Genomic DNA, 54,347 nt, shown 5'->3' with positions numbered 1-54,347 from the left:
CCACGCCCAGGCTGGGCGTCGCGTCGGGGTAGGCCTCCTGGTACTGCTCGAGGAGCTCCGGGTGCGCGTCGAACGACGACACCGGCGAGGCGACGTACAGGTGCGTCTTCAGCCACTCGGCCGCCGGCCCGTCCAGGAGTCCCGGGGCGAAGACGGGGTTGCTGCCCAGGATCGGGACGTCGAGCCCCTGTGCTGCCGCCACGGTGGCGACCGAGGCCGTCTGCCCCGGGGCCACGGTCAGGGCGATCAGGTCGACACCGGCCGCCTTGAACTGGGTGATCTGCGCACTCATGTCCTGGTCGGTCGCCTTGATCTGGGCCGGGATGACCTCGAGGCCCTTCGCCGCGGCGACGGCCTCGGTGCCGGCCAGGCCGTTGGCCCCGTATTCACCCTCGAAGTAGATGTGGCCGACGGTGTCGCCCTCCTGGAGGAGGCCTTCCCGGAACAGGTAGTCGTAGCCGTTGGCGATCTCCACGTCGTACGTCGCACCGACGACACCCGTTCCCGGGATCTCGGTGAGCGTCTTCGACCACGCCGAGGGGAAGTTGACGATCTGGTCCGACTCGTACTCCGGGGCCAGGGCCGTGTTGATGGGTGAGCCGATCGTCTGCTGCATGGCCAGGATGCTGTCCTGCATCCCGCTGTAGAGCTGGACGCCCTGCTGCGGGACGTACCCGGTGTCCTGGATGTCGAGGGAGACGTCGTACGTGTCGCAGACCTGGTTGTTCTCCCAGAACAGCTGGTTGGCGTTGGTGATGTCGTTGCCCAGCGCGGCGAAGACGCCGGTCAGATCGGTGAGCACCCCCAGGTTGATCGTCTCGCCCTCGATGCCGACGTCGGTCGCGACGTCGCCGGCGGCAGCATCGCCACCGCCACCCCCGCCGGAGCTCTCCGGCGCCTTGGTGCTGCAACCGGAGGCGGCCATGACGAAGGTGGCGGCCAGCATCGTGGCGCCGGTCGAACGCTTGCTGAGTCTCACGTGGTGCTCCCTTGGGCTGGTTTGTCGGACGGAACGGGGGCGTTGGACTGGCTGGATGAGTCGGGCGGGTGCTCGGTGACCCGTCCTCCCGGACGGCGCCGCACCCGGCCGGTGATGCGGTTGGCGATGCCGGCGAGGCCGGCCGGCTCGAAGAGGATGACCAGGACGATGGCCAGGCCGAAGAGGAAGCGGGCCGCCTCACCCGCCGCCAGCCCGCCCTCACCGCGGTCGCCGACGAAGGGGATGAGGTCGGCGTACCGCTGGAAGACCAGCGGAAGGGCGCTGACGAACAGCGCGCCGAGCACCGCACCGTTCACCGACCCCAGGCCGCCGAGCACGATCATGGCGAGGTAGAGGATCGACAGCTCGAGCCCGAAGGACTCCGGCGCGATGCTCCCGATGGACAGCGCGTACATCACGCCGGCGAGCCCGGCGTACATGGAGCTCACCAGGAAGATCCGGGCCTTGTAGCGCTGGACGTTGACGCCCATGACCGAGGCGGCGACCTCGCTGTCCCGCAGGGTCTGCAGCGCCCGGCCGGGCCGGCTGCGCAGCAGGTTGCGGGCGTACCAGTAGGCCAGCAGCGCCAGGACGAGGCCGAGGTACCACAGCCGTTCGGCCTCCCGGAACGGCACGCCCAGGACGTAGAGCTCCGGGTCGCGGTTGCCGAAGGTGAAGCCGAACAGCTCGAAATTCGGCGCCGCGCGGCCGTTGAACCCGCCGGTGACCGGGGTCCAGGCGTTGAGCACGTGGATGCCGATGAAGACCAGCGCCAGCGACGCGACACCGAGGTAGATGCCGCGCAGTCGCGCTGCCAGGGGACTGAAGATCAGACCGGCCAGACCCGCCAGGAGGACGCCCACCACCATCCCGACGATGGGCGGCAGCCCCAGACCGTCCAGTTCGGCGACCCCGAGGCCACCCGGCTCGCCGGAGACGTACACGTAGCTGACCGCGCCCACGGCGAGGAAGAAGGCGTGGGCGAGCGACAGCTGCCCGGCGTTGCCGACCAGCAGGTTCAGCCCGATCGCCCCAACGGCTGCGCCGAATACCGCGAAGCCGGTGCGCAGCCAGAACTCCTCGACGTACAGCGGCAGCGCGAGCAGCACCACCAGCAGCGCGACCAGCAGCAGTGGACGCAGGATGGAACGCCCGCGGCCGGCCGGCGCCGGGGCGCTGACCCCTGAGCGCTGCGCCCCGGAGTCGGCGATGACGGTCGACTCAGACACGGGTCAGCTCCTTCGTCCCGAACAAACCGGAGGGGCGGAACATCAGGACGGCGATCATCACGATGAAGGGGACGACGGCGCTGAATCCGCGGCCGAGGAACAGCAGCTGATCCTGGTAGCCGGCCGCCATGGCCTCGGCGATGCCGATCAGCAGGCCCCCCGCCAGCGCACCCCCGGTCGAGTCGAGACCGCCGAGGATCGCGGCCGGGAACGCCCGGAGCGCGACGGCGTACGCCGTGGGCGTGACGCCCGGGGTGGGGGAACCGACGAGGAACAGGGCCGCGACCGCGGCGAGCACACCGGCGACCACCCATGCCAGAGCGGAGACCCGGCCCTGCCGGATGCCCATCAGCGCCGCCGTCTCGCCGTCCTCCGCCGACGCCCGCATCGCGATGCCCCAGCTGGAGTACTTGAAGGCCACGAAGAACAGCGCGATGAGGACCGCCGCCACGAGGAACGCGATCAGCCGGTTCTGGCTGAGCCCGACGCTGCCGACCCGGAACGACTCCCCGCCCCACGGGTGCGGCACGTTGAGGATGTCCGAGCCGAGCCGGCGGATGAGTTCGGTGAGCAGGATGATGTCGACGCCGATGGTGACGATGGCCAGGCTGATCACCGCCGCACCGCGGAGCCGGTTGATGATCAGGCGCTCGATAACGAACGCCGCGGCCGCCGTGATCAGGATGCCCACCAGGACGGCCGGCAGGAACCCGATCGAGTCCGAGAGCCGGGCGATGGAGTAGGCGCCCAGCAGCAGCAGCGAGCCGTGGGTGAAGCTCACCACCTCGCTCGCCTTGAAGATGATCACGAAGCCGAGGGCGATGAGCGCGTAGAGGGCGCCGAGGGACAGCCCGTTGAGCAGCAGGGAGAGGAACTGGGTCACGAGGTCGCCCCAGGTGTGTCGGAGGGGTGGTGGTGGGCCGCGGCTTCGGAGGGGCTGTCCTCGTCACCGGAGCCCAGGTAGGCGCGGATCACCTCGGGGTCGGTCTGCACCTGCGCCGGGGTGCCGTCGGCGATCCGGCGGCCGAAGTCGAGGACGGTGACCCGGTCGGCCAGTGACATGACCATCCCCATGTCGTGCTCGACCAGGACGACCGAGATCCCGAGCGCCGACCGGATCTCGAGGATGGCGGCGGCCATGCGGTCGGTCTCCTCGGCGTTCATGCCGGCCACCGGCTCGTCCAGGAGCAGCAGCCGCGGCTCGGTGCACAGCGCCCGCGCCACCTCCACCCGCTTCTGGTCGCCGTAGGACAGCACACCGACGGGCGTGTGCAGCTTGTCGCCGAGATCGAGGAAGTCGGCGATCTCGGCCACCCGCTCGCCGTGGCGCCTGCCCTCCCGCGTTGCCCGCGGGAGGCGCAGGCCGGCGGCGACGAAGCCCGCCTTGGTCAGGTGGTGGCGGCCGAGCATCAGGTTCTCGGCCACCGACTGGGTGCCCGACAGCGCGATGTTCTGGAACGCACGCGCGACCCCGATGCCGGCGATCTGGTACGGCCGCATGCGGTCCAGCCGCGCGTCGCCGAACCTGACCTCGCCCTCGGCGGCCTTGTAGACCCCCGACAGGACGTTGAACATCGTCGACTTCCCGGCACCGTTGGGCCCGATGATCGCGTGGATCGTGCCGGGGACGACGGTGAACGAGACCTCCGACAGCGCCGTGATCGCACCGAACCGGACGCTGACACCGACCACCTCGACGGGCGGGATGTCCGACCGGGTCCCGGACTCGGCGGCCCGCGTGGCGCTCATGCCGTCCACCGGGAGAGCTTCTTGCCCGACGCCACGCGCACCCGCTGCTCGCCGGCGTCGCCGCCGTCGTGGCCCAGGTACAGCCGCTGGACCTCGTCGGTCCGGGCGAGCTCCCGGGCGTCCCCGGAGAGGGACACCTCCCCGACGTCGAGCACGTAGGCCAGGTCGGCCACCCCGAGCGCCATGGTCGCGTTCTGCTCGACGAGCAGGACCGAGGTCCCCTGCCGGTTGATCTCGGCGATGACCTCGCCGATCTGGCCGATGATGCGCGGCGCCAGCCCGAGTGACGGCTCGTCGAGGAGAAGCAGTTTGGGGCTGGCCATCAGCGCCCGGCCGATGGCGAGCATCTGCTGCTCGCCGCCGGACAGCAGCGCGCCGCGCTGCGAGCTCCGCTCCTTGAGGACGGGGAACATGTCGTAGACCCGGTCCTGGGCCTTGGCCTTGGCCGTCTTGTCCTTGTTGCCCATCCCGCCGGCCCGCAGGTTCTCCTCCACCGTGAGGCGGCCGAAGATCCGCCGGCCCTCCGGCACCTGCACGAGGCCGAGCCGGACGGCCTGGGCCGCGTCCCGGCCGACGAGATCGGTTCCGTCGAAACGCACGGTCCCGGCGTCCACCTTGCCGCGGTGCAGCCGCAGGGTGCCGGAGATGGTGCGCAGCAGGGTCGTCTTGCCGGCGCCGTTGCTGCCGAGCACGGCGACGACCTTGCCGTCGGGGACTTCCATGGACACCCCCCGCACGGCCTGGACGGCGCCGCCGTAGGTCACGTGGAGCGCATCGATGCTCAGCACGGACTGCACTTCCTTTCTGCGCCGGCGGACGGCGCGGGGGCGAGCCTGGTGCGGGTGGCGGAGCGGGCCCTCACGGGACCGCGGGCGCTCGGTCGGACGGCGGCCACGAGCGCCGTGCACGGGCCCCCGCGCCGGTCCCGGGCATGCCCCGACCCGGACCGGCTGGGAGGCCCGGGACGTCCGGGCGACCGGTGAGTGATCTGGCGCACATGTGCCGAGACTCTAGGGGCAGATCATCCGACCTCGGCCCCTCGGAAGATCACGGATCGATCACCATGCGATCAGGCGACGGTCCAGGCGCCGATCATGGGGAGCGAGCACACCCGACCAGGTCGACATACGTGCGGCCGACACGTTGTGGTGGCCCGACCGGCGCTCCCGGGTGATCAGCACCCGGCCGGGCCGGCTACCGGCGCGGCACGCAGCGCTGGAGCAGCGGCTCCCGCCGGGCCACCGACCCGTCAGCGGACCCCTGGGCCCGGCCCGGGAGGCCGCAGCACGGCCGAGGGCAGCGACCCGCCGCGCACGTGCTGCCGCCACATCCCCACGCAGGAAGGGCGGTCTCCAGCTCGTCGACGACCACGACGATCGCATCGAGCGCGGCAACAGCTCGACGCCGCGCCTGCTCCGGCGTCTGCCCGACGGTCACCACGTGCCCGAGGCGCTCCCGGCCGGAACCGGCCGGCCCGGTCACCTCGCCGAGGTCGGCGAAGACCTCGGCCGCGACCAGGCCGGGGATCCCACCGACCTCACGGACGCCCGAGACCGCCCGCACCCGGCCGACCTCCTGTGCGCTGAAGTGCATCTGCGTACTGGCCACCACGGCCCCCGCCGGCTCCCTGGCGGGCTCCCCCAGGAGCCGCCCCACGGTGGCGTCCGCGGTGTCGACGCCGCTCACCAGGTCCACGCAGTGGTGGGCACCGCCGCCCGCCGGCGTCGGGTTCAGCACCAGCAGTCGCGGACCGGCCGGACCCAGCACGAACTCGAGGTGGAACGGGCCGAAGTCGTACCCGACGGCCGCGAGCCAGTCGCGGACCCAGCCGGCGGCTTCCTCGGTCGGCGGCCGGGCCGTGGCCGTGCGGACCAGGTCGGCGACGTGCGGCGGCGGCGTGGTGATGGTGTCCGACCAAGCCAGGACGACGGGCCGGCCGGCGTCGACGAAGCCGTCGGCGCCGTAGCGCGGACCGGGGACGTACTCCTCGGCGACCAGCCGGTGCCGGGGTCGCAGCCCCCGGCCGTAGTCCGGCCGCGCGACATGCCGGGCCGCCAGCTCCTGGAGTTCCCGGTCGTCGGAGACCAGGCCGACGTCCCAGCCGGCGCCGCCGTCCACCGGCTGGACCACGCAGGGGTAGCCGAGGGGCGATCCGGGCCGGTCGGCACCGGCGGAGATCTCCGCCCAGGCGACATGGGCCAGGCCGGTCGCGGCGAGCGCACCGTGCAGCGCCCGCCGATCGTCGGCCAGTGCGGGCGACCCAGGCGTCGGACCGCGCAGGCCGAGCGCCCGGGCGGCGCCGGCGGCCGAGCCGGTGAACCCGTCGACGGAACTGGTCAGCACGAGGATCTCGCCGTCCAGGCCACGGGTCGCGGCCACGACCGCGGACACGTCCTGGGTGTCGCACTCGATCCACCGGTCGACCAGCCCGTCCAGCTCCTCGCCGTAGCAGGCGCGGTGCCGCGCCAGGACCGCCGTGCGCAGGCCCCGCGACCGCGCGGATTCCAGCTGTGCCACCCCGAAGGCGTCCAGCCGCTCCCCCGCCCCGAACTCGGGACGGGCGGCGCCCGGGCGCACGAGCACCTCTACCGCGACGAACCACGGCTCAGTGGAGCCGGCAGAGGTCGCGGCCGTGCCGCCGGGTGTCACGGGCGTCGGCATGGTGGACTGTCCCTCCCGGTCCGGTCAGAGCAGTCCGACCATACCGGCCGGTTGGTTTCCGGTGGAACGGGTAACAGCACGTACCCGAATCGCCGTGCTGAGGTGGCCGCTCCCTCCGGTGACCAGCAGCTCCGCGCGGGAAGGTGGCGGGCCGCCCACCGGTTGCTGCCCGTGTGACCAGCACGCCCGGACCCCGCGACGTCGACGTCGTCGTGATCGGTGCCGGGCAGGCCGGGCTGTCCACGGCGTGGGCACTGGCCCGACAGGGCTTCGCACCGGGCACCGGTTTCCTGGTCCTCGACGGGGAGGACGCGCCGGGCGGCGCCTGGCGGCACCGCTGGCCCTCGCTCACCCTCGGCACGACCCACCGGGTCCACCACCTCCCCGGGCTGCCGTTCACCCCCGATGACGACGGCGCTCCGGCGGTGGAGTCCGTCCCCGCGTACTTCGCCGAGTACGAGCAGCGCTTCGCCGTGCCGGTCGTGCGGCCCGTGCGGGTCACCGCCGTACGGCGCGGCGCCGACGACCGCTTCCGGGTGGAGACCGACCGCGGCACCTGGATCCCGCGCGCCGTCGTCAATGCGACGGGCACCTGGACCCGCCCGTTCGTCCCGCGCTACCCCGGCCAGGAACTGTTCCGCGGCCGCCAGCTGCACACGGTCGACTACCGCTCGGCCGAGGACTTCCGGGGGCAGCACGTCGTCGTCGTGGGCGGTGGCGCCTCGGCCACCCAGCTGCTGGCCGAGATCTCCCGGGTCACCTCGACGACGTGGGTGACCCGCCGCCCACCGGTGTGGCGGGACGGTCCCTTCGACGACGACGCCGGCCGCCGGGCGGTGGCGATGGTGGAGGAAGCAGTCCGGGAAGGGCGGCGCCCCGGCAGCGTCGTCGGCGTCACCGGGCTGGCGCTCAGCACCCCCTACGTGCGCGAGGGGCTGGAGCGCGGCATCCTCGAGCGGCAGCCGATGTTCGACCGGATCATCCCCGACGGCGTGGCCTGGGACGCCGCCGACGGAACGGAGGGAGGCTCCGTGGCGGCCGGCGCGATCCTGTGGGCCACCGGCTTCCGCGCGGCGGTCGGCCACCTCGCGCCGCTCCGGCTCCGCGACGCGGGGCGGAGCTTCCGCATGGAGGGCACCCAGGTCGCCGGCGAGCCCCGGCTGCACCTGGTCGGCTACGGCCCCTCGGCCAGCACCATCGGCGCGAACCGCGCCGGGCAGGCCGCCGCCCGGGCGCTGCGCCGCGAGCTGCGGCCCGGCGCTCCCCTGCCGCGCACCGCCTGACCTGCTGGGGGATCTTTCAGGGTGCGATCAGGTCGCTCCCCGATGGTCGGGGCGTCGTCCGCCGGACAGGCTTCGGCCATGACTTCCCGACCGCTCCCCGGAGCCGCGATGATCGAGGCGCAGGGGCTCACCAAGAGGTACGGCGACCGGACCGCCGTCGACCGCATCTCGCCAGCGTGGAGTACTCCGCGCGGGAGCAGACCCCTGCCGGAGCGCCCCGATGATCGACACCGTCGCCCTCGACCCCCACCGGAACGTGCCGGGAGTGCGCCGGCCGGGATTCGCACAGACCTTGCGGGCGGAGTGGATCAAGTCCTGGTCGGTGCGCTCCACGGTCTGGTCGATCGTCGCGCTGGTGGTGCTCGGCGCCGGGCTCACCGTGCTGGTCTGCGCGGTCAGCGCGGACGACCTCGCCGGCGAGGCGGCCGGCTCGTTCATCACCTGGGGGATGACCATCGCGCGAACCTGCTCGAGCCCTGGACCGGTTTCGCGGTGTTCTGCGCCGAGGTGGCGGCAGTGCTGCTGGCCGGCTACCTGGTGCTGCGACGCCGCGACGCGTGACGCCCCCCCGCCCTGCACGTGCGCACCTGCCCCGCTGGACCGCGGTTCAACGGGGCAGGTGTGACGGCAGGTACCACCCGTTCCCGCCGATCGGGGCCTGCGACAGCTGACGCGGCAGGTACTGGTCGAAGAACATCCGGGCGGTGAGCTCGTGCCGGCTGCCGACCCCCAGGTTGGCGAAGACCTTCTTCAGGTGGTCCTGCACGGTGGTCAGCGAGATCGACAGCGCCGCGGCCACTTCGGGGTTGCTGTTCCCCGCCACGACCAGCCGCGCCACCTCCCGCTCCCGGGCGGTGAGCCCGTAGGCCTCGGCGATCACCTCGGCCAGCTCGTAGGGCGCGACCGGCTCGATCACCAGCGACAGCCGCTCGGGCCCCTCCCGGCCGGCCGGCTCCAGGACGTCGAGCTGCACGCTCATCCACCGGCCGGTCCGCAGTCGCACCCGCCCTGACTGGCGCCGTCCCCCCGCCGCGATCAGCCGCGATCAGCCGCGACACGAGCATGACCACGCCGACCGGCACCCCACCGATGCGGGAGTCGGGCATCTCGTCCATCAGCAGCCGCGCGGCCCGGCTGGCCAGCTCGACGTCGATCCGCACGCCGTCGACCCGCAGCACGGCCATCCCGGGACCTTCCTCGACGTCCCGGTGGGTGATCTCGGTGACCAGGAGGGTGCGGCGCACGGCCGCGGCGATGTCGGGGGCGATCGCGGCGACGAGCTGCAGCTCCGCATCCGTGAAGTCGGGTGCCCCGGTCTCCCGGAAGAACACCACCGCCCCCCAGGGCCGACCCCGGTTCCGCAGCACCGCGCGCAGCTCCGGTCCCATCCCGACCGGCAGCATCACGTCGCGGTAGCGGGCGCTGAGCTCCGGGCGTCCCCGCGTACGGCGGTGGATGGTGGCGACGCCCGACCGGTCCCGCACCAGGGCGGGCAACTGGTTGACGTCGTCGCCGCCGACCTCCAGCTCGAGCAGGCGAGGGAGCACCTCCAGCGGCAGGCCCTCGTCGTGGTACCCGCCGGTGTTCATCACCGTGGCCGGGTCGAGGAGCAGGCCGCACCAGAGGTCGGACGGAACCGCGCGGCCGAGTACCGGGACGACGTCCCGGTACAGCGCGAGCGGGTCGGTCGCCGACCGGCAGAGCCGCTCGATCCGGTCGCGCACCGTGGCCATCGGTGCCATGCCGAAACGGTAGGACCGCCGGGCGTCGCGGGAAACCCCCCCGCTTCAGGGATGTCGCAGGTCATCGGGTCGATCGCACGCTCGCTGCCATGACCGCACCTACGCACACCACATCCGCTGAGCCGGCTCCGGTCCTGACCGCCCCTGGCGAGGGGACGGCGATCTGGCACGTCGACACCCTGATGACGTTCAAGGCCCTGACCGAGGACACCGGCGGGCGGCTCGCCGTCTGGGAGCAGCTGCTCCCGCGCCGCTCCTCGCCGCCGCTGCACGTCCACCACCAGGAGGACGAGGCCTGGTTCGTCCTCGACGGAGAGATCACCTTCCAGGTCGGGGACCGGGCCTGGGCCGCCACACCGGGCAGCTTCGTCTGGGCGCCGCGGGGGCTGCCGCACACCTTCCGGGTCGACTCCCCCACCGCCCGCGTGCTGGCCCTGGCCGTCCCGGGCCGGTTCGACCTGTTCGCGCGGGCCACCGGCCGGCCCGCCGAGGAACCGACCCTGCCTCCTCCGCCGGAGAACCCCCCGGACATGACCGCCCTCGTCGGGGCGGCGAGGCAGCACGGGATGGAGGTACTGGGGCCTCCCCTCGCGTGACCACCCCGGGTCCAGCAGGGAGAGTAGTGGCGTGACCTCTCCCGACCCGGCCGCCGAGGGCCGCCGCCGCGCCGACGAACTGCTCGCCGCCCTGACCGCGGCCGACGACGACGCCGCCGAGCAGCTGCTCACCGGCCTGACCGAGATCCGCGACCTGGTGTTCGTGGGCGCGGGGCTGACCGCGATCGCCCGCACCGAGGGCCGGGCGCTGCCCACCGCCCAGCGGGCGCAGGCCAGCACCCGCCAGCTGCAGCTGGGTCAGCTGCGGGACGCGAACCGCTTCGATCCCGACGGGCTGCGCACCTGGTTGCGGCGGTCGGGCGAGGAGATCCTCTTCATCCGCTCGCTGCACGCCGCCGCCCGGCCGGTCTGAGCCGCCCGCGTCAGGGGCGGGCGGGCGCGGGGCGCGCGGCGACTCGCGCCAGCGGGAGGACGACGGCCAGCGCGACGGCGCTGAACACGAACGTCCACGACAACCCCACGGCGCCGAAGACGAAGCCCAGCAGCAGCGCCCCGCAGGCGGTCCCGGCGTCGAACGAGGCGTTCCACAGGGCGCTCGCCGCCGTCGTCCCCTGCTCGCCGGCGCGGGTGAAGGCCCGCAGCAGGGTGAGGTTCTGCACCGCTCCGAACCCGGCACCGAAGAGCGCCGCACCGACCAGCACCCAGGCCGAGGCGTTCCACAGGCCCACGGCGGTGACCGTCAGGCCGGCCGCGCCGACCAGCACCGCAAGGGGCAGCAGCAGCCCGGTGCCCAGCCGGTCGGCCAGCACGCCGGCCCGCCACCGGGTGAGCGCTCCGAACAGTCCCCACAGCAGGAGGGCCACGGTGGCCAGCCGGCCGTCGGGCCGGTCGATCGGCAGGAAGGTGACCAGCCCGCCGCCGGCCGTCGTCACCACGAACAGCACCAGCGACGGCGCCAGCGCGGCGCGGACCGCCGCCCGCGCGTCCCCCTTCGCGCCGCGCTCCTCACGGGTGGTCACCGACCGCAGCAGCATCGGGAGGAAGACCAGGCCCAGCACCGGTGACGCCGACAGCCACGCCAGCCAGCCGACGTGCCCGTCGAGCACCAGCGCGACCCCGGCCGGGATCGCCGCCATGTTGGGCAGTGCGATCGCCAGGCCGTAGAGGCCGATGGACTCGCCGCGCCGCTCCGGCGGGGCGACCCGGGCGGCGAGGGTGGCTCCGAGCACGGTGATCACCGCGAACCCGGCGCCCCGCACGGCCGACAGCGCCGAGATCCAGCCGACCCCGTCGTCGAGCACGTACAGCGGCGCGGGCACCCCGAGCGCGAGCAGCCCCGCAGCGAACACCGGCCCGACGCCGAACCGGGCGGTCAGGGCCGGGACCACGGTCTGCACGACGATGGTGATCACCAGGAAGACCGCGGTGACCACGCCGGCGGTGGCCGCCGACGCCCCACCGGCCACCGCGTACGTGGGCAGGGAGGCCAGCGTGAGGAAGTAGCTGGCGAACCCGAGCGCCGTCACGCCCACCAGCGCCTGCACCCCGCGGGACCGCCACAGAGGGGCCTGCACCTCCACCGTTGCCCCGCTCACGCCACCCCACCGATCGTCGTTCCCGCCCGTCGAGCATGACTCCCGGCGCATGACCGGCCGCGCTCGGGTAGGCAGAGGGCGTGCCGCTGCTCACCGTGGGCCACGGGCCCGATGACCGGGAACGCCTCGGCGCCCGTCTCTCCGGGGCCGACGTGGAGCTGCTCGTCGACGTCCGCCGCTTCCCCGGCAGCCGGAACAACCCCGACGTCCGGCGCGAGGCACTCGAGGAGTGGCTGCCGGCGACCGGCATCGGCTACCGCTGGGCGGAGCAGCTCGGCGGACGCCGCCGACTGCCGACCGGAGAGCCGGTGGCCGACGACTGGTGGACCGTCGCCCAGTTCGCCGCCTACGCCGCCCACACCCGCACCGCGGAGTTCGCGGCCGCCCTGGACGAGGTGCTGGCCGACACGGCCGGGGCGACCGTCGCGGTGATGTGCAGCGAGAGCGTCTGGTGGCGCTGCCACCGGCGGCTGGTCGCCGACGTCGCCGTCCTCAGCCGGCGGGTGCCGGTCACCCACCTGATGCCCGACGGCCGGCTGACCCCGCATGCGCCGGCGGCCGGCGCGGTGCTCGCCGCCGACGGACAGGTCCACTGGCCGGCGGTCCCGGATGGTGATCAGGTCACCTGATCGATGACAGGGGATCGCGGTCAGTCCATGTGCGGGTAGCGGTGGTCGGTCGCGGGCGCGAACGTCTCCTTGATCGACCGGGTGCTGGTCCAGCGCTGGAGGTTCTGCGCGGCACCGGCCTTGTCGTTGGTGCCGGAGGCCCGCCCGCCGCCGAACGGCTGCTGGCCGACGACGGCGCCGGTCGGCTTGTCGTTGACGTAGAAGTTGCCGGCGGCGTGCCGGAGTAACTGCTGCGCGTGCGCGATCGCGGCGCGGTCCTGGGCGATGACCGCGCCGGTGAGGGCGTACGGCGCCGCCGACTCCATCTGGGCGAGCACCGCGTCGTAGTCCGCGTCGTCGTACACGTGCACCGCCAGCACCGGACCGAAGTACTCGGTGGTGAAGACCTCGTGCCCCGGGTCGGTGCCCTCGATGATGGTCGGGCGCACGAAGAAGCCCTCGGAGTCGTCGGCGGTCCCGCCGGCGACGATCGACAGCGCCGGGTCGTCGTCGACCCGGTCGAGCACACCGGAGAGCTTCGAGAAGGATTTCCGGTCGATCACCGCGCCCATGAAGTTCGAGAAGTCCGTGACGTCGCCCACCGGCAGCGACTCGGTGGTGGCGACCAGGTCGTCCTCCAGCCGGCTCCACACCGACCGCGGCACGTAGGCCCGGGAGGCCGCGGAGCACTTCTGGCCCTGGTACTCGAACGCGCCCCGGACCAGCGCGGTGCGCAGCACGTCGACGTCGGCCGAGGCGTGCGCGACGACGAAGTCCTTGCCGCCGGTCTCCCCGACGATCCGCGGGTACCCGCGGTAGGAGGCGATGTTCTGCCCGACCGTGCGCCACAGGTGCTGGAACACCGGCGTCGACCCGGTGAAGTGGATGCCGGCCAGGTCACGGTCGGCCAGCGCCACCTCCGAGACCGGGATCCCGTCACCGGGAACCATGTTGATCACGCCCGGAGGCAGGCCCGCGGTCTCCAGCAGCCGCATCAGGAAGTGCGCGGCGAACTGCTGGGTCGGGGAGGGCTTCCACACGACGGTGTTTCCCATGAGCGCCGGCGCGGTGGGCAGGTTGCCGGCGATCGCGGTGAAGTTGAACGGGGTGATCGCGTATACGAAACCCTCGAGCGGCCGGTGGTCGGTGCGGTTCCAGAAGCCGGGTGAGGACTCCGGCTGCTCGGCGAGGATCTGCCGCGCGAAGTGCACGTTGAACCGCCAGAAGTCGATCAGCTCGCAGGCGCTGTCGATCTCCGCCTGCTGGGCGGTCTTGCTCTGGCCGAGCATGGTGGCGGCGTTGAGCGTCTGCCGCCAGGGGCCGGCCAGCAGGTCGGCGGCCTTCAGGAACACCGCGGCGCGGTCGTCGAAGGAGAGCTCCTGCCAGATCGGGGCCGCCTCCTTCGCGGCGCGGACGGCGTCCTGCGCGTCGGCGTGGGTGGCGTGCCCGGAAGTCCCGAGGACGGCGCTGTGCCGGTGCGGCTGGACGACGTCGAACCGCTCGCCGGCCGCCATCCGCTGCCGCCCGCCGATCGTGGCGGTCAGCTCGATCGGCTCGGCGGCCAGCTCGGTCAGCCGGGCCTGCAGCTCCGCGCGCTCGGCCGAGCCGGGGGCGTAGGTGAGGACCGGCTCGTTGCGGGGCGCGGGAACTCGGGTGACGGCGTCCATGGGGACCTCGATCTCAGGACTCGGTTGTCAGGACGTGGTGCGCAGGGAGCGGAGGAAGAAGGCGACGTTGGCCGGGCGCTCGGCCAGCCTGCGCATGAAGTACGCGTACCAGTCGACGCCGTACGGGACGTAGGCCCGCACTCGCGTGCCGGCGGCGGCCAGGCGGCGCTGCTCGTCGGGGCGGATGCCGTAGAGCATCTGCACCTCCCACGAGTCCGCGGCCCGGGAGTGCTGGGCCGCGAGCTCGTGCGCGAGCGCCACCATCGCCGGGTCGTGGGAACCCACCATCGGGTACCCGGGGCCGGCCATGAGGATCTCGAGGCACCGCGCGTAGGCGGCGTCGACGTCCTTCTTCTTCTGGTGCGCGACGGCCGGTGCCTCGTCGTAGGCCCCCTTGACCAGGCGCACCCGCGACCCGGTGACGGCGAGGGCCTTGGCGTCGTCCTCGGTGCGCAGCAGCATCGCCTGCAGGACCGCGCCGGTGCCGGGGTGCTCCTTGCGCAGCTCGGCGACCGCGGCGAGGGTCGAGTCGATGGTCCGGGAGTCCTCCATGTCGAGGGTGACCGTCGTGCCGATCGCGGTGGCGGCCTCCACCACGGGCCGCACCAGGTCGACGGCGATCTCGTGGCCGTCGGGCAGCGCCTGGCCGAAGGCAGACAGCTTCACCGACACCTCGGCTCCGTCGCCGAGCCCCAGGCCGGCCAGCCCGTCGAGGGCCGCCAGGTAGGCGTCGCGGGAGCGCTCGGCCTCGGCGCGGGTGGTGATGTCCTCGCCGAGGTGGTCCAGGGTCGCCCGGATGCCGTCGGCGGCCAGCGCCCGGACGGCGGAGAGCGCGTCGGCCAGGCTCTCGCCCGCGACGAACCGGTCGACCACCCGGCGGGTGGCCGGTGTCCCGGTGACCACCCGGCGCAGGGCCGGACGGCGGGAGGCGGCCAGCAAGGCCTTGGAGAGGAGCACGGGACCTCCCGGGGACGGACGACGCCTGGGCACAACGCTAGGCACGGCCACCCATCCGGGCCAGGGACAGATGTCGGGTGTTCCGCGGTCTGTTCTCATACAGCTGTACGAGAGACGGCGGAGGGGAGGCCGGATGCGGGACGACCTGCAGGACCTGGTCGACGAGGTGTCCCGCGTGCTGGCCGCGCCCGCCACCCTGGAGGACGCCGACTTCACGCTGCTGGCCTTCTGCGCCCACGACGACAGCGGCGCCGACCCGATCGACGCCGTCCGTACCCGCTCCATCCTCACCCGGGGCTCGGCGCCGGGGACCCGCCGCTGGTTCGAGGACTTCGGCATCGCCTCGGCGACCCGGCCGCTGCGCACGCCGGCGGAGCCGGCGGCCGGCATCCTCACCCGGCTGGTCCTGCCGGTCCGCCACGACGGCGAGATCCGCGGCTACCTCTGGCTGCTCGACGACGGCCGCATCGACCCCGACGCCCACGGGGACCCGGCGCTGGAGCGCGCCCAGGACCTCGCCGCGGACGCGGGCCGGATGCTGGCCGGGCGCCCGGCCGCCGACCTCGGGGATGCGCTCGCCGACGTCCTCGACGGCCGCCCGGGGGCACGCCCCCCGGCCGAGCGCCGGCTGGCCGAGCGGCTGACCGGCGACGGCCCGCAGGTACTGGTCGCGCTCTTCCCCGCCGGCGGCGCCGCGCCCCGGGGATGGCGGCTCCCGGCAGCCGGCGCGGTGGCGGCCGTCGTCGCCGGCGGAGCGGTCGCCGTGCTCGTGCCGCTGCCCGCGGCGGCCGACCTCCGTCCTGCCGGGGCACTCACCGCGGCATCGCTGCGGGCACTTCCGGCCGGCAGCAGCGCCGGGGTGTCGGCGGTGCGCCGGGGCGCCGCGGAACTGGCCGACCAGTGGCAGGAGGCCCGCACCGCCGCGCGGATCGCCGCGGCGGTCGAGCGGTTCTCCCCCGTCGCGCTGTGGGAGGAGCTGGGCGCGTGGCGGCTGGCCGCGCAGCTCCCCGGCCCGGATCCCGCGCTGCAGCCGCTGCTGGCCGACCCGGTGCTCACCGCGACGGCGGAGACCTTCCTCGACTGCGCCGGTAGCGCCGCACGCACGGCGGAGGCCCTGTGCATCCACCGGCAGACCCTGTACTACCGGCTGGGCCGCATCACCGCGCTGACCGGCCTGGACCTCGCCGACGGCGACGCCCGCCTGCTGGTGCACGCCGGGCTGCGCGCCGCACGGCTGCGGAACGCGACCCGGCCACCGCGCTCCTGATCGACGGCTCGCCTACGCTCGTCGCGATGGCTGCGGGAGAGACGGCTGCGCAGCACGACGACCGCAGCGGGCACGACGACGTCCTGCGTGCGCTGCGCACCCGGACCGCCGAGGAGCACCGGACCGTCGAGGACCTGCTCGACCTGCTGGATCCGCAGCTCGACCGGCAGCGGCTGGCGCAGGTGCTGACGGTGATGCACGGGTTCTGGGTGGCGGCCGAACGAGGCCTCGACGAGTGGGCGGCCCGACGACCGGTCGACGCCAGCACCGTGGCGTGGGAGCGGCGACGCCGGGCGGGGCTGTTCGCCACCGACCTGCGCGCGCTGGGAGTCCCGGCGTCGGCCGACGTGCCGCTGCTTGCTGCCGTCGCGGACACCGACCAGGCGCTGGGCCGGCTCTACGTGCTGGAGGGTTCCACGCTCGGCGGCGCCTTCATCGACCGCCACCTCGCTCTGCTGCCGGGTCTCGCCGACGTCCGGATCCGCGCCTTCTCGCCCTACGGGGCGGACACCGGTGCCATGTGGGCCGCCTACCGGCGGGTCACCCGCGAGCACGTCCGCGCCGGGGGCGACGCCGACCGCGTCGTCGCCGCCGCCCGCGAGACGTTCCGGGCGCTGGCGCAGTGGTGCCGGCCGGTGGCCCGCGGCCGGGAGGTGCCGGTGTGACCGACGTCGATCAGGAGGGGCCTCGGAGAACCTCGTCGACCCGACCGGGTCGGGTGGGCGACCGGCTCACCGATCGGCTGCTGCCCGACGGCGCGGAGGACGACGTCGTGCTCGTCGCCGTCCGCGTGCGACCGCAGGACCGCTGAGCCGGCTCCCGCTCAGTCCGTCTCCGGAGCGGTGAACCGGGGGGTCAGCCCGTCGTCGGCTGCACCACCCCGCGCGGGCGGGGGCCCCTCGTCATCCGCCGCCCGCGCGGCGGCGACGGTGTCCTCCCCCAGGCCGGCCGCGGGATCGCTCCTCGCGCCCCGCTCGAGGGCCGCCAGCAAGCGCTCCTCCTCGGGCGTGAGGTCACCGGGGCCGAGGTGGCCGCCGGGCTCACCGGCGTCGGAACCCGACGCCATCGCGGTGTCCGGGGTGGGGTCGTCCGGGGCGTTCACGCGGCTGTTCCTCACGGTGGGTCAGCGGGGGAAGTTCGGCTCGAGCCGCGGCACGATCTGCATCTCCGGCACGAAGCTGGCGGGGTGCAGCAGGAGCAGGGTGCGGATCGCCTCAGCCACCGCCGACGGCGGCATCATCAGGTGCCCGGGGATGCCCCACTGCTCCATCATCGGGGTGTCCATGGCGGCCGGGATGACGCTCTGCACCCGGCAGGGGAAGGGCCGCTCGCTGCCGTCGGGCTGGGTGACGGCCTTCTCCCGCAGCTCCCGCTGGATGCACTTCGTGGCGTTGAGGAAGCCCGCCTTCGAGCCGTTGTAGGCGATCGCGCCACTGCCGGAGGTGATGGCCGAGAGCGAGACGACGTGCACGACGTCGGCCGTGCGCTCGTCGGGCAGGTGCTGCACCCGCTTCATGAACTCGCTGGTGAGGAAGATGGGCCCCTCGCAGTTCACCGCCTGCACCTGGCGGTAGTCGGCCAGGTCGATGTCGGTGATGTAGCCGGGCCGGTCGATGCCGGCGACGTTGATCAGGACGTCGAAGGCGTCACCGTGCCGGTCGAAGAGGTCGGCCACGACGGACCGCCGGCTCTCGTCGTCGGTCACGTCGAGGGCGACGACCTCTGCGGAGCCGCCGGCGGCGGACACCTGGGCGAGCGTCTCGTCGCTCCCTGACGCGTTGATGTCGGCGATCGCCACGTGGGCGCCGGCCTCCGCCAGGGCGAGCGCGGTGGCCCGCCCGAGGCCGCTGGCCCCGCCCGTCACGAGTGCGACCCGGCCCTTCAACGACTCTTCCATTCCGCTCCTCCGTCGTCGCTCGTGTTCCTCGCCGACAGCCTCGCCGAAGACCGTCCGGGCCGCAGGTCGGGCACGCATCGACGGCCGGTGCGTGCACCGCCGGCCGGAGCTGTCCCACTGCGCGGCCGCTACGTGCCGGTGAACCAGACGTCGGCGAGCGTGACGGTGCGCAGGGTCGGGCCCGGCCGGGGAGCTGGCGCCGGCCTGGCCGGTCAGGCCCGGTGCAGGCCCGCGTCCTCGATCAGCCGCGCCTGCTCGCGGCACCACGGCGACCAGGCATCCCCCTCGGTCTCCTGGCGATGGCGGAACGCGGCCCAGTCGACCAGCTCCCACTCCGCGACCTCGGTCGGCTCGGGTGCCGGCGTCCCGTTGAACCGCCCGACGTACACCGGGCAGATCTCGTTCTCCACGACCCCGCGGAACACCGCGCGGTAGCGGTAGCCGGGCAGGGCGGGGCGGACGTCGGTCACCTGCAGCCCCAGCTCGAAGTCCGCGCGCCGCGCGATGGCCGCACCGTCGTCCTCGCCCGGGCCGGGGTGCCCGCAGACGGTGTTGGTCCACATCCCCGGGAAGGTCGCCTTGCCGTCCGCGCGCCGGGTGACCAGCAGCCGGCCCGCGGCGTCGAACAGGTAGGCGGAGAACGCCCGGTGCAGGGGAGTCTCCCCGTGGTGCACCTGCGGCTTGGGCAGGGTGCCGATCTCCCGTCCGTCGTCGTCGACCAGCACGATCAGCTCCATGCCTTGATTGTCTATTACTTCGTCGTCTTCCGGACGACACCGCGGCCAGGTGCCCTCCCGCTCCTGCACTGGAGCCGTTGCCGGCGCTCGTCAGGGAAGCCTCCGGCTCCCCTTCCTCACACCGCCTCGCAGGGCGGGTCCGCGTCACTCCTCGGGGAGGCCTCCGGCCCCCCGCTCGTCGCGACGCCGCTCGTCACGACATCCCGTGGTTCCTTTGGCACAGTCGCGTCGTGGACACCTTTCGGCGGGACGGCCTGACCTTCGACGTCCGGGACGCCGGACCGGACGACGGCGAGCCCGTCGTCCTCCTGCACGGTTTTCCGCAGGACTCCACCGCCTGGGATCGGATGACCCCCGCGCTGCACCAGCACGGCCTGCGCACCCTCGCTCCCGACCAGCGCGGCTACTCCCCCATGGCCCGCCCGCACGGCCGGTCGCACTACCGGCTGCGGGAGACGGTGAACGACGTCCTGGCGCTGCTGGACGCCGCCGGGCTCCGCGACGCACACGTGGTCGGTCACGACTGGGGTGGCATCGTCGGCTGGGCGCTCGGCGCCTGGCACCCCGAGCGCGTGCGTACCCTCACCGCGCTCTCCGTCCCGCACCCGGGCGCGATGGCCCGGTCCATGGTCACGAGCGGCCAGGCGCTCCGCTCCTACTACATGGGGCTGTTCCAGCTGCCGGTGCTGCCCGAGCAACTGCTGCTCGCCGGGAACGGGGCGGCGCTGCGCCGGATGCTGGCGCACGGCGGCCTGCCCGACGACGCCGTGGACCAGTACGTCCGGCGGATGCGGGAGCCGGGCGCGCTCACCGCGGCGATCAACTGGTACCGGGCCCTGCCGTGGACCGGGCGCGACCCGGTGGGGCGGGTGCGGGTCCCGACCCTGCACGTGTGGAGCACCGGCGACGCCTCCCTCGGCCGGGCCGCCACCGAGGACACCGCCCGCTTCGTCGAGGCCCCCTACCGCCTGGAGATCCTCGACGACGTCAGCCACTGGATCCCGGAGCTCGCCGCCGACCGGCTTGCCGAGCTCGTCACCGCCCACGTCCGCGGTTGACCGACCGATTGCGAGACTGCACCGCATGACGCAGACGACGTCGCCGCTGACGCGAGCCGAGCGCCTCGACCGGCTGCCCTTCACCCGGGAGCACGGCCGGCTGGTCGTGGGCTCGGGACTGGGCTGGGCCCTGGACGCCATGGACGTCGGTCTGATCTCGTTCGTGATGCTGGCCCTGGCCGCCCAGTGGGGGCTGTCCGGCACCGAGCTGTCCTTGATCGGATCGATCGGCTTCGTCGGCATGGCGCTGGGCGCGACGCTCGGCGGGCTGCTGGCCGACCGATTCGGCCGGCGCCAGGTCTTCGCCGTCACCCTGCTGGTGTTCGGGCTCGCCACGGGGGCGGCGGCCCTGTCCTGGTCGGTCGGCGCACTCCTGGTGTTCCGATTCATCATCGGCCTCGGCCTGGGGGCGGAGCTGCCGGTGGCCTCCACCCTGGTCAGCGAGTTCGCGCCCGCCCGGGTGCGCGGCCGGGTGGTCGTCATGCTCGAGGCGTTCTGGGCGGTGGGATGGACGCTGGCCGCGCTGATCGGCTACTTCGTCGTCCCCCGCAGCGACGACGGGTGGCGATGGGCGCTGGCGATCGGCGCCGTGCCCGCCCTCTACGCCGTCGTCGTCCGCCGCGGGCTGCCCGAGTCGGTGCGCTTCCTCGAGCTGCGCGGCCGCACCGACGAGGCCGAGGCCGCGGTGCGCCGGTTCGAGCGGGCTGCCCGCGTCGAGCCCGTCGCTTCGCCGCCGCCGGAGCCGCCGGCCAGGACGCCGGGCCCGGGCGCGCTGTGGGCGGCCGGAAACCGCACGCCCACCGCGGCGCTCTGGATCGTCTGGTTCAGCATCAACTTCGCCTACTACGGCGCCTTCATCTGGCTGCCGACGCTGCTGTTCAACGACGGCTTCTCGCTGGTGAAGTCCTTCCAGTACACGCTCTTCATCACCCTCGCCCAGCTGCCCGGGTACGCGGTCGCGGCCTACCTCATCGAGAAGTGGGGCCGGCGCCCCACGCTGGCGACCTTCCTCGTCGGCTCCGCGGTCGGCGCCGGGATGTTCGCCGCTGCCGACGCGGACACGGCGGTCCTCGCCACGGGCATGGTGTTGTCGTTCTTCAACCTCGGGGCCTGGGGCGCCCTCTACGCGGTGACGCCGGAGATCTACCCGACCGCCCTGCGCGCGACCGGCGCCGGCGCCGCCGCGGGATTCGGCCGACTCGCCTCGATCGCCGCGCCGCTGTGCGTGCCGCTGCTGGTCGATGCCGGCGGCACCGGCCTGGTCTTCGGCACGTTCGCCGCCTTCTTCGTGCTCGCCGCGCTGGCCACGTGGGGTCTGCCGGAGCGACGGGGAGAGGCGCTGGACGCGCCGGCGCCGACGACCGCCGTGCGGGACTGACCGCGTCCGGTCCCCCGTCGAGAACCATGCCGGCTCGCCACCTGATGTGCGAAGGATCGCTGTGAGCTCGGCACTGACCGTCGCGGCCGTGCAGCGCCGCTACGTGGCCCTGACCGCCCTGCGCTGGCTGCCGCTCGGCATCACCGTGCCGGTGATCGTGCTGCTGGCGTCGGCCCGGGGCCTGAGCACGACCGAGATCGGGCTGACGGTCGCGGTGCACTCCATCGTCGCCGTCTCCCTGGAGCTGCCCACCGGAGGCCTCGCCGACGCGATCGGACACCGGCCGGTGCTCGTGCTCTCCGCGGTGCTCGGCGCGGCGGGGCTGCTCACGATGGCCGCCGCCCAGGACGTCGTCGTCTTCGCCCTCGCCTACGGGCTGATCGGCGCCGGCCGGGCACTGGACTCCGGCCCGCTGGAGTCCTGGTTCGTCGACGCGACGCACGCCGCGGACCCCGCGGCCGACACCACCCCCGGCCTGAGCCGGGCGGCCGCGGCCAGCGGCCTGGGCCTGGCCCTCGGCGCGGTGCTCGGCGGCCTGGTGCCGCTGCTCGCCGAGGGCGCGGGCAGCGCGGTGCTCACCATCCCCTTCCTGCTCGCCGCCGGCGTCGACGTCGGCTACCTCGCGGCGATCGTGGCGCTGGTGACGCCGCTGCGCACCGCTCCGGCGTCGACGTCGGCCGCTGCGGCGCTCCTGCGCGGCTGCCGCGACGTGCCGCGGCTGATCCGGGAGACCGCCCGGCTCACCCGCGACGACGGGATCCTGCGCCGGCTGCTGATCCTGTCGGCGGTGAGCGGGCTGGTGTTCTCGACGCTGGAGCTGCTCGGCCCGTTGCGGTTCGCCGAGCTCGCCGGCGGGGTCACCGAGGGGACGGCGGTGTTCGGGGTGGTCATGGCGGCGTCCTTCGCCGCGGCCTCCGTCGGCTCGGTCCTCGCCGGCCGGGTCCGCCACGCCGCCGGCGGATCGACCGCCGTCGCCACCGCCGCGGTGGCCCTGCTGGCAGCGGTCGTCCTCGCCGGCACGGCCCTGAGCCCGGTGCTCGCCGTGACGGCGGTCAGCTACGCGCTGTTCTACCTGGTGAACGCGGCCGGCTGGCCGCTGCGCCAGCAGCTCATGCACACCCGCGTCACAGCCCAGCACCGCGCGACGACGGTCTCCGTCGCCTCCCTGGCGCTGCAGGCCGGCGGCATCGTCGGCAGCCTCGCGGTGGCCCGGCTGGCCGATGCGACCAGCGACACGGCCGGGTTCGCCGTCGCCGTCGCCGCCCTCGTGTTCGCCGCGGCTATCTCGCTGCGGCTACGGGTACCGGTTGGCGCGCGGACGGTCGGGTAGCGGCAGGGCATGCCGAACCTCTCCCCCGGCCAGCTGGCCGGTCGCACGGTCGCCGTCACCGGAGCCAGCGGCAACGTGGGCACGGCCCTGCTGCGCCGGCTCACGGCACCGGGGGCCGGGCCCGCCGAGGTCCGCGGCCTGGCCCGTCGGCCGGCGCCGTCCGTACCGCCCTACGACGGCGTGCGCTGGCATCACGCCGACCTCGGCGAGGCGGCGAGCGAAGCGGAGATCGCGGAGTTCGTCGCGGGCGCCGACGCGGTGGTGCACCTGGCGTGGGCGCTGCAGCCCGGACGGCAGCCCGACCGGCTGCGCGAGGTCAACGTCGAGGGCACCCGGCGGGTGGCCCGCGCCGCCGCGGCGGCCGGCGTCGGCCAGTTCGTGCACATGAGCTCGATCGGGGCCTACGCCGCCGGCGCCCGCGGTTCCCTGGTGACCGAGGACTGGCCCACCACCGGCATCCCGGCCTCGCAGTACAGCCGCGACAAGTCCGAGGCCGAACGGGTGGTCCGCGAGGTGTTCGGCCGGCACCGCGACACCACGCTGACCGTCGTGCGCCCGACGCTGATCCTGCAGCCCGAGGCGAGCAGCGAGATCGGCCGCTACTTCCTCGGCCCGCTGCTGTTCGGCGCGGCCCGCATGCTGCCGGGTCCGCTCGCCCGGCTGCTGCCCCTGCCGCTGCCCGCGCTGGCGATCTCGTTCCTGCACGCCGACGACGTCGCCGACGGGATCGAGCGGATGCTCGACCGCCGTGCCCCGGGCCCGTTCAACCTCGCCGCCGAACCGCTGCTGGACGCCGACGCACTCGCCCGCGCCCTGGGCACCGTGCGGGTGCCCACGCCGGCGCGCGTGCTCCGCGCCGGGCTGCACGCCGCCTTCACCGCGCACGTGGTGCCCACCGAGCCGGGCTGGCTCGACCTGGGCACGCAGGTGCCGGCCCTGGACACCGGCCGGGCCCGCAAGCTGCTGGACTGGGCGCCGTTCCACACCGGCGACGACGTGCTGCGGCAGTTCGTCGCCGCGCTCGGCCGTGGCGAGGGGGCCCCCGGACCGCTGCTGGATCCCGCCGGCGGCGCCACGCTGGACCCCGCCGGCGACCCGGCCGACGCGCCGGGCCCCCGGGCGAACTGACTCAGCCGGGAGCGCGGTCGTCGGCCGCGGCCAGGGTGCCCAGCCGGAGGGGCGCGGCCACCGGGCGGGCGGCCATCGATGCAGGCGAGGCAGGCCGCCCCGACCACGCCGACATCAGGCACGAGGTCGCGTATCCGCAGACCCGCCCCTGGCACCACCCCATCCCGGGGCGCGTGAGCAGCTTCGCCGACCGGGCGTCGTCCGCCCCGAGAAGGAGTGCTTCCCGGGCACGGCCGACCGTCACCTCCTCGCATCGGCACAGCACCGTGGCGTCGGTCAACCGCTCCATCCAAGCCGAGGGCACCGGGTGCGCGGCGTGCATGGCGACGGCGAACCGACGCAGCGCCGCCCGGCGGCGCAGCAGCCGACGATCGGTGACTGCGGCGCCGGCCGCGACCGTGCCGGCGATCTCCCCCTCGGTCACGGCGAGGTCCGCTCCCCCCACTCCGCAGGCCTCCCCCGCGATGAACACGTCGGCCACCGAGCTGCGCTGCTCGTCGTCGACCACGCAGACGAGCGAGCCGTCGACGTCGACACGGGTGGCGCAGCCCAGGGCCAGCGGCAGCTCGAGCTGCGGGGTGAAGCCCCAGCCGACGGCCAGCGTGTCCGCCTCGACGGTGGTCCGGGTGCCGGGCAGCGCCCTGCCGTGCCGGTCCAGGCGGACGGTGGTGACCCGCTCGAGCACCCCGTCCCCGGAGGCCTCCAGCACCGCGGTCCGCGTCCGCACGGGTACCCGGTGCCGCGCCAGGGCACGGGCATAGCCCGCTCCCTCGCCCAGCTTGCCGACGTTGCGCAGCACGGCACCGGCGTGCCGCGCCCAGGCCAGCGGCGAGGCGGCTTCGAGGACACCGACGACGGTGGCACCGGACTCGGCCAACCCGGCCGCCACCGGCAGCAGGAAGGGGCCGGTGCCCGCGACGACGACCCGCTGCCCGGCCGTCACGGCGTGCCCCTTGAGCAGGGCCTGGACCCCGCCGGCGGTCATCACCCCGGGCAGGTCCCAGCCGGGGAAGGGGACCTGCCGGTCGTAGGCGCCGGGCGCCAGCACGAGCCGGCGACCGCGGATTTCGACCTCGTACTCACCGGCACCCGTGCCGGTGAGCGCCCGGACCACGAAGCCGGACTCGTCGCGACCGACGGTCCAGACGGAGTGCCGCGGGTAGTACCCACCCCCGGCCGCGATCCCGGCGAGCTGCCCGGTCAGGGCACGGTAGGTCGACAGTCCGTGGTGCAGGTGCGTCACGGACCCGGCCAGGACATCCCCAGCCGGCTGCCGCCAGTACTGTCCGCCCGGCATCACGGCTGCGTCGACCACCGCCACGTCGGCCCCGAGAGCCGCGGCTCGCCCTGCGGCGGCCAGGCCGGCCGGTCCCCCTCCGATGACGACGACGTCGTGCACCCGGTCAGACCGCGAGGTGTCCATGGCCCGTCCCCTCCTGGCTCTCCACGCGCATACCGGTGTCGGCCGGCACCAGGCACGCACGTTCGTTGGGTCGGCCGTCGAGCACCAGCAAGCAGTCGAAGCACATGCCGATGCCGCAGAACAGCCCGCGCAGGCGCCCCTCTACCCGGGTGGTGCGCCAGGACCGGATGCCTGCGGCCATCAGGGCCGCTCCCACGCTCTGCCCGGCGACGAAGGGCACGGGTCGGCCGTCGAAGGTGAAGCTCGGCTCGGTCACAAGTCCTCCTCGCTGGCGCTCGTCGGCCACGTGACCGGCGGTGCTGTGTCCCTCCGTGACCTCGCAAGCTCGGTCATACGTCCTCCATGGCGAAGCGCATCGGATCGAAAGGGCCGGGGTCGACCAGCGGGTGTGCACCGGTCAGCAGGTCGGCGATGAGGCGCCCGGTCGCCGGCGCGAGCCCGATTCCGGCGCCCTCGTGCCCGCAGGCGTGCAGCAGCCCCTGGACCCGGCGGTCGTGCCCGACGACGGGCAGGTGATCGGGACAGTACGGACGGAAGCCGCGGTAGCTGCGCATGAGCCGGACGTCCGCCAGGAACGGGAACAACCGGATCGCCTGCGCCGCGAGCCGGCGCAGCACCTCCACCGAGAGCGTCTCGTCGAATCCGACCCGTTCCCGGCTCGCCCCGATCAGGACCGTTCCACCGCGGGTGCCCTCGATGACGGCGGAGGTCTCCAGGCCCGCATCGTCGGACGCGACGTTCTCCACGTAGTCCGCCGAGTACACCTTGTGCCGGATCACCCGGGGCAGCGGTTCGGTCACCAGGATGAAGCCACGGCGGGGCAGGACCGGGACCGAGCCGCCGAGCCGCTCGCCCACGTCGCCGCCCCAGGTCCCGGCGGCGTTGACCACCGCGCCGGCCGGGTAGGTGGCATCCCGGGTGTGCACGGCGGTGAGGCGGCCGTCCGCACCCCTGGCCGCCCCGGTCACCTCGGTACCGGTGACGACGCGCGCCCCCAGGTCGCGGGCCGCCGCCAGCAGCGACGCCGCGGCCAGCACCGGCTGCACCTGCAGGTCCTGCGGGTAGTACACGCCGCCGGGCAGCCCACTGGCGAGGTTCGGCTCGTGGGCGCGCAGGCCGTCGGGGGTGACGGGCTCGGCCGTCACCCCCGCCGCCCCCTGACCGACGGCGAAGCGGCGGAGCGAGGCCATGCCCGCCTCGCCGGTCGCGACGACCAGCCCGCCCTTCTCCTCCAGCTCGAACCGGTCGGCGCCGTACTCGGCCGCCAGTTCCAGCCAGAGCGAGCGGGAGGCCAGTGCCAGGTCGAGCTCGGGGCCGGCTCCCTTGTCCGAGACGAGGATGTTCCCCTCGCACCGGCTGGTCGTGCCTGCGCCCACCGACCCGCGATCGAGGACGGTGACCGACAGGCCGGCCCGGGCGGCGTAGAGAGCGCAGGCCGCGCCGATGATGCCGGCGCCCACCACGACCACGTCCGTGCCGCGTTCAGGCACCGTGCACCTCCTGCCAGCGGCGGTGCACGAGCTGGGCCACGGCCAGGTCCTGCCAGCCCATGCCGACGCTCTTGAACACCGATCCTCCGGCTTCGGGCGTGAGCCGTACCGCGTCCCGGAGGCCGATCAGCTCCCCCTCGGCGAGGTCGCCCGACGCCACCGCCTGGATGACGTCGCCGGCCTCGCGCATCGCGACCCCGGCGTCCTCCACCACCACCCGGTCGGCCCGGCGCAGCACCGTCCCGTCCAGCTCGCGGGCCTCGGCCTCGTGCGAGCCCACCGCCACCACGCAGGCGTGGCCCGGAAGCCGCGCGCCGTCGAACAACGGCTCTCGCGCCGTGGTCGCGCAGACCACGATGTCGGCCGTGGTCACGTCCTCGGCGTCGCCGGCCCGTGCCGCGACACCTGTCGCGGCCAACCGGCTCGCGAGCGCCTCCGCTCCGGCCCGCCGCCGCGCCACCACCACGACCTCGGCCACGGGACGCACGGCGCGGACCGCTTCCACGTGTCCCCACGCCTGCGGCCCGGAGCCGAAGACCACCAGCCGCCGGGCGGACGGGAGCGCGAGGTGCCGCACGGCCGCAGCGGAGACGGCCGGTGTCCGCACCGTGGTCAGCGCCGTCCCGTCCAGCAGCGCCGTGACGGCGAGGGACTCCGGGTCGTAGAGCACGTAGACCGCCTGGATGCGGGGCAACCCCCGGTCGGGGTTCGCCGGTGCCACGGTGGCCAGCTTGACGCCGACGCCGGTCGGTGTCGTCCCCGGCATGAGCAGCAGCTGCCCGTGCGGCACGTCGACGATCGACCGCTGCGGGACCCGGTCCGGGTCCAGCCCGTCCAGGAGGACCTGCTCGACGGCGGCGACGGCATCCGGCCAGGGCGCCAGCTCGAAGATCGCGCGCTCGTCCAGGTACGGCGGTGCCGTCGTCACGGTTCCTCCACGGTCACGGTGGCCGGTCCGGCTGCTTCCCCGGCGGCGACGTGGGCGAGACCGCCGCCGGGCAGCCCGGACAGCTGATCAGGGGTGACCTCGACGACCGGCATCGAGGTGCCGTACATCTCCGCCGCGACGAGCGCACCGACGACCAGGATGCTGTCGGGCTCCACGAGCAGGAGGGCGGCCGGGGCCCGGCCGGACCGGATCAGCTCGGCCAGGACCGCCGCGGAGGAGCTGGACCCCCGCCCCGATCGCATCGCGACCACGCGCCCGGTGACGCTCGACCCGTGCTGGGGGTGGTGGTGGTCCACGACCGTCCCCTCCTGGTCGACCCCGCCCCAGAAGGACAACGCCGCTCCGAGCGGGAGCAGAGCCCCGGTGCCGCTGCCCGGGTGCAGGGACCGGCCGGTCAGCGTGCGGCCGCGGACCTCAGCCCCAGAGGCGCCCATCGCGCACCACCTCTCCCGCGCGGGCGGAGGCGACGCACTCGGGAAGGCTGCCGAGCACCGTGTCGATCCCGAGGTTGGCCGGCGCGTACCAGGCCCACTTGCCCGAGTTGGTCATGACGGTGCGGACCCCGGGGTCGAGCACCGGGGTGACGTAGGTGCACGTGTCGGTCACGATCCGCGCCCCGGCCCCCTCAACCGTGTCGGCGTAGCCGAGCGCACGCGCCTGCTCGAGCACGGCCCGGCTGGTGGAAACGTAGACGGTCAGCGACCGGGCGAACGCGGGGCCGCCGGCGAGCGCGGAGGCGAGCGCGGCGAACTCGGCGACCGAGAAGTGGGGTGTGCCCAGGCTCACCGCGTCCAGCCGCCCCTCGGTGACCGTGCTCAGCCGGTCACGGGCGGCACGCAGGTCGGCGGCGGTCACCGGGATCACCGGCGCGCCCGACCGTGCGACCGCACCGAGGGTCGATGCCTCGGGGGTCACGCCGATGACGTGGAAGAGCGCGACGCCACCCGTGGACGCGGCGGTCGCCCCGAGTGCCTTGAGCCGGTCCTCCGTCGTGCCGCCGTCGGTCAGGTCGCCCGGCAGGCCGACCAGTGCCGCGACGCGGGTGCCGGCCAGGTCCCCGAGCAGCGCACCGACGGCGGGCCACGCGGCGTCGTGGTCGAGCAGCTCACCGGGGACGCCCGAGAGGTCGAGGACCAGTTCTGCACGGCGGCCCTCGTCCTGGTGCAGGCCCGCGAACGGGACCCGCCCGGTGATCGCCGCGGCGAGGTCCAGGAAGTCGCCGTAACGGTCGGTGCGGGCACCGAGCACCGAGTTGACGAACGCGATGGCGTTGGACTCGGCCCACGCGACATGGCTGCCGATCGACGGGCGGTGGCCGGCCTGGTACGGCGCGCACGACCAGGTGGGCTCGCAACCCAGAGCGACGTGCGCGTCCATCAGCCGCCGGGCGTTCGTGTCCAGCGCGGCGTCGGCGCGCACCGTGCCGGGGTGGAGCAGGTCCAGCGACCCGACGTTGAGGGTCGTCCGCACCCGCACCCGTCCCCCGAACTCCACCAGGCGTTCGGTGAACTCCAGGCCCGCCGCACCGTGGTACAGGCAGCCGTCACCGTGGGCGGACGCCACCTCCACGAGACGCTCGGCACCGGTGGCGCGCGCGACCCCGACGACCAGCCGCATGCCCAGCGCCGTCGCCGGGCCGGCATCGCCGGCGAGCATGCCCTGCTCCTCCGCGGTGAGGAGCGGCAGCGCAGGGGCCATCAGGCGCCGAGCCCACCGAAGGGCAGCTCCCCCGCCCCGGGCGCCAGCGTCACCGTGTGCACCGAGGTGTAGAAGTCCTGGGCCGCCTTGCCCTGCTCGCGCAGGCCCACGCTGGAGGACTTCTCGCCACCGAAGGGGAGGTAGAAGTCCACCCCGGTGGTGGGCGCGTTCACCTTCACCAGGCCGGCCTCCAGCCGGTCGGAGACGGCCAGTGCCGCCGCCAGGTCCCGGGTGTAGACCGCGGCCACGAGCCCCTGCTCCACCCCGTTGGCCAGCTCCACCGCCTCCTGCAGGGTGGCCGCGGGGTGCAGCGTGACGATCGGCCCGAAGACCTCCTCGCAGGACAGCGGATGATCCAGCGGCACCTCCTCGAGGACGGCCGCCCCGACGAACCAGCCGGGTCGGTCCAGTCGCGCCCCGCCGGTGAGCAGCCGACCTCCGGCCGCGACCCCCGCAGCCGCAGAGTCGGCCACGCGGTCCCGCGCCCGCTCCTCGATGACGGGGCCGACGGTGGTCGCCGCATCGGCGGGGTCCCCCACGACCATGGCCTCGACCGCGGCGACCAAGGCATCGCGGAACGCCGCCGGGTCGCCGACGACGATCACCCTCTTGGTGGCCGTGCACTTCTGCCCGGCGAACCCCATCGCGGCGGCGGCGATCTGCGCTGCGGTCGAGGCCACGTCGGCGTCCGGCAGCACGATGGCTGGGTTCTGCCCACCCATCTCCGCCTGGACGGGCACACCACCCTCGGTGGCGGCGGCGACCACGCTGCGCCCGACGGCGGTCGAGCCGGTGAACGAGACGACGTCCGCTCCCGCCACGAGGGCGCGCCCGGTCTCGGCCTCGCCGGGGACGACGGCGAACAAGTCCTCGGGGATGGACGTAGCGAGGAGTTCCGCCAGCCGGACGGCGACCGCGGTGGCCTGGGGTGCGGGCTTGATGACGACCGCGTTGCCGAACGCCAGCGCCGGGGCTGCCTTCCACAGCGGGATGGCGAGCGGGAAGTTCCACGGCGTGATGAGCCCGGCCACGCCCAGCGGCCGACGCCGCGTGTAGAGCAGTCCGGCCACGGAGGGCTCGTGCACGGCGCCGACCGGGTCGAAGACCTGCTGGGCGTAGTACCGCAGGATCGCCACCGCGCGCGCCACCTCGCCCTGCGCCTCCCCCAGCGGCTTGCCCACCTCGCGGACCATCAGGTCGGCGAGCTCGGCCGATGCACCGGCCACCGCCTCGGCGGCGCCGGCCAGGGCCGTCGCCCGCGCCGCGGCCGGGCCCCGTCCCCACCCGCGCTGGGCGGACCGGGCACGCTGGACGGCCTTCTCGACCTCGTCCGGGCTCGTGGTCGGGACCTCGAGGACGAGATCGTCGGGGTTCTGCGGGGAGGAGCTGCGGATCACGGGAGATCTCCTAGCGTCGGAGGAGGGACAGCGTCAGAGCAGGAAGCCTGCGGGGAACGGATCGGTGGGGTCGAGCACGTACTGGGCGGTGCCGGTCACCCACGCCCGCCCGGTGATCGTGGGGACCACTGCGGTCGTCCTGCCGCCGACGGTCGTCTCCTCCACCAGCCGCCCGATGAACCGGGTGCCGATGAAGGACTCGTTGACGAAGTCGGCATGCAGGCCCAGCTCACCGCGCGCGTGCAGCTGCGCCATCCGGGCACTCGTGCCCGTGCCGCAGGGGCTGCGGTCGAACCATCCGGGATGGATCGCCATGGCGTGGCGGGAGTGGCGTGCGTCGGACCCCGGCGCGATGAGCTGGACGTGATGGCAGCCGGTGATCGCCGGGTCGGCCACGTGCACCGGCTGGGCCTGCTCGTTGATGGCCGCCATGATCGCCAGCCCCGCGTCGAGGAGGCGCTGCTTCTCCGCCCGGTCGTAGGGCAGGCCGAGCTCGTCGAGCTCCACCATCGCGTAGAAGTTGCCGCCGTAGGCCAGGTCGTAGCGCACGACGCCGAGCCCGGGGACGGGGACCGTGGCGTCGAGCGCATGGCTGTACGAGGGCACGTTGCGGATGGTCACCGACCGGGCGGCGCCGTCCTCCACCGCGACCTCGGCGACGACCAGGCCGGCGGGGGTGTCCAGGCGGATCGTCGTCGTCGGCTCGGTGACCGGCACCATCCCCGTCTCGACGAGCACCGTGGCGACGCCGATCGTGCCGTGCCCGCACATCGGCAGACAGCCCGAGACCTCGATGTAGAGCACTCCCCAGTCCGCGTCGGGGCGCGTCGGCGGCTGGAGGATCGCCCCGGACATCGAGGCGTGCCCCCGCGGCTCGTACATCAGCAGGGTGCGCAGGTCGTCGCTGTTCTCCATGAACCAGCGCCGACGTTCCATCATGGTCGTCCCGGGGAGCATCCCCACTCCACCGGTGATCACCCGGGTGGGCATGCCCTCCGTGTGGGAGTCGACAGCCTGCACCAGCCGACGGGCCCGCATGGCTCAGGACAGCCCTGCTGCGAGCGCCGCCTCGGTGGCCTCGCGAACGACCTTCTCCTGCTCCGGCAGGAGCGGCTGCCGCGGCGGCCGGCACGGCCCACCGGTGCGGCCGACGATGTCCATGGAGAGCTTGATCGCCTGCACGAACTCGGTCTTGGAGTCCCACCGCAGCAGCGGGTGCAGCAGCCGGTAGAGCGGCAGGGCGGTCTCCAGGTCGCGGGCGAGGGAGGCCTCGTACAGTCGCACGGAGGCCTGGGGGAACGCGTTGGGGTACCCCGCGACCCAGCCGGTCGCACCCGCCAGGCCGACCTCGAACACCACGTCGTCGGTCCCGATCATCACCTCGAGCCCAGGTGCGAGCTCGGCGATCTCGTAGGCCCGCCGGACATCACCGCTGAACTCCTTGACGGCCACGATCAGCCCCTCCCCGTGGAGGCGGGCGAGCAGCTGCGGCGTCAGGTCGATCTTCGTGTCGATGGGATTGTTGTACGCCGTCACGGGGAGGCCGGCCTTGCTGATCTCGCGGTAGTGCTCCACGACGGCCCGCTCGTCGGCCCGGTACGCGTTCGGCGGCAACGCCATGACGACCTGGGCCCCCATCTCGGCGGCCTGCTCGGCCCAGCGCCGCGCCTCGAAGGCGCCGTAGGCACCGACGCCCGGCATCACGGAGAAGCCCTCGGGTGAGGCGTCGACCGCGACCTGCACGACCCGCGCCCGCTCTTCCGGCGTCAGCACCTGGTACTCGCCCAGCGACCCGTTCGGTGTCACGCCGTGGACGCCGTTGTCGGCGAGCCAGCGGACGTGCTCGCCGTAGGCGTCGAAGTCGACCGAGAGGTCAGCGCGGTACGGCAGCGCGGTGGCGACCAGGACGCCGTGCCACGGCTGGGTGCGGGCACCGGCGGATCCGGCGGGACGGGGGTTCGAAGTCATGGCGATCGCCTGTCTCTCTCCGAGGGAAACGTCGGTGCTATGTACCATGCTACTGGCCTCAAAGCCAGCGAATGTCTCGTTTCGGCGACGTCCGCACCCAGTCGGTGCCTGGCTCTTTGCAGGACGCGGAACGTCTGCTTTGGTATGTGCCACATCACACGTTACAGCTCGCTTCTCCCGTCCAGGTGCCGCGCCAGAGGGCCGTCACCGCGAGAAAGGAAGCCGTCCATGACCCCGATGACCGGTCGGCCCAGGCGCCGATCCGCCACCTTCGCCAGCGTCTTCGCCGCGTCGCTCGTCCTCACCGGATGCGGCGGCGGACTTCTCTCCGGCGACGACGAGGCCGCCGGCTCCGACGAGCCGATCGCTCTCGGCATGATCACGCCGCTGTCGGGCAGCAGCGCCGCCATCGGCCCCTACATGCAGAACGGCGCACAGCTCGCGGTCGACGAGATCAACGCCGACGGCGGCATCGACGGTCGGGAGCTGGAGCTCGTCATCGAGGACGGCGCGTGCGACCCCCGCACCGCCACGGCCGCCGCCAACAAGCTGGTCACCGAGGGCGTGGAGATCTCCGTCGGCGGCTACTGCTCGGGCGCCACCCTCCCGACGCTGCCCATCTTCAACAAGGCCGGCGTCCCGATGATCATCCCCGCCGCGAACTCCACCGAACTCGTGGACCAGGGGCTGGAGAACGTCTTCCTGATCAACGGCACCGGCACGCAGCAGGCACAGGCCGCCGTCGAGTTCATGGAGAAGCAGGGCGCCACCCGGGTCGCCATCGTCGACGACAACACCAGCTACTCCACGGACATCGCCGAGCAGACGGCTGAGCTGCTGGAAGGCGGCGAGGGCCCCGAGCTGGTGCTCCAGGAGTCGGTGACCGCCGGCGAGAGCGACTACAGCGCCAACGTCAACGCCGTGGTGCAGGCCAACCCGGACTTCGTCTACTGGACCGGGTACTACCAGGAGGGCGGCCTGATCATCCGCCAGCTGCGGCAGGCGGGCTACACCGGCCCCATCATGGTGGCCGACGGCTCGGTCGACCAGCAGCTGGTCGAGATCGCCGGAGCGGAGAACGCCGCGGGCGTCTTCGCGACGATGACCCAGACGCCGGACACCATCCCCGGCGCGGAGGACTGGATCGCCAGCTACACCGAGAAGTTCGGGGCGGATCCCGGCCCGTACTCCACCCAGGCCTACGACGCCGTCCGGGTCGCGGCGGAGGCGCTCCGCGAGGCCGGCTCGACGGAGACCGACGAGGTGATCGCGGCACTGGAGGCCATCGACGGCTTCGAGCTCTTCTCGGGCCCGCTCCAGTTCACCGAGGACCACACGCTGAGCAGCGGTGGCTTCCTGATCCTGTCCGTCCAGGACGGGGAGTTCCAGCTCGAGGACCCACTGGAATGAGCCGCGGAACTGGCCGGCGCGCCCCGGCGCGCCGGCCAGTTCTTCCATGAGAGGGCAGACCTTTGTCGCAACTACTCTGGAACGGGCTGTTCGTCGGCTCGTTCTACGCGCTGGTCGCACTGGGCTACAGCATGGTCTACGGGATCATCAAGCTGCTGAACTTCGCCCACGGCGACATCTACATGCTCGGGGCCTTCGCCGGCTTCGGGCTGCTCACCATGGCGGGGGCGATGGCCACCTCTGCCAGCTTCCTCGCGCTCTTCGTCGTCCTGCTGGTCGCCATGCTCGCCACCGGCACGTCGGGGCTCATCCTGGAGCGGGTGGCCTACCGGCCGCTGCGGGGCGCACCCAGGCTCTCGGTCCTCATCACCGCCGTCGGCGCGTCCTTCGCCCTCGAGTACGGCATGCGCCTGGTCGCCGGGCCGAACCCGCAGGTCTACCCGATCCGGCTCGAGGGCACCACGGTCCACGTGCTGGGTGCCCGCGTCACCCTCCAGCAGCTAGCCCTCGTCGCCATCGCGATCCTGCTCATGATCGGCCTGCAGTGGCTGATCATGGGAACCGGGACCGGCCGGGCGATGCGGGCCATCTCGCAGGACCCGAAGGCGTCGCTCTACATGGGCATCAACGTCAACTCGGTGATCGCCCGGACGTTCTTCATCGGCTCGGCGCTGGCCGGTGCCGCCGGTGTGATGGCGGGCGCCTACTACGGGAAGATCGACTTCCTGATGGGCTTCCTCATCGGCCTGAAGGCCTTCACGGCCGCGGTGATCGGCGGGATCGGCAACATCAAGGGCGCCATGCTCGGGGGCCTGGTCCTCGGGATGCTGGAGACCTTCGGCACCGCCTGGCTCGGCGGTGAATGGCGCGACGTCTTCGCCTTCGGCTTCCTCATCCTCTTCCTCACCCTGCGCCCGACCGGACTGCTGGGCGAACGCGTGACGGAGCGTGTCTGATGTTCTGGAACCGGAAGAAAGCTCCCACCACCGCCGGCACCGCCCGCGCCGGAGTCCTCAACCGGCTCCTCGGCGACCGCCGGCTGGGCTGGATCGGGTTCGCGGTGGCGCTGCTCGCCCCGTTCGTCAGTGCCACGAACTACTCGCTGTCGGTCATGACGTCCGCCGCGCTGTTCGTGATGCTCGCCGTCGGGCTGAACATCGTCGTCGGCTACTGCGGGCTGCTCGACCTGGGGTACGCCGCGTTCTTCGCCATCGGCGCCTACGCAAGCGGCATCCTGGCGACCACCTACGGGTGGTCGTTGCTGGCAACCGTGCCCGTGGTGCTGGTCGCTGCCGTGCTCGCCGGCATCATCATCGGCGGGCCGACACTCCGGCTGCGCAGCGACTACCTGGCCATCGTCACGCTCGGCTTCGGCGAGATCATCCGGATCACCGCCAACAACCTGGACGTCACCGGCGGCCCGTCCGGCATCTACGGCATCCCGGGCCTGGACCTTTTCGGGCTGGATCTGAGCGACCCCGTCGCGTTCTACTACGCGGTCGTCGTGATCGTCGCCCTCGCCGTGGTCGGGGCCGCCCGGCTGGGGCGCAGCCGCATGGGACGGGCCTGGCGGTTCATCCGGGAGGACGAGGATGCCGCCGAGGCGATGGGCATCCACACCTACAAGCTGAAGCTGGCGGCGTACATCGCGGGTGCGGTCTGGGGCGGTCTGGCCGGCATCCTCTTCGGCGCCCAGCTGACGGCCATCTCGCCGCAGAGCTTCACGTTCCTCTGGTCGGCCCTCATCCTGATGGCCGTCGTCCTCGGCGGCATGGGATCCACGCCGGGCGTCGTCCTGGGGGCGATCTTCGTCAGCCTCCTGCCGGAGCTGCTGCGCGATGCGGCCGACTACCGGTTCTTCGTCTTCGGCGTGCTGCTGATCGTCGTGATGATCTTCCGCCCGCAGGGCCTCTGGCCCTCCACCGCGTCCGAACGGGCTCCGGACCGGCGCCCCGACCCGGCCGAGAAGGAGGAAGCATGGCAGGCGCAGTGAGCGTCTCCCCGGGCGGAGCGCCCAGCACCCCGCCGGACGGCGGCCCGCGGCCGTTGCTCGACGTCCAGGACCTGCACCTGGACTTCGGCGGGATCAAGGCCGTCGACGGCCTGTCGTTCTCGGCTTACGACGGGGACATCCTGTCCGTGATCGGCCCCAACGGTGCGGGCAAGACGAGCGCGTTCAACTGCATCACCGGGTTCTACAAGCCGACCGGCGGCACGGTGCTCATCGACGGTGAGGACATCACCGGCGCGCGGCCGTCCGCGATCGCCGGCCGTGGGGTCTCGCGCACCTTCCAGAACCTGCGGCTGTTCGGTGAGCTCACTGTGCTGGACAACGTGCGCGCGGGGATGCACCTGCGGATCAAGCAGAGCGCCCTCGATGCGCTGCTGCACACGCCACGGTTCCGCCGGTCGGAGCGGGAGGCCACCGAGGAGGCCAACCGCTGGCTGGACTTCGTCGGTCTGCGCGGCGACCGGGGCGGGCCCGCGCGCAACCTGCCCTACGGCGAGCAGCGGCGGGTGGAGATCGCCCGGGCCCTCGCCCGCGGCCCGAAGCTCCTGCTCCTCGACGAGCCGGCCGCGGGACTGAACCACAGCGAGAAGATGGAACTGCTGGACCTGCTGCGCCGGATCAGCGCGCTCGGGGTCGCCCTGGTGCTCATCGAGCACGACATGGGGCTGGTCATGCAGGTGTCCCAGCGCATCGTCGTCCTCAACTTCGGGAAGCAGATCGCCGACGGAACGCCCGAGGAGGTCCGCCGGGACCCGGCGGTGCTGGAGGCCTACCTGGGGAAGGACGAGGACGAGCCGCAGGCCGGTGACACGGAGGTGCCGCATGAGTGAGCCGGCAAGCGGAGTGGCCCTGGAGATCGAGGACCTCGACGTCTTCTACGGCCGCGTCCACGCCCTGCGGGGGCTGTCGATCCGGGTCCGGGAGGGCGAGATCGTCGCCCTCCTCGGCAACAACGGCGCCGGGAAGACGACGACACTGGCCTCGGTGTCCGGCGTCGTCCCCGCCCAGTCCGGCCGGATCGTGGCCTTCGGGGAGGACGTCACCAAGGCCAAGCCGTGGGACATCGTCGGTCGCGGCGTGATCCACGTCCCGGAGGGACGGCGGATCTTCTCCCGCCTCACCATCCACGAGAATCTCCAGCTGGGCGGCTACCTGGTCAAGGACGAGAAGGTCGTCGACCAGCGGATCGCGGAGGTCTACGACATCCTCCCCCGCCTGGCCGAACGCCGTGGCCAGCAGGGCGGCACCCTCTCCGGGGGCGAGCAGCAGATGCTGGCCGTCGGGCGGGCGCTCGTGGCCGGGCCGCGACTGCTCATGCTCGACGAACCGTCCATGGGCCTGGCCCCGCTGATCGTCACGCAGATCATGGAGCTGGTCGAGCGCATCAACCGGTCGGGCACCTCGGTCCTGCTGGTGGAGCAGAACGCCCGGGCGGCACTGCGCATCTCGCACCGCGCCTACGTGGTCGAGAGCGGCCAGATCACCCTCGAAGGGCCGGCCTCGGAGCTGGCCGCCGACCACCGGGTCATCGACGCCTACCTGGGCGCGTGATGTCCGAGAACACGGCGCCGGACGCCGTCCCCGGTGGGAACAGCACCAGGATCACCACGACCGACTACCACACCGCCGGGGAGCCGTTCCGCATCGTCACCGCCGGGTTCCCGGAAATCCTCGGTGACACGGTGCTGGCGCGGCGCTCGTTCGCCCAGCAGGACCCGGCGGTCGACGCGGTCCGCCGGCTGCTGGTGAACGAGCCCCGCGGCCACGCGGACATGTACGGCGGCTTCGTCGTCCCCCCGGACGACCCGGGGGCGCACTTCGGCGTGCTGTTCTGGCACAAGGACGGTTACTCCACCGCCTGCGGTCACGGCACGATCGCCCTGGGCGCATGGGCGGTGCAGAGCGGGCTGGTGCCCACAGATCCCGACGGGGACACCGACGTGGTGATCGACGTGCCGTCGGGCCGGGTCACGGCGCGGGTCACCTGCGCCGCCGGCCGGGTGCGGCAGGTCGCCTTCCGGAACATCCCCGCGTACGTCCTGGGCCGGGACGTCGAGGTGCCGACCGACCGGGGCACCGTCCGCGCCGACCTGAGCTACGGAGGTGCCATCTACGCGTCCGTGCCGGCGGCGGCCTTCGGCCTGACGGTCCGGCCCGAGGCCTACGCCGACCTGCTCGCCGCCGGCCGGCAGGTGAAGCACGCGCTCCAGGCGACGGAGTGGGCGCGGCATCCGGTGGACCGGCGCCTGGACGGCGTCTACGGCACGATCCTCTACGAGGACCTCGGCCGCGCACCGGGCGAGGTCCGGCAGCGCAACATGGTCGTCTTCGCCGACGGCGAGGTGGATCGCTCGCCGTGCGGTTCGGGCACCTCCGCCCGGCTGGCCCTGCTCGCCGACGAGGGCGCGCTCGGCACCGGCGACGTCCTGGTGCACGATTCGGTGGTCGGCACCCGTTTCATCGGACGGGTCGTCGACCACGTCTCCGTGGACTCGCGCGGGGCCGTGGTGACGGAGGTGCAGGGCAGCGCCCACCGCACGGGGGAACATGTCTTCGTCCTGGAGCCCGACGACCCGGTCGGCCTGGGATTCACGTTGAGATAGGTGAGCACAGTGGAGTCTGCCTCCGTCAAGACGCCGCGCAGGGACGCCGGCGCCGACGACCTGTCCCTGCCGCAGGTCGGGCAGCGCAGGAACCTGCGGCAGGAGATCACGGTGGCACTGCGGGCCGCGCTGGTCACCGGAGAGATGCGTCCCGGCGTCCTGTACTCCGCGCCCACCCTGGCGGAGAAGTTCGGGGTCTCGGCGACGCCCGTCCGGGAGGCGATGCTCGACCTCGCCGGGGAAGGCCTGGTCGAGCCGGTCCGGAACAAGGGCTTCCGGGTCAGCGAGCTGAGCGAGAAGGACCTCGACGAGATCACCTACCTCCGCCAGCTCATCGAGGTACCGGCCGTCGGTGATGTCGCCTCGGCGATGGACGACGCGATGCGTCCCCGCGCCGAGGCGCTGCGGCCGATGGCACGCACGATCGTGCGGCTGGCGACAGAGCGCGACCTGCTCGCCTACGTGGAGGCCGACCGGCAGTTCCACCTGGCGCTGCTCGAGCTCACCGGCAACCGGCATCTGGTCGACCTGGTGGCGAACCTGCGGGCCCGCAGTCGCCTGTACGGCCTCCAGCAGCTCGCCGATCGCGGCGAGCTGGGCCGGTCCGCGGCCGAGCACGAGGAGATCGTCGAGCTCGTCGTCCACGGGCGGGCGGCGGAAGCGGCCGACCTCATGCGCCGGCACATCCAGCACGTCCGGGGCGTGTGGGCCGGCTACCAGGAGCCCATGAACTGACGCGCTGCCCTCGGCCGGGCACGCTGCCCAGCAACGTGCGGGTCATCGCGTTGCGGGTGTCCAGCAGTTCGTCCAGTGCCGCGGTCAGGTCTCGGCCGACACCGCCAGCCGCTCGCCGGCCGGGGTGCGGGTCGCCGCCAGCAGAGCCGCCCGGCGCAGCAGCTCCGCAGAGGTTGGACGCCGTCACCCCCTCCGACCGCGCGAGCACATCGTGCAGCCGGGAGGTGTCCACCTCCAGCGACCGCCGGTAGAGGTCGAACAGAACGCGACGGGCGGCGGCGTCGGGTAGGTCGAGGACCACCGTCTGGTCCACCCGCCCGGGCCGCGCGGCCAGCGCCGGCTCGAGGGAATCGGCCCGATTGGTGGTCAGGACGAAGACGACGTCGGCGTCCTCGGTGAGCCCGTCCATCTCGTTGAGCAGCTCTCCCCGCCGGCGGTCAGCTCCGGCTGGTCCAGGCGCCGACCTGGCGGTCCATGGCGGCGAAGACGTCGGCGGCCCGCTCGGGGCGCAGCGCCACGAACAGCCCCTCGGCCTCGGCCAGCGTGGTGTCGGGGTCGTCCTCGGCGACCAGGCGGGCGGTGGCGGTGGTCCGCCGGCCCTCGGTGGCGCCGAGCTCCGCAGTCACCAGCAACGGCACGCCCAGGTGCACCGGCCGCCGGTAGGTGACCGTCAGCGTGGCGGTCAGCCCACCCCGTCCAGCGGCGCGCACCGCCCGGGCGAGCACGTGGTCGAGCATCGTCGCCACCACTCCCCCGTGCACCAGCCCGGGCGGACCCTCGTGCGGCTTGCCGAGCGTGACGCGCCCGGTGGCCCGCCCGTCCGGGGTGCTGCTCGCCTCCATGGGCGGCGCGACCGGGTTCCCGGGGCCGTACACGGGGCTGTACCAGCGCTCCCCGATCTCGGGGTCGTCGACCGAGGCGATGTCGTGCAGCCCCCGGCCGTCGGCACGCAGCCGGCCGGCCAGCTCACGCACGGCGCCGGCGACGCCGGCCAGCTCCTCCAGCGGCACCTCGGTGCGCACCGCGGCATCGACCAGTTCGCGCAGCGCGGCGCCGAGGTCACCGACCGCCTCCCGGCGGACCGCCCGTTGCTCGGCGGAGAGCAACGGTCGCTCAGCCACGGGCCATACCGGCCTCGCGCAGCAGCGCGCCGCCGATGATCACCCGCTGCACCTCGCTGGTGCCCTCGTAGAGGCGGAACAGCCGGGCGTCACGGTAGAAGCGCTCGACCGCCGTCGTCCGCAGGTAGCCCATGCCGCCGTGCACCTGCACCGCTTTGTCCACCGCGCGACCGACCATCTCGGTGCAGAAGAGCTTGGCCGACGACGGGCCGACCGAGGTGTCCTCGCCGGAGTCGTAGCGGGCGGCGACGTCGCGCACCATGCTGCGGCCGGCGAGCAGCTCGGCGTGCATGTCGGCGAGCATGGCCTGCACCAGCTGGAAGCGGCCGATCGGCGCCCCGCCCTGCTTGGCGGTGGCGGCGTAGGCGACCGACTCGTCGAGCACCCGCTGCGCCATGCCGACGCACAGGGCGGCGATGTGCAGCCGGCCACGGGAGAGCACGGTCAGCGCCTTGGCGTAGCCGCGGCCCTCCTCGCCGACCAGCGCGTCGGCCGGCACGTGCACGTCGTCGAAGAAGACCTCGCTGGTCCAGGCGCCGGACTGGCCCATCTTCTTGTCCCTGGGGCCGACCGTGACGCCCGGCGTCGTCGTCTCGACGACGAAGCTGGAGATCCCCCGGCCGCCCTTCTGCTCCGGGTCGGTGCGGGCGAAGACGACGAACAGATCGGCGATCGGCGCGTTGGTGATGTAGCGCTTGCTGCCGTTGACGACCCACCCGTCGCCGTCGCGGCGGGCGTTCGTGCGCAGACCGGCGGGGTCGGACCCGGCCTCGGCCTCGGTGAGGGCGAAGGAGCCGATGAGCTTCCCGGCCGACAGCCCGGGCAGGTACTTCTTCTTCTGCTCGGCGCTGCCGAACTTGGCGATCACCTGGCCGGAAATGCCGTTGTTGGTGCCGAACAGCGAGCGGAAGGCAGGCGTCGTGTAGCCGAACTCGAACGCCAGCTCCACGTCCTCGGTCATCGTGACGCCGAGGCCGCCGTGCTCCTCGGGCAGCGCGTAGCCGAACAGACCCATCTCGGCGGCCCGCGCCCGCAGGTCGTCGGGGATGCGGTCCTCGTCCTCGATCTGCTCCTCGCGCGGCACGACCGATTCGCGGATCAACTGGCGAACGGCGTCCTTGACCTGACGGAAGTCCTCGGCATCCACCCGGCCATGGTGACGCGCGCCGCATCCGGCCGCCGCGCCGGGGGGTGAGCTCGGGTGCTGGGGCTCGGCCGAATGCGACGAACTCGTGGCCATCGAGCGCGCGATGACCACGAGTTCGTCGCATTCGCGGCCGAAACCCACGCAGGCTCAGGCCAGGGCGTCCAGGCGGGCCATGTCCTCGTCGGACAGGGTCAGCCGGGCCGCGCCGAGGTTCTCGGTCAGGTGGTCGACCGACTTGGTGCCGGGGATCGGCAGGACGACCGGCGACTTCTGCAGCAACCAGGCCAGCGCCACCTGGGACGGGGTGGCGTCGAGCTCGCGGGCGATGTCGGCGACCGGGCTGTCGGGGGCGGCGAGGTCGCCGGTGGCGATCGGGAACCACGGGATGAAGGCGATGCCCTCGGCGGTGGCGTAGTCGAGGACGTCCTGGCTCTGCCGGGTGGTCAGGTTGTAGAGGTTCTGCACGCTGACGATCTCGACGATCTCGCGCGCCGCCTTGAGCTCCTCCACCGACACCTCGGAGACGCCGATGTGCCGGATCTTGCCCTCGTCCTGCAGCTCCTTGAAGGCGCCGAGCTGGTCGGCCAGGGGCACGTCGGCGTCGATGCGGTGCAGCTGCATCAGGTCGATCCGGTCTACCTTCAGGTGCCGCAGCGACAGCTCCGCCTGCTGCTTGAGGTAGCCCGGCCGGCCGACGGGCGTCCAGATGCCCGGGCCCTGGCGGGTGAGCCCCGCCTTGGTGGCGATGACCAGGTTCTCCGGGTAGGGGTGCAGGGCCTCGGCGAGGATCTGCTCGCTGACGAAGGGCCCGTAGGAGTCGGCGGTGTCGATGAAGTCCACGCCCTGCTCGACGGCGGCGCGGACGACGCGCAGCGCACCGTCCCGGTCGGCCGGCTCCCCCCAGACACCCGGCCCGGGCAGCTGCATGGCGCCGTAGCCGAGCCGGTGGACGGACAGGTCGCCGCCGAGGGCGAAGGTGTCGGTGAGTTCTGCGGTGGTCATGCCAGGGGCAGCACGGCAGTCCATGCGAGTGTTCCCGGCAGCGTGTTCGATGGCCCGGTGGGCGAGATCGTGGTGCTGCGGCACGGGCAGACCGAGTGGAGCCGGACCGGCCAGCACACCGGGACGACGGACCTGCCCCTGCTGCCCGAGGGCGAGGACCAGGCCCGGGGGCTGCGGGCGGCGCTGGGCGGGCGCGAATTCGTCGAGGTCCGGGTGAGTCCCCTGCAGCGGGCCCGGCGGACGGCCGAGCTGGCCGGGCTCGCGACCACCGCCGTCGATCCGGACCTGGCGGAGATCGACTACGGCGGCTACGAGGGCCGGACGACGGCGGAGATCAGCGCCGAGCTGGGCCGGGAGTGGTCGGTCTGGTGGGACGGGACCGTCCCGGGGAGCTCACCGGGCGAGACCCTCGCCGAGGTGGGGCAGCGGGTGGACCGGGTGCTGGACCGGGCGCGCGCCCGGCTGGCCGACGGCGACGTGGCGCTGGTGGCCCACGGGCACGTCCTACGGGCGCTGACCGCCCGGTGGCTGGGGCTGCCGCCCGAAGCCGGGGCGCTGTTCGCGCTGGCGGCCGGCCGGTACGGCCTCCTGGGCCACGAGCACGGCCGGCCGGTGCTCACCGGCTGGGCGCTCCACTGATCTCGCGAACCTCACCTGCGGGCCGCCGTCCTCGTACTGGAGCGCGAGGACGGCGACCCGGAGGTGAGGACGGCGGACTTCGACGGCCCAGGGCCGGAGTCAAGCCCGGTGCGGACTCACCGGCTGCCAGCGCCCCTCGGGCTCCTCGACCGGCGGGTCGGGGCGCACCGGCCGCCCGAACAGCCAGCCCTGACCCATGTCTGCGCCCAGCGCGGTCACCTCCTCAGCCAGCTGATCGGTCTCGATGCCCTCGGCGACGACGATCGCGCCGAGCTGGTGGGCCAGGTCGATGACGGCCTTGAGCACCGTGCGGGCCCCGTCGTCGGGCAGCTCCTGCACCAGGCCCTTGTCGAGCTTGACCACCTCCGGGCGGACGGCGGCCAGCAGCGACAGGCTCGACCAGCCGGCGCCGACGTCGTCCAGCGCCACCCGCCAGCCCAGCGACCGGTAGTGCTCGAGCACCGACACCAGATGCCCGCGGTCGGCGATGGCGTGCGACTCCACGACCTCGAACACCAGCTGCTGCGCGTCGATGCCGGTCTCGTGGGCGACGCGCTCGGTGCTGGCCAGGCAGACCTGCGGGCGGTAGATCGAGGTCGGGTTGAAGTTCACGAACAGGTCGTCACCGCCGAGCCACGGAACGGCACCGGCGATGGCCGATTCCCGGCCGATGCGGTCCAGGCGGTGCAGCCAGCCGGCGGACTCGGCGACGAAGAACAGGTCCCCACCGCCGATCTCCCGGCCGTCGACCACGCCCCGCAGCAGCGCCTCGTGGGCGACGACGGAGCGGTCGGCCAGCGAGACGATCGGCTGGTACACCGACCAGAACTCGGCCTCGGCCAGCACGCCCACCTCGACCGTGACGCCCCGCCGGGCCAGCTCGACGGCGAGCGTGGGTGCGGTGAGCAGGCGGGCGGTGAGCGCGGCGCCGTCGTCGGGCGGATCGGTGGCCACCCGCACCGCCTCGGTCTCGGCGGCCGTCAGCTCCCGGGCCAGCCGCTGGAACAGCCGCTCCAGACCCGTGCCGCCCCGCTCGTCCACGACGTCGATCAGCTGCGGGGAGGAGTAGACGTTGAGGCCCAGGGCCTTGGCGGTGCGGGAGACGTGCGGAAGGACGTGCCCGATCGACGTGGCCAGCAGGGCACGGACGGCGCGACCGGGCAGCTCCCAGTTCTGGCGGCATCCACAGACACCGCCGCAGATGGTTCCCACCGATCCAGGGTGACGCACCGGCGCTCAGGCGGCTGACAGGCGCGCGGCCGTATCGGAACCCACTTCCGGGGGTACTCGCAGGGGACGCTCAGGAACTTCACATGATCACTGTCTAAGGTTTCGCCATGGCCGCTCCCTCTACCGCCGAAGTCGCCCGCGTCAGCCGTGGTGGCCGGCCCCGCGATCCCAGTCGGGACGGCGTCATCCGCGCCGCGATCCTCCGGCTCCTCGCCGACGTCGGCTACGGCGCACTGACGATGGACGCAGTCGCGGCGGAGGCGGGCGTGGGCAAGGCCACCATCTACCGACGGTGGCGCACCAAGCAGGACCTGGTGGTCGACACGATCTCCGACCTGAACCGGGAGGAGGTGCCCACCCCGGACACGGGCTCCCTCGAAGGTGACCTGCGGCAGATCATGCACGCGTTCGTCGGCGTGGTGAACGGGCCCACCGGTGCGGCGACCCTCTCCCTGCTGTCGACCATGCCGCGGCAGCCGGCCTTGGCCGAGGCGTTCCGCAACGGCCCCCTGACGGTGTGGAGGCAGTCGTTCGAGCAGGTGTGGCAGAACGCCGAAGCCCGCGGCGAGATCGACCCGTCGTTCCGCACCTCGGTCGCCGCCGAGAGCATCAGCGCGCTGGTGGTACAGCGCTGGCTGCTCACCGGTCGCCCGGTCGACGAGGCCTACGCCGACGAGGTGCTCGACACCGTCGTCCTGCCGCTGGTGCGCAACCGGGTCAGCGCCTGACCGGCTGACCCCTCGGACACCGACGAGACCGGCCTGCCCCCTCGGGGGACGGGCCGGTCTCGTCGTTCTCGAGCAGGGCGGGTCAGCGCCTGCGGTACTGGGCCTTCTCCACGGCGACTCCGCGGTTCCGGGTCTTCGGCGCCTTGCGGTGCCGCACCTTCTGCACCACGACGAGGGTGATCAGGAGGCCGGCGGCGCCGATGGTGGCCTGGCCCGCCGGCGTCTGGAGGAAGCGCTGCACCGCGTCCTTGCCCTGGGCCTTCAGGCGCGTCGGGCTGCTGCGGTACGCGAGCTGGTCCAGGGTGGCGGCGAGCGACTCGCGGGCGGAGTCGATCTCGAGCTGGATCTGTCGTGGGTCGCGGGGCACGGCGACAGCCTGCCAGACCCGTTCCAGGTCAGCTCGCCGACGGTGCCCAGGCGCACCCGGGTGGGCTGTTCCCTAGACTCCTGCTCCACGCGGGAGTGGTGTAACGGCAGCCACGCCAGACTTAGGATCTGGTGCCTTCGGGCGTGCGGGTTCGACTCCCGCCTCCCGCACGTCGCGCGGACCGGCGTCAGTCCAGCTCGACCCGCAGGTCCAGCTCGGCCGAGGGCGTCTCCGGGTCGTCGTCGTCGACGACGGCCAGGAGGTGCACGATGTCGTCGCTGACCCCCCGGAGAGCCAGCCCCTCCACCTTGTGCACGTGCCCGTCCACCTCGGGGATGGGGGCGACGGCCAGCACGGTGTCGCCGTCCACCAGCGCGATGGCGGTCGCCACCACCGGCCCGTCGTCGACGGCGTTCGGGGTGTCCTCCGCCGCCGCGCTGAGCAGCACCCGCCCATCGGGCAGGGCGATGGCGTCGGTCACGGCCAGACCCACGCCCTCCACCTCACCGAGCTGGTACTCGCGGGGCTGCTCGACCGCCACTTCGGACGCCGCTGCGCGGCCGAGCACCGCGGCGACCAGGCCCTCCAGCGGGACGTCCACGCTCGCGGACCGGACACCGGCCATGAGGTTGCCCCGGTTGAACCACCGGACGAAATCGCCGTGGCGGCTGGCACCCTCCAGGTTGACGTGGTCCATCGGCAGCCCCAGCCGCTGGGCCACCCGCTCGTAGAGCGGGCCCAGCTCGGCCGCGTGCACGGCGGGCTCCCCGTCCTCCAGGCGCACCAGCACGCCACGCATGCGCCGCGGCGAGGACCCGGACCCGAGCAGCAGTGCGGCCGGTTCGCCGTCCACCTCGGCCGGGCAGGCCACCTCGAGGTCGGGTTTGAGGTGCTTGGTGCCCTCGGCCGCCCGGAAGGTGTCGAGTCCCTCGACGGACGGCAGCACCCGCAGCGCCGTCACCCCGTCAGGGCGCCGCCAGGCGGCGATCGTCGAGTCGTCCTGCACCACGAGCCATCCGTCGCCCAGCGGGACCACACCGGAGGCGGCGGTGACCGGCGTCCCGTCGTCGAGGCGCAGCGTCCGGGCGGCGTCCACGTGAACTCGCATCGCCGGTCATTGCCCTCATCCGCGGCGGCTCACGCGCCGATAGGGGTCAGGTCCAGAGGACCGCGACGAGCACGTTCGCGATCGCCAGCGCACCGGCGGAGTGGAAGCGCCGCAGGAACTCCATACCCGGAGATCACTGAAAGCGACGGCGTGCACTGCGCCACACGGCCGGGACACCGTCGTCACCCGCGAGGGTGGCTGCACCCGCCTGAGTCTCGAGCGGGACGGCGGCCGAGCCGATCTACCGGCATGACTTCCCGCGCCACCCCCACCACCACCTGGCCGCCTGCGGCCATGGTGCGCGCCGCCGTCGTCCGCTCCCCCGCCGCCGCCCCCGCCCGCGGCCGGCACCGGGCGCCGGAGTTCGGCGCCGCGGACCGGGTGGCCGGCGAGGAGCAGCTCGTCCGCCCCGGCCGGCACGCCGAGCCGGAGGAGGAGGACTCCCTGGCCTGGCTGGGGTTCACCTTCCGTCGGAACTGATCCGGCGCCGGCCCCTCGGCCATGGCTCAACGAGCGCGCACGGCCTCGGCGAGGACGGGGACCAGCGCGGCGAAGGCCTGACCCCGGTGGCTGCGGGCGTCCTTGTCCGCCGGCGCGAGCTCCGCAGAGGTCTGCTCGAGGCCGGCCGGTACGAACACCGGGTCGTAGCCGAAGCCGTTGCTGCCCCGCTTCTCCCGGATCACCGTTCCCCGCCACTCCCGCTCCAGCACCCGCTCGGTGCCGTCCGGGGTGACCAGCGCGGCGGCGCACACGAAGGCCGCGCCCCGCCGCTCGTCGGGGACGTCGGCGAGCTGCGCCAGCAGGAGCGCGGTGTTCGCGTCGTCGTCGCCGTGCCGGCCCGACCAGCGTGCCGACAGCACCCCCGGCATGCCGTTCAGCGCGTCGACGGTGATCCCGGAGTCGTCCGCCACCGCCGGCAGGCCGGTGTATCGAACCGCCTCCCGCGCCTTGAGCAGCGCGTTCTCCGCGAACGTCGCACCGGTCTCGGGCGCCTCCGGGTACTCGGCCACGTCCCGCAGACCCACGACCGCCACGCCCGGCACCGCGCTCTCCAGCAGCCGCTGCAGCTCGGCGAGCTTGCCGGCGTTGCGGGTGGCCAGCAGCAGACGCGTGCTCATCGGGCGCCGGCCTCCCGGGCCAGCGCCTCGGCCTGCAGCCGGGTCAGCTCCGCGCACCCGGCCACCGCGAGGTCGAGCAGGGCGTCCAGCGTCGGCCGGTCGAAGACCGCACCTTCCGCGGTGCCCTGCACCTCGACGAAGCCGCCGTCAGCGGTGCAGACGACGTTCATGTCGGTGCCGGCCCGCACGTCCTCCTCGTAGGGCAGGTCGAGCCGCGGCTCGCCGTCGATGACGCCGACGCTGACCGCGGCCACCGACTGCACGATGGCGTCCGGCTTGGCGAGCTTCTTGCGCTCCCCCAGCCAGGAGACCGCGTCGGCCAGCGCGACGTAGGCACCGGTGATCGCCGCGGTGCGGGTGCCGCCGTCGGCCTGCAGGACGTCGCAGTCGATCGCGATGCTGTTCTCGCCGAGCGCGCGGAGGTCGACCGCGGCGCGCAGCGACCGCCCGATCAGCCGGCTGATCTCGTGCGTGCGGCCGCCGATCCTGCCCTTGACCGACTCGCGGTCGCTGCGGGTGTGCGTGGCCCGCGGCAGCATCGAGTACTCGGCGGTGACCCAGCCCAGCCCCGAACCCTTGCGCCACCTCGGCACGCCCTCGGTCACGCTCGCCGCGCAGAGCACCCGGGTACGGCCGAACTCCACCAGCACCGAACCCTCGGCGTGGTCGAGCCAGTTGCGGGTGATCGTCACGGGCCGGAGCTCGTCGGCGGCGCGGCCGTCGGCACGGGGGGTGGTACGAGGCTGGGTCACGGGTGCCGACAGTAGTGCGCGCCCACCGGAGGCCCGCGCGGCGGAGACCGTCCCGGACCGCGAGGATCGGCGCCATGAGATCGGAACTGCGCGCCGTCCGGACCGGCGGGGTCCCCGTCGTCGTCGACCTGACCGACGAGTGCGCCGAGTTCGTGCGGACCGAGGGCGACGGCCTGCTGCACGTCTTCGTGCCGCACGCGACGGCCGGTCTGGCGATCCTGGAGACCGGGTCGGGCAGCGACGACGACCTGCTCGCGCAGCTGGACCAGCTCCTGCCCAGGGACGATCGGTGGCGGCACCGCCACGGCAGCCCCGGCCACGGGCGTGACCACGTGCTGCCAGCGTTCGTGCCCCCGCACACCAGCGTGCCGGTGCTCGAGGGCCGCCTGATGCTGGGCACCTGGCAACGGATCTGCCTGGTCGACACCAACACCGACAACCACCAGCGGCAGGTGCGCTTCTCCTTCCTCGCCGGATGAGCCGCGCAGCCCGCACGTGCCCGGAGCGGCACGACACGGCAGGATCGGGGCATGACCGAGACCGACGTCGCTCCCGTTCGCCTGGCTGCCGGCGACCAGGCGCCGGAGTTCACGCTCCCCGACGCCGACGGCAACCCGGTCTCGCTGGCCGGCTTCCGGGGCCGGCGCGTGATCGTCTACTGCTACCCCGCGGCGCTCACCCCCGGCTGCACCACCCAGGCGGTCGACTTCACCGCCGCAGCCGGCGACCTCGCCGACGCCGGGCTCGACATCGTGGGGATCTCCCCCGATCCGGTCGAGAAGCTGGCGAAGTTCCGGGACGAGGAAGGCCTGCGGATCACGCTGGTGTCCGACCTCGACAAGCAGGTGATGCAGGCCTACGGCGCCTACGGCCCGAAGAAGCTGTACGGCAAGGATGTCGTGGGGGTCATCCGCTCGACGTTCGTGATCGACGCCGAGGGGCGGATCGAGCGCGCCTCGTACAACGTCAAGGCCACCGGGCACGTCGCCAAGCTGCGCCGCGACCTCGGCCTGGACTAGCGTCACGCCCGCCAGGTCCCCGGCCGGGGCTGGCACTCGGGCGGGCAGGGATACCCCGCGTCCCACGGGAAGAGCCCGCCGGTGTGGGCCCAGGTGAGCTGGTACGCCGGCACGGAGAACTCGTCGGGGCGCTGGTAGAAGCGGTTCGCCGAGAACAGGACCTCGGCCGCGTTGGGCAGCAACTCCACGGTGAGCATCCGCCCGCGGTGGTCGTCCTGCCCGATCACCTCCCCGGGCAGCAGGTCCCGCCCGTCGAGGACCAGGCCGGCCACCGTGTTCAGCATGCCGCAGGCGGTCTCGTGGCCCACCCCCACCACGACCAGTTCCGGATGGCCCACCCCGAACAGGCCGACGGTGTAGCCGAACGGTGGTTCATCGGACTCCTCGCCGCGCATGACGTACTGCACGGCGACGCGGTAGGCCCGGATGGTCTGCGCCAGCCGGCTGTCCTCCTGGTCGAGCCAGGCGAGGGTCTGGGGATCGGTCGTCATGCCGGTCAGCTTGGGCAGCGGTGCCGACAGAACCGCCGTCGTCGGCCCATCTGTGGACGACGGTCAGGAGTGTGGACCGGCCCGGCCGGTGCGACGGGATGTCAGCCGCTCCCCGCGGCGCGCCGGGCCCGTGCCCGCCGCTTCCCCTCGTGCATGGCGGCCACCCGGGCGACCGGGATGGTCTGTCCCTCCGCCACCAGCTCGGCGGGCAGGTGCTGCGGCTCGGGCAGCAGCGCCGACCAGTCGCCCAGCCGTTCGGCCCCGGAGGCGACGGTGGCCTCGCCCGGCCGGATCGACTCCAGGACGGCCCAGTCCACCGGCGTCGATACCGGCAGCCCCAGGCGCACCCGCGGGCTGTGGGCGGCGACGATCGTGCCCGTCCCCGACCGTGTGGAGTCCACGAACACCCGGCCGTGCCGCTCCTCCTTGAGGAACGCCGTCGTCGCGATCGCTGGGTCCAGCCGGGCGGCCCGGTGCGCCAGTGCACGGGTGGCGGCCGCGACGTCCTCGACCGGTGACCCGTGGACGGGCGCCACGACGTGCAGCCCCGAGGAGCCGCTGGTCTTCACCGCACCCGCCAGCCCGGCGTCCTCCAGGGCCTGCCGGGCGAGCCGGGCCGTGGCCACGACGGCGGAGAAGTCCGCGCCGTCCGGCGGGTCCAGGTCGAGCACCAGGCCGGTGGGCTCCCGGGACCCGGCCGGCAGGAACGGCACGTGGAACTCGACCGCACGCTGGTTGGCCAGCCACAGCAGCGTCCGGCGGTCGTCGCAGAGCACCTGGTGCACTTCGCGGTGCGCCGACTCGGCCCACACCGCGACCGTGCGCACCCAGCCCGGCGCACCCTTGCTGACGTTGCGCTGCATGAACGGGCGCTGACCGGGGCGCACCCGCACCACCGACAGCGGCCGGCCGGCCAGCAGCGGCACCAGCCGGTCAGCGACCGCGTCCAGGTAGTCGACGAGCTGCCCCTTCGTCACGCCGAGGCCGTCGCCCAGCGGCGAGTCGAGGCGGCTCAGCGCCACGCCGTCGCGTTCCTCCTCCACGCGGCTCACCGTGCCCTCTCCCCGCTCGACCGGCAAGCGGCCTCCTGCAGGGGCCCGCCGCGAGCCTGCGCGTGGTGGGAGCAGGAGGGTCCTCTTTCAGATCTCGTAGACCCCGCCCCGGCGCACGAGCTCTGTCTCGGGGAACACCGAGCTGGCGGCGAACAGCTGACCGATGTGGTCGACCCAGGGGGGCACGTGGGTGAGCAGCAGACGCCCGACGCCCGCCGCGGCGGCGTGCTGGGCAGCCTGCCGACCGGTGAGGTGCAGCCCCGGCGGCTGCTCCGGCACGTTGTCCGGATGCGCCGCCTCGGCCAGCAGCACGTCGGCGCCGCGGGCCAGCTCGATCACCCGGTCGGACGGGCCGGTGTCGCCGGTGTAGACCAGCGACCGGCCGCCCGCGGTGAGCCGGATGGCATAGGTCTCGACCGGATGCGCGGTCCGGGCCAGCTCGACGCCGAACGGCCCCAGGCGGAACGCGCCCGGGCCCACCGGGACGAAGTCGAAGACGTCGGTCAGACCGTCGCCGTCCATGTCGTAGGCCAGCGCCAGCCGCCGCTCCGCGCCCACCGGCGCGTACAGCGGGGTGAGCGACCGGGCCGCCCTGCCGGAGTAGCGGTGCCACACCACGAAGGGCGCGACGTCGAGGCAGTGGTCGGCGTGCAGGTGCGAGAGGAACACCGCGTCCACCGACCCGGGGTCGATGATGCCCTGCAACGCTCCGAACGAGCCGTTGCCGAGATCCAGCACCAGCCGGAAGCCGGCGTGCTCGACGAGGTAGCAGGAGGCCGGCGACTCGGGCCCGGGGCCGCTGCCGCAGCACCCGATGACGGTGAGCTTCACGCCGCCCCCACCGTTCCGGCCGACAGCACCGCGCCGACCTCCGGGCCCAGGAACCGTCGCCCCAGCCGGGCGAAGGGCTCCGGGTCACCGGTGGCGAGGAAGACGTGCTCCGGCGGGGGTGCGTCGGGATCGCGCAGCAGGTCGGCGCGGGTGAGCACCCGGTACACGTCCTTCGCCGTCTCCTCGGCGCTGGACACCAGCGTGACGCCGTCGCCGAGGACCACCGACAGCACGCCGGTGAGCAGCGGGTAGTGCGTGCAGCCGAGGACGACGGTGTCCACGACCGCCACCAGCAGCGGGTCGAGGTAGGACTGGGCGAGGCCGAGCAGCTGCCGGCCGCTGGTGACCCCGCGCTCCACGAAGTCGACGAAGCTCGGGCACGCCGCCGAGGTGACCGACACGTGCGGCGCGGTGGCGAACGCGTCGTCGTAGGCGCCGCTGGTGACGGTGGCCTGGGTGCCGATGACCCCGATCCGGCCGTTGCGGGTGGCGGCGATGGCCCGGCGCGCGGCGGGCAGCACCACCTCGACGACCGGGACGTCGTAGCGTTCCCGGGCGTCGCGCAGCGAGGCGGCGCTGGCGGAGTTGCAGGCGACCACGAGCATCTTCACGCCGCTGTCGACCAGCTCGTCCATCACCGCGAGGGAGTGCCGGCGCACCTCGGCGATGGGCAAGGGGCCGTAGGGGCCGTTCGCCGTGTCGCCGATGTACCGGACCCCCTCGCCGGGCAACTGGTCCAGCACTGCGCGGGCAACGGTGAGCCCACCGACGCCCGAGTCGAAGATGCCGATCGGTGCATCCGCACCCGGCCGCGTCGTCCCCATGTCGTGCGCCAGGCTAACCGGCCGCTCCCCGCGCCTGCTGTGAGCCTGGTGACGTGATGGAACGGCCGCCCTTCAGAGGCGGCCCCGTCCAGGGCACCGCCCCGAGCTCGCGAGGGGCGGGGAGGACGGGGGCCTTCACCGAGGCGTGGGGGCAGAGGCAGAGGCCCCCTCTCAGGGACCCGCCCTGAGCCTGCGAAGGGTGGGGAGAAAGGGGTCCTTCGACCTTCTAGGCCCAGAGCTGGCCCTCGAGAGCGGACGTCGCCTCCTCCAGAGTGCCGGCGTAGGCACCGGTGGAGAGGTACTTCCAGCCGCCGTCGCACACGATGAAGACGATGTCGGCCTTGCGCCCGGCCGCCACCTCCTTGTCGGCGATGCCGAGGGCCGCGTGCAGGATCGCGCCGGTCGAGATGCCGGCGAAGATGCCCTCCCGCTCCACCAGCTGGCGGGTGCGGTGGATCGCGTCCTCGGGGCCCACGGAGAACCGGGAGTCCAGCAGCGAGGCGTCGTAGAGCTCGGGGATGAAACCCTCGTCGATGTTGCGCAACCCGTACACGAGCTCGCCGTAGCGCGGCTCGGCGGCGATCACCTGCACGCCCGGCTTGTGCTCGCGCAGGTACCGCGAGACGCCCATCAGCGTGCCCGTGGTGCCGAGGCCCGCGACGAAGTGGGTGATCGACGGCAGGTCGGCCACGATCTCCGGGCCGGTGCCCTCGTAGTGCGCCAGGGCATTGGCCGGGTTGCCGTACTGGTAGAGCATCACCCAGTCGTCGTGCTCGGCGGCGAGCTCCTTGGCGACGGCGACGGCCTGGTTGGAGCCACCGGCCGCCGGCGAGGGGATGATCTGCGCCCCGTACATCTCCAGCAGCTGCCGACGCTCCACCGAGGTGTTCTCCGGCATGACGCAGATCAGCTTGTAGCCGCGCTGCCGGGCGACCATGGCCAGCGAGATGCCGGTGTTGCCGCTGGTCGGCTCCAGGATGGTCGAGCCGGGCTGCAGCAGCCCCTCCTTCTCGGCGGCCTCGATCATCCTGATCGCCGCGCGGTCCTTGATCGACCCGGTGGGGTTGTGGTCCTCGAGCTTGGCCCACAGGCGCACGTCAGAGGTCGGCGACAGGTTCGGCAGCCCCACGAGCGGGGTGCCGCCGAGCGAGTCGACGAGGGAGGCGAAGCGGGCCATGAGAACTCTCCCGGGATACGGGGACGGGAACGGTGCTAGCGGCGGACCAGGCCAGGCAGCACGGCGCAGCCGTTCCGCTCCGGCACCGGAGGTGGGTCGCTCAGCAGCCGCCCGCGACCGCCGGCAGGATCGTCACCGAGTCGCCGTCCTTCACCTCGGTGTCCAGGGCGCCGGTGAAGCGCACGTCCTCGTCGTTGACGTAGACGTTGACGAAGCGGTGCAGCTTGCCCTCCTC

The 54,347-nt window shown here is 73.5% G+C and carries 61 protein-coding genes, 1 tRNA gene and 1 pseudogene (2 of these 63 running past the window's edge); 26 read left to right on the top strand and 37 right to left on the bottom strand.

Going from position 1 to position 54,347, the window contains the following annotated elements:
- The 6 genes from QOZ86_RS17470 to QOZ86_RS17445 all read right to left on the bottom strand — a co-directional run.
- Window positions 1-979 carry the 5' portion of an ABC transporter substrate-binding protein gene (locus QOZ86_RS17470; protein WP_284493249.1) on the bottom strand. Its footprint begins 269 nt before the window's first position, so only the first 979 of its 1,248 coding nucleotides appear in the window; it begins with the start codon at window positions 977-979; its stop codon lies beyond the left edge, outside the window.
- A complete protein-coding gene (locus QOZ86_RS17465) occupies window positions 976-2,208 on the bottom strand; it encodes a branched-chain amino acid ABC transporter permease (protein ID WP_284493248.1) in 1,233 nt (410 codons plus the stop codon). Before QOZ86_RS17465 ends, QOZ86_RS17470 begins: the two co-directional genes overlap by 4 nt.
- A complete protein-coding gene (locus QOZ86_RS17460) occupies window positions 2,201-3,091 on the bottom strand; it encodes a branched-chain amino acid ABC transporter permease (RefSeq protein WP_284493247.1) in 891 nt (296 codons plus the stop codon). Before QOZ86_RS17460 ends, QOZ86_RS17465 begins: the two co-directional genes overlap by 8 nt.
- Complete coding sequence (locus QOZ86_RS17455; protein WP_284493246.1) at window positions 3,088-3,957, bottom strand: ABC transporter ATP-binding protein; 870 nt, start codon at window positions 3,955-3,957, stop codon at window positions 3,088-3,090. The genes QOZ86_RS17460 and QOZ86_RS17455 overlap by 4 nt, the downstream gene beginning before the upstream one ends.
- Window positions 3,954-4,745, bottom strand: coding sequence for an ABC transporter ATP-binding protein (locus tag QOZ86_RS17450; RefSeq protein ID WP_284493245.1), 792 nt, complete (start codon window positions 4,743-4,745; stop codon window positions 3,954-3,956). Before QOZ86_RS17450 ends, QOZ86_RS17455 begins: the two co-directional genes overlap by 4 nt.
- 406 nt (window positions 4,746-5,151) lie before the next feature.
- Window positions 5,152-6,618, bottom strand: a complete 1,467-nt coding sequence (locus QOZ86_RS17445; protein ID WP_284493244.1) for an ATP-grasp domain-containing protein — start codon at window positions 6,616-6,618, stop codon at window positions 5,152-5,154.
- 173 nt (window positions 6,619-6,791) lie between these two features.
- Here QOZ86_RS17445 and QOZ86_RS17440 point away from each other — a divergent pair, with 173 nt between their 5' ends.
- Together QOZ86_RS17440 and QOZ86_RS17435 are read left to right on the top strand one after the other, a co-directional pair.
- Entirely contained in the window at window positions 6,792-7,901 is a 1,110-nt protein-coding gene (locus QOZ86_RS17440) for an NAD(P)-binding domain-containing protein (protein ID WP_284493243.1), read from the top strand.
- 220 nt (window positions 7,902-8,121) lie between these two features.
- Window positions 8,122-8,526, top strand: a complete 405-nt coding sequence (locus tag QOZ86_RS17435; protein ID WP_284493242.1) for a hypothetical protein — start codon at window positions 8,122-8,124, stop codon at window positions 8,524-8,526.
- Here the strand turns inward: QOZ86_RS17435 and QOZ86_RS17430 are convergent.
- Window positions 8,509-8,880 carry a helix-turn-helix domain-containing protein gene (locus QOZ86_RS17430; protein WP_284493241.1) on the bottom strand — a complete coding sequence of 124 codons (372 nt, stop codon included), beginning with the start codon at window positions 8,878-8,880 and terminating at the stop codon, window positions 8,509-8,511. The genes QOZ86_RS17435 and QOZ86_RS17430 overlap by 18 nt on opposite strands.
- Before the next feature lie 83 nt (window positions 8,881-8,963).
- Here QOZ86_RS17430 and QOZ86_RS17425 point away from each other — a divergent pair, with 83 nt between their 5' ends.
- From QOZ86_RS17425 to QOZ86_RS17415, 3 genes are all read left to right on the top strand, one after another.
- Window positions 8,964-9,317 (top strand): hypothetical protein, encoded by a 354-nt coding sequence (locus tag QOZ86_RS17425; protein WP_284493240.1) that lies wholly within the window; start codon window positions 8,964-8,966, stop codon window positions 9,315-9,317.
- Between the two features lie 415 nt (window positions 9,318-9,732).
- Window positions 9,733-10,239, top strand: coding sequence for a cupin domain-containing protein (locus QOZ86_RS17420; RefSeq protein ID WP_284493239.1), 507 nt, complete (start codon window positions 9,733-9,735; stop codon window positions 10,237-10,239).
- Between the two features lie 31 nt (window positions 10,240-10,270).
- The gene (locus QOZ86_RS17415; RefSeq protein WP_284493238.1) at window positions 10,271-10,612 is read left to right on the top strand and encodes a hypothetical protein; all 342 of its coding nucleotides are present in this window, start codon (window positions 10,271-10,273) and stop codon (window positions 10,610-10,612) included.
- A 10-nt stretch (window positions 10,613-10,622) separates the two neighbouring features.
- On the opposite strand, the gene QOZ86_RS17410 is transcribed toward QOZ86_RS17415, so the two are convergent.
- Window positions 10,623-11,795 (bottom strand): MFS transporter, encoded by a 1,173-nt coding sequence (locus tag QOZ86_RS17410; RefSeq protein WP_284493237.1) that lies wholly within the window; start codon window positions 11,793-11,795, stop codon window positions 10,623-10,625.
- Between the two features lie 80 nt (window positions 11,796-11,875).
- On the opposite strand from QOZ86_RS17410, the gene QOZ86_RS17405 reads away from it, so the two are divergent.
- Window positions 11,876-12,424 (top strand): DUF488 domain-containing protein, encoded by a 549-nt coding sequence (locus QOZ86_RS17405; protein WP_284493236.1) that lies wholly within the window; start codon window positions 11,876-11,878, stop codon window positions 12,422-12,424.
- Between the two features lie 20 nt (window positions 12,425-12,444).
- On the opposite strand, the gene pruA is transcribed toward QOZ86_RS17405, so the two are convergent.
- Window positions 12,445-14,070 (bottom strand): L-glutamate gamma-semialdehyde dehydrogenase, encoded by a 1,626-nt coding sequence (pruA, locus tag QOZ86_RS17400; RefSeq protein WP_284493235.1) that lies wholly within the window; start codon window positions 14,068-14,070, stop codon window positions 12,445-12,447.
- 27 nt (window positions 14,071-14,097) lie between these two features.
- The gene (locus QOZ86_RS17395) at window positions 14,098-15,027 is read right to left on the bottom strand and encodes a proline dehydrogenase family protein (protein WP_284493234.1); all 930 of its coding nucleotides are present in this window, start codon (window positions 15,025-15,027) and stop codon (window positions 14,098-14,100) included.
- A gap of 133 nt (window positions 15,028-15,160) precedes the next feature.
- Here QOZ86_RS17395 and QOZ86_RS17390 point away from each other — a divergent pair, with 133 nt between their 5' ends.
- From QOZ86_RS17390 to QOZ86_RS17380, 3 genes are read left to right on the top strand one after another with little or no spacing between them, the layout of a single operon-like run.
- Window positions 15,161-16,294 carry a PucR family transcriptional regulator gene (locus tag QOZ86_RS17390; RefSeq protein WP_284493233.1) on the top strand — a complete coding sequence of 378 codons (1,134 nt, stop codon included), beginning with the start codon at window positions 15,161-15,163 and terminating at the stop codon, window positions 16,292-16,294.
- Window positions 16,295-16,320: 26 nt separating this feature from the next.
- Entirely contained in the window at window positions 16,321-16,959 is a 639-nt protein-coding gene (locus QOZ86_RS17385) for a biliverdin-producing heme oxygenase (protein WP_284493232.1), read from the top strand.
- On the top strand, window positions 16,956-17,105 hold the full coding sequence (locus QOZ86_RS17380; protein WP_284493231.1) for a hypothetical protein: 150 nt from the start codon (window positions 16,956-16,958) through the stop codon (window positions 17,103-17,105). The genes QOZ86_RS17385 and QOZ86_RS17380 overlap by 4 nt, the downstream gene beginning before the upstream one ends.
- A 12-nt stretch (window positions 17,106-17,117) precedes the next feature.
- Here QOZ86_RS17380 and QOZ86_RS17375 read toward each other — a convergent pair whose 3' ends face one another.
- The 3 genes from QOZ86_RS17375 to idi form a co-directional block, all read right to left on the bottom strand.
- Window positions 17,118-17,396 (bottom strand): hypothetical protein, encoded by a 279-nt coding sequence (locus tag QOZ86_RS17375; RefSeq protein ID WP_284493230.1) that lies wholly within the window; start codon window positions 17,394-17,396, stop codon window positions 17,118-17,120.
- A gap of 21 nt (window positions 17,397-17,417) precedes the next feature.
- Window positions 17,418-18,191: an SDR family NAD(P)-dependent oxidoreductase gene (locus QOZ86_RS17370; protein WP_284493229.1), complete on the bottom strand. Its 774-nt coding sequence runs from the start codon at window positions 18,189-18,191 to the stop codon at window positions 17,418-17,420.
- Window positions 18,192-18,403: 212 nt separating this feature from the next.
- Window positions 18,404-18,928, bottom strand: a complete 525-nt coding sequence (gene idi, locus QOZ86_RS17365) for an isopentenyl-diphosphate Delta-isomerase (RefSeq protein WP_284493228.1) — start codon at window positions 18,926-18,928, stop codon at window positions 18,404-18,406.
- Between the two features lie 230 nt (window positions 18,929-19,158).
- Between idi and QOZ86_RS17360 the strand changes: the two genes are divergently transcribed.
- From QOZ86_RS17360 to QOZ86_RS17345, 4 genes are all read left to right on the top strand, one after another.
- Complete coding sequence (locus tag QOZ86_RS17360) at window positions 19,159-19,986, top strand: alpha/beta fold hydrolase (protein ID WP_284493227.1); 828 nt, start codon at window positions 19,159-19,161, stop codon at window positions 19,984-19,986.
- 25 nt (window positions 19,987-20,011) lie between these two features.
- On the top strand, window positions 20,012-21,364 hold the full coding sequence (locus tag QOZ86_RS17355) for an MFS transporter (RefSeq protein ID WP_284493226.1): 1,353 nt from the start codon (window positions 20,012-20,014) through the stop codon (window positions 21,362-21,364).
- Between the two features lie 61 nt (window positions 21,365-21,425).
- Window positions 21,426-22,694: an MFS transporter gene (locus QOZ86_RS17350; RefSeq protein WP_284493225.1), complete on the top strand. Its 1,269-nt coding sequence runs from the start codon at window positions 21,426-21,428 to the stop codon at window positions 22,692-22,694.
- Between the two features lie 9 nt (window positions 22,695-22,703).
- Complete coding sequence (locus tag QOZ86_RS17345) at window positions 22,704-23,822, top strand: NAD-dependent epimerase/dehydratase family protein (RefSeq protein ID WP_284493224.1); 1,119 nt, start codon at window positions 22,704-22,706, stop codon at window positions 23,820-23,822.
- Between the two features lies 1 nt (window position 23,823).
- Here QOZ86_RS17345 and QOZ86_RS17340 read toward each other — a convergent pair whose 3' ends face one another.
- The 9 genes from QOZ86_RS17340 to QOZ86_RS17300 form a co-directional block, all read right to left on the bottom strand.
- Window positions 23,824-25,245, bottom strand: coding sequence for an FAD/NAD(P)-dependent oxidoreductase (locus tag QOZ86_RS17340; protein ID WP_284493223.1), 1,422 nt, complete (start codon window positions 25,243-25,245; stop codon window positions 23,824-23,826).
- Window positions 25,226-25,501, bottom strand: coding sequence for a (2Fe-2S)-binding protein (locus tag QOZ86_RS17335; RefSeq protein WP_284493222.1), 276 nt, complete (start codon window positions 25,499-25,501; stop codon window positions 25,226-25,228). The genes QOZ86_RS17340 and QOZ86_RS17335 overlap by 20 nt, the downstream gene beginning before the upstream one ends.
- 73 nt (window positions 25,502-25,574) lie before the next feature.
- Entirely contained in the window at window positions 25,575-26,735 is a 1,161-nt protein-coding gene (locus tag QOZ86_RS17330) for an NAD(P)/FAD-dependent oxidoreductase (protein WP_284493221.1), read from the bottom strand.
- Complete coding sequence (locus QOZ86_RS17325; protein ID WP_284493220.1) at window positions 26,728-27,663, bottom strand: ornithine cyclodeaminase family protein; 936 nt, start codon at window positions 27,661-27,663, stop codon at window positions 26,728-26,730. The genes QOZ86_RS17330 and QOZ86_RS17325 overlap by 8 nt, the downstream gene beginning before the upstream one ends.
- Window positions 27,660-28,118: an aconitase X swivel domain-containing protein gene (locus tag QOZ86_RS17320; RefSeq protein WP_284493219.1), complete on the bottom strand. Its 459-nt coding sequence runs from the start codon at window positions 28,116-28,118 to the stop codon at window positions 27,660-27,662. The genes QOZ86_RS17325 and QOZ86_RS17320 overlap by 4 nt, the downstream gene beginning before the upstream one ends.
- Window positions 28,099-29,382, bottom strand: coding sequence for an aconitase X (locus QOZ86_RS17315; protein WP_284493218.1), 1,284 nt, complete (start codon window positions 29,380-29,382; stop codon window positions 28,099-28,101). Before QOZ86_RS17315 ends, QOZ86_RS17320 begins: the two co-directional genes overlap by 20 nt.
- Complete coding sequence (locus tag QOZ86_RS17310; RefSeq protein ID WP_284493217.1) at window positions 29,382-30,779, bottom strand: aldehyde dehydrogenase family protein; 1,398 nt, start codon at window positions 30,777-30,779, stop codon at window positions 29,382-29,384. Before QOZ86_RS17310 ends, QOZ86_RS17315 begins: the two co-directional genes overlap by 1 nt.
- 33 nt (window positions 30,780-30,812) lie before the next feature.
- Entirely contained in the window at window positions 30,813-31,817 is a 1,005-nt protein-coding gene (locus QOZ86_RS17305) for a proline racemase family protein (RefSeq protein WP_284493216.1), read from the bottom strand.
- A gap of 3 nt (window positions 31,818-31,820) precedes the next feature.
- On the bottom strand, window positions 31,821-32,747 hold the full coding sequence (locus tag QOZ86_RS17300; protein ID WP_284493215.1) for a dihydrodipicolinate synthase family protein: 927 nt from the start codon (window positions 32,745-32,747) through the stop codon (window positions 31,821-31,823).
- A 228-nt stretch (window positions 32,748-32,975) separates the two neighbouring features.
- Between QOZ86_RS17300 and QOZ86_RS17295 the strand changes: the two genes are divergently transcribed.
- The 7 genes from QOZ86_RS17295 (at window position 32,976) to QOZ86_RS17265 (ending at window position 39,506) form a co-directional block, all read left to right on the top strand.
- Window positions 32,976-34,157, top strand: a complete 1,182-nt coding sequence (locus QOZ86_RS17295) for a branched-chain amino acid ABC transporter substrate-binding protein (RefSeq protein WP_284493214.1) — start codon at window positions 32,976-32,978, stop codon at window positions 34,155-34,157.
- Between the two features lie 62 nt (window positions 34,158-34,219).
- Complete coding sequence (locus QOZ86_RS17290; RefSeq protein ID WP_284493213.1) at window positions 34,220-35,113, top strand: branched-chain amino acid ABC transporter permease; 894 nt, start codon at window positions 34,220-34,222, stop codon at window positions 35,111-35,113.
- Window positions 35,113-36,150 (top strand): branched-chain amino acid ABC transporter permease, encoded by a 1,038-nt coding sequence (locus tag QOZ86_RS17285; protein ID WP_284493212.1) that lies wholly within the window; start codon window positions 35,113-35,115, stop codon window positions 36,148-36,150. Before QOZ86_RS17290 ends, QOZ86_RS17285 begins: the two co-directional genes overlap by 1 nt.
- Window positions 36,135-36,998, top strand: a complete 864-nt coding sequence (locus QOZ86_RS17280; protein WP_284493211.1) for an ABC transporter ATP-binding protein — start codon at window positions 36,135-36,137, stop codon at window positions 36,996-36,998. The genes QOZ86_RS17285 and QOZ86_RS17280 overlap by 16 nt, the downstream gene beginning before the upstream one ends.
- Complete coding sequence (locus QOZ86_RS17275; protein WP_284493210.1) at window positions 36,991-37,719, top strand: ABC transporter ATP-binding protein; 729 nt, start codon at window positions 36,991-36,993, stop codon at window positions 37,717-37,719. Before QOZ86_RS17280 ends, QOZ86_RS17275 begins: the two co-directional genes overlap by 8 nt.
- Window positions 37,719-38,771, top strand: a complete 1,053-nt coding sequence (locus QOZ86_RS17270) for a proline racemase family protein (protein ID WP_284493209.1) — start codon at window positions 37,719-37,721, stop codon at window positions 38,769-38,771. The genes QOZ86_RS17275 and QOZ86_RS17270 overlap by 1 nt, the downstream gene beginning before the upstream one ends.
- A gap of 9 nt (window positions 38,772-38,780) precedes the next feature.
- On the top strand, window positions 38,781-39,506 hold the full coding sequence (locus QOZ86_RS17265) for a GntR family transcriptional regulator (RefSeq protein WP_284493208.1): 726 nt from the start codon (window positions 38,781-38,783) through the stop codon (window positions 39,504-39,506).
- Here QOZ86_RS17265 and QOZ86_RS17260 read toward each other — a convergent pair.
- The 4 genes and pseudogenes from QOZ86_RS17260 to QOZ86_RS17245 form a co-directional block, all read right to left on the bottom strand.
- Window positions 39,442-39,933 (bottom strand): annotated as a pseudogene (locus QOZ86_RS17260) (AAA family ATPase); the annotation flags it as partial. The gene QOZ86_RS17265 and the pseudogene QOZ86_RS17260 overlap by 65 nt on opposite strands.
- A 10-nt stretch (window positions 39,934-39,943) precedes the next feature.
- The gene (locus QOZ86_RS17255; protein WP_284493207.1) at window positions 39,944-40,627 is read right to left on the bottom strand and encodes a PaaI family thioesterase; all 684 of its coding nucleotides are present in this window, start codon (window positions 40,625-40,627) and stop codon (window positions 39,944-39,946) included.
- Entirely contained in the window at window positions 40,620-41,774 is a 1,155-nt protein-coding gene (locus tag QOZ86_RS17250) for an acyl-CoA dehydrogenase family protein (RefSeq protein WP_284493206.1), read from the bottom strand. The genes QOZ86_RS17255 and QOZ86_RS17250 overlap by 8 nt, the downstream gene beginning before the upstream one ends.
- 147 nt (window positions 41,775-41,921) lie before the next feature.
- Window positions 41,922-42,776, bottom strand: coding sequence for an aldo/keto reductase (locus QOZ86_RS17245; RefSeq protein ID WP_284493205.1), 855 nt, complete (start codon window positions 42,774-42,776; stop codon window positions 41,922-41,924).
- Between the two features lie 57 nt (window positions 42,777-42,833).
- Here QOZ86_RS17245 and QOZ86_RS17240 point away from each other — a divergent pair, with 57 nt between their 5' ends.
- Window positions 42,834-43,415 (top strand): histidine phosphatase family protein, encoded by a 582-nt coding sequence (locus QOZ86_RS17240; protein WP_284493204.1) that lies wholly within the window; start codon window positions 42,834-42,836, stop codon window positions 43,413-43,415.
- Between the two features lie 99 nt (window positions 43,416-43,514).
- On the opposite strand, the gene QOZ86_RS17235 is transcribed toward QOZ86_RS17240, so the two are convergent.
- On the bottom strand, window positions 43,515-44,627 hold the full coding sequence (locus QOZ86_RS17235; RefSeq protein WP_284493203.1) for an EAL domain-containing protein: 1,113 nt from the start codon (window positions 44,625-44,627) through the stop codon (window positions 43,515-43,517).
- Window positions 44,628-44,752: 125 nt separating this feature from the next.
- On the opposite strand from QOZ86_RS17235, the gene QOZ86_RS17230 reads away from it, so the two are divergent.
- On the top strand, window positions 44,753-45,373 hold the full coding sequence (locus QOZ86_RS17230) for a TetR/AcrR family transcriptional regulator (protein WP_284493202.1): 621 nt from the start codon (window positions 44,753-44,755) through the stop codon (window positions 45,371-45,373).
- A gap of 82 nt (window positions 45,374-45,455) precedes the next feature.
- Here the strand turns inward: QOZ86_RS17230 and QOZ86_RS17225 are convergent, their stop codons facing one another.
- Window positions 45,456-45,740, bottom strand: a complete 285-nt coding sequence (locus QOZ86_RS17225) for a DUF3618 domain-containing protein (RefSeq protein ID WP_284493201.1) — start codon at window positions 45,738-45,740, stop codon at window positions 45,456-45,458.
- A gap of 89 nt (window positions 45,741-45,829) precedes the next feature.
- Between QOZ86_RS17225 and QOZ86_RS17220 the strand changes: the two genes are divergently transcribed.
- Window positions 45,830-45,910 (top strand) — tRNA-Leu (locus tag QOZ86_RS17220).
- 17 nt (window positions 45,911-45,927) lie between these two features.
- Here QOZ86_RS17220 and QOZ86_RS17215 read toward each other — a convergent pair.
- Window positions 45,928-46,848, bottom strand: a complete 921-nt coding sequence (locus tag QOZ86_RS17215) for a DUF6910 family protein (RefSeq protein WP_284493200.1) — start codon at window positions 46,846-46,848, stop codon at window positions 45,928-45,930.
- 249 nt (window positions 46,849-47,097) lie between these two features.
- Between QOZ86_RS17215 and QOZ86_RS17210 the strand changes: the two genes are divergently transcribed.
- Window positions 47,098-47,328: a hypothetical protein gene (locus tag QOZ86_RS17210; protein ID WP_284493199.1), complete on the top strand. Its 231-nt coding sequence runs from the start codon at window positions 47,098-47,100 to the stop codon at window positions 47,326-47,328.
- Window positions 47,329-47,354: 26 nt separating this feature from the next.
- On the opposite strand, the gene rdgB is transcribed toward QOZ86_RS17210, so the two are convergent.
- Entirely contained in the window at window positions 47,355-47,966 is a 612-nt protein-coding gene (gene rdgB / locus QOZ86_RS17205) for an RdgB/HAM1 family non-canonical purine NTP pyrophosphatase (protein WP_284493198.1), read from the bottom strand.
- The gene (gene rph, locus QOZ86_RS17200; RefSeq protein WP_284493197.1) at window positions 47,963-48,718 is read right to left on the bottom strand and encodes a ribonuclease PH; all 756 of its coding nucleotides are present in this window, start codon (window positions 48,716-48,718) and stop codon (window positions 47,963-47,965) included. The genes rdgB and rph overlap by 4 nt, the downstream gene beginning before the upstream one ends.
- A 74-nt stretch (window positions 48,719-48,792) precedes the next feature.
- Here rph and QOZ86_RS17195 point away from each other — a divergent pair, with 74 nt between their 5' ends.
- On the top strand, window positions 48,793-49,197 hold the full coding sequence (locus QOZ86_RS17195) for a YjbQ family protein (protein WP_284493196.1): 405 nt from the start codon (window positions 48,793-48,795) through the stop codon (window positions 49,195-49,197).
- A gap of 51 nt (window positions 49,198-49,248) precedes the next feature.
- Window positions 49,249-49,737 (top strand): thioredoxin-dependent thiol peroxidase, encoded by a 489-nt coding sequence (gene bcp, locus QOZ86_RS17190; RefSeq protein WP_284493195.1) that lies wholly within the window; start codon window positions 49,249-49,251, stop codon window positions 49,735-49,737.
- 2 nt (window positions 49,738-49,739) lie between these two features.
- On the opposite strand, the gene QOZ86_RS17185 is transcribed toward bcp, so the two are convergent.
- From QOZ86_RS17185 to QOZ86_RS17160, 6 genes are all read right to left on the bottom strand, one after another.
- Window positions 49,740-50,228: a DUF4262 domain-containing protein gene (locus QOZ86_RS17185; protein ID WP_284493194.1), complete on the bottom strand. Its 489-nt coding sequence runs from the start codon at window positions 50,226-50,228 to the stop codon at window positions 49,740-49,742.
- Window positions 50,229-50,329: 101 nt separating this feature from the next.
- Window positions 50,330-51,280: a DNA polymerase domain-containing protein gene (locus QOZ86_RS17180; RefSeq protein WP_284493193.1), complete on the bottom strand. Its 951-nt coding sequence runs from the start codon at window positions 51,278-51,280 to the stop codon at window positions 50,330-50,332.
- A gap of 87 nt (window positions 51,281-51,367) precedes the next feature.
- Window positions 51,368-52,111, bottom strand: a complete 744-nt coding sequence (locus QOZ86_RS17175; protein ID WP_284493192.1) for an MBL fold metallo-hydrolase — start codon at window positions 52,109-52,111, stop codon at window positions 51,368-51,370.
- On the bottom strand, window positions 52,108-52,935 hold the full coding sequence (gene murI, locus QOZ86_RS17170; protein WP_284493191.1) for a glutamate racemase: 828 nt from the start codon (window positions 52,933-52,935) through the stop codon (window positions 52,108-52,110). Before murI ends, QOZ86_RS17175 begins: the two co-directional genes overlap by 4 nt.
- Window positions 52,936-53,161: 226 nt before the next feature.
- A complete protein-coding gene (locus tag QOZ86_RS17165) occupies window positions 53,162-54,112 on the bottom strand; it encodes a PLP-dependent cysteine synthase family protein (protein ID WP_284493190.1) in 951 nt (316 codons plus the stop codon).
- Window positions 54,113-54,212: 100 nt separating this feature from the next.
- Window positions 54,213-54,347, bottom strand: partial view of a MoaD/ThiS family protein gene (locus QOZ86_RS17160; protein ID WP_284493189.1) — the 3' portion only. 144 nt of this gene lie beyond the right edge of the window; the window shows 135 of its 279 coding nt (coding positions 145-279); the start codon falls outside the window, past its right edge — the gene reads right to left on this strand; the stop codon is at window positions 54,213-54,215.

Source organism: Blastococcus capsensis (assembly GCF_030165005.1).
Taxonomy (GTDB): domain Bacteria; phylum Actinomycetota; class Actinomycetes; order Mycobacteriales; family Geodermatophilaceae; genus Blastococcus; species Blastococcus capsensis.
This window is presented reverse-complemented; position numbering and strand designations above follow the sequence as displayed.

Coding starts and splice junctions, on each gene's coding strand:
- QOZ86_RS17455 (WP_284493246.1), bottom strand. CDS start 3,957: ATGAGCGCCACGCGGGCCGCCGAGTCCGGGACCCGGTCGGACATCCCG.
- QOZ86_RS17445 (WP_284493244.1), bottom strand. CDS start 6,618: ATGCCGACGCCCGTGACACCCGGCGGCACGGCCGCGACCTCTGCCGGC.
- QOZ86_RS17435 (WP_284493242.1), top strand. CDS start 8,122: ATGATCGACACCGTCGCCCTCGACCCCCACCGGAACGTGCCGGGAGTG.
- QOZ86_RS17430 (WP_284493241.1), bottom strand. CDS start 8,880: ATGAGCGTGCAGCTCGACGTCCTGGAGCCGGCCGGCCGGGAGGGGCCC.
- QOZ86_RS17425 (WP_284493240.1), top strand. CDS start 8,964: ATGACCACGCCGACCGGCACCCCACCGATGCGGGAGTCGGGCATCTCG.
- QOZ86_RS17420 (WP_284493239.1), top strand. CDS start 9,733: ATGACCGCACCTACGCACACCACATCCGCTGAGCCGGCTCCGGTCCTG.
- pruA (WP_284493235.1), bottom strand. CDS start 14,070: ATGGACGCCGTCACCCGAGTTCCCGCGCCCCGCAACGAGCCGGTCCTC.
- QOZ86_RS17390 (WP_284493233.1), top strand. CDS start 15,161: ATGCGGGACGACCTGCAGGACCTGGTCGACGAGGTGTCCCGCGTGCTG.
- QOZ86_RS17385 (WP_284493232.1), top strand. CDS start 16,321: ATGGCTGCGGGAGAGACGGCTGCGCAGCACGACGACCGCAGCGGGCAC.
- QOZ86_RS17370 (WP_284493229.1), bottom strand. CDS start 18,191: ATGGAAGAGTCGTTGAAGGGCCGGGTCGCACTCGTGACGGGCGGGGCC.
- idi (WP_284493228.1), bottom strand. CDS start 18,928: ATGGAGCTGATCGTGCTGGTCGACGACGACGGACGGGAGATCGGCACC.
- QOZ86_RS17355 (WP_284493226.1), top strand. CDS start 20,012: ATGACGCAGACGACGTCGCCGCTGACGCGAGCCGAGCGCCTCGACCGG.
- QOZ86_RS17345 (WP_284493224.1), top strand. CDS start 22,704: ATGCCGAACCTCTCCCCCGGCCAGCTGGCCGGTCGCACGGTCGCCGTC.
- QOZ86_RS17340 (WP_284493223.1), bottom strand. CDS start 25,245: ATGGACACCTCGCGGTCTGACCGGGTGCACGACGTCGTCGTCATCGGA.
- QOZ86_RS17320 (WP_284493219.1), bottom strand. CDS start 28,118: ATGGGCGCCTCTGGGGCTGAGGTCCGCGGCCGCACGCTGACCGGCCGG.
- QOZ86_RS17315 (WP_284493218.1), bottom strand. CDS start 29,382: ATGGCCCCTGCGCTGCCGCTCCTCACCGCGGAGGAGCAGGGCATGCTC.
- QOZ86_RS17305 (WP_284493216.1), bottom strand. CDS start 31,817: ATGCGGGCCCGTCGGCTGGTGCAGGCTGTCGACTCCCACACGGAGGGC.
- QOZ86_RS17300 (WP_284493215.1), bottom strand. CDS start 32,747: ATGACTTCGAACCCCCGTCCCGCCGGATCCGCCGGTGCCCGCACCCAG.
- QOZ86_RS17295 (WP_284493214.1), top strand. CDS start 32,976: ATGACCCCGATGACCGGTCGGCCCAGGCGCCGATCCGCCACCTTCGCC.
- QOZ86_RS17285 (WP_284493212.1), top strand. CDS start 35,113: ATGTTCTGGAACCGGAAGAAAGCTCCCACCACCGCCGGCACCGCCCGC.
- QOZ86_RS17280 (WP_284493211.1), top strand. CDS start 36,135: ATGGCAGGCGCAGTGAGCGTCTCCCCGGGCGGAGCGCCCAGCACCCCG.
- QOZ86_RS17275 (WP_284493210.1), top strand. CDS start 36,991: ATGAGTGAGCCGGCAAGCGGAGTGGCCCTGGAGATCGAGGACCTCGAC.
- QOZ86_RS17270 (WP_284493209.1), top strand. CDS start 37,719: ATGTCCGAGAACACGGCGCCGGACGCCGTCCCCGGTGGGAACAGCACC.
- QOZ86_RS17245 (WP_284493205.1), bottom strand. CDS start 42,776: ATGACCACCGCAGAACTCACCGACACCTTCGCCCTCGGCGGCGACCTG.
- QOZ86_RS17230 (WP_284493202.1), top strand. CDS start 44,753: ATGGCCGCTCCCTCTACCGCCGAAGTCGCCCGCGTCAGCCGTGGTGGC.
- QOZ86_RS17215 (WP_284493200.1), bottom strand. CDS start 46,848: ATGCGAGTTCACGTGGACGCCGCCCGGACGCTGCGCCTCGACGACGGG.
- QOZ86_RS17210 (WP_284493199.1), top strand. CDS start 47,098: ATGACTTCCCGCGCCACCCCCACCACCACCTGGCCGCCTGCGGCCATG.
- rdgB (WP_284493198.1), bottom strand. CDS start 47,966: ATGAGCACGCGTCTGCTGCTGGCCACCCGCAACGCCGGCAAGCTCGCC.
- QOZ86_RS17195 (WP_284493196.1), top strand. CDS start 48,793: ATGAGATCGGAACTGCGCGCCGTCCGGACCGGCGGGGTCCCCGTCGTC.
- bcp (WP_284493195.1), top strand. CDS start 49,249: ATGACCGAGACCGACGTCGCTCCCGTTCGCCTGGCTGCCGGCGACCAG.
- QOZ86_RS17185 (WP_284493194.1), bottom strand. CDS start 50,228: ATGACGACCGATCCCCAGACCCTCGCCTGGCTCGACCAGGAGGACAGC.
- murI (WP_284493191.1), bottom strand. CDS start 52,935: ATGGGGACGACGCGGCCGGGTGCGGATGCACCGATCGGCATCTTCGAC.
- QOZ86_RS17165 (WP_284493190.1), bottom strand. CDS start 54,112: ATGGCCCGCTTCGCCTCCCTCGTCGACTCGCTCGGCGGCACCCCGCTC.